We start from the raw sequence: 55090 nt of genomic DNA, 5'->3' as shown, positions 1-55090 counted from the left end.
CACGAGAACGTCCTCGACATTCCCGTCATCAATCGTCGCGTGCGCACGGCCATCGAGGACGCGGGCTTCGACAAGGACTCGTTCTCCGGGCAAGCGATGCTCGAGGTGATCGAGTCGTTCCCGCGCACCGAGCTGTTCTCCGCCGACACCGCCACCATGCGCCGTACCGCTGTCGCGGTCCTCGGCGTCGGTTTGCGCAGGCAGGTGCGGCTGTTCCTGCGCTGCGACACCTACGGCCGGTTCGTGGCCTGCATGGTGTACCTGCCGCGCGACCGATACACCACCGCGGTGCGGCTGGAAATGCAGTCCATCCTGGTGCGCGAACTCGGCGGCGTCGACATCGACTACTCGGCCCGGGTGAGCGAAAGCGAGCTCGCCAGTGTGTATTTCACCGTGATGCTGCCGCCCGAGGCCGCCGGTCATGACGGCCCCGACACCTCCGAGGAGAACCGGCGCCGCCTCCAGTCGCTGCTGAACGCGGCAAGCCACTCCTGGGACGACCGGATCGGTGACGAGGTCGCGTCGTCGACCGTGCTCGACCCCGCCGTGGTCTCGCGCTATTCGAAGGCGCTGCCGGAGAGCTATAAGGAGGACTTCGCACCCGCCCGCGCCCTGGCCGACATCGCGCGCCTCGAGCAGCTGTCCGAAGGTGGCATCGACCAGCACCTGTACCGCCGGTCCGAGGCCGCGCCCGGTTCGTGGCGGTTCAGTCTCTACATCGCCGGGCGTGGTGTGTCGCTGAGCCAGGTGCTTCCGGTGCTGCAGAGTCTCGGCGTGGAGGTCGTCGACGAGCGGCCCTACCAGCTCGAACTCGACGGCGGAACCGAGCGCTGGATCTACGATTTCGGCTTGCAGGCCCGTCCCGAACTGCTGCGCAACGCCCTCGGCGGCGATCTCGACGCGGAGCTGCTCGAACACCCCGGCCAGGCCGACGGTCTGCGCGCCCGCTTCACCGAGGCGTTCGAGGCGGTCTGGTACGACCGTGCCGAAGCCGACGGTCTCAACGAACTCGTGTTGCGGGCAGGCCTGCCCTGGCGCTCGGTCGCCATCCTGCGCGCCTACGCGAAGTACCTGCAGCAGGCGGGTTTTCCCTACAGCCAGGTCAATATCGCCCGCGTCCTGCTCGCGCATCCGGAGGTGGCGCGCGACTTCGTCGCACTGTTCGCCGCGCGATTCGATCCCGACACCGTCTCGGCCGAGCATGCCGCCGAACTGGAGACGCGCGTGCGCGCAGGCATCGATGAGGTGGTCAGCATGGATGCCGACCGCATCCTGCGTGCCATCCTCGGTCTCATCAAGGCGACCTTGCGCACCAACAACTACGTCGTCGATGCCGACGGCGCACCACGCGGCTACCTGTCGCTGAAGGTCGAGCCGCGAGAAATCGCCGAACTGCCCAAGCCGCGGCCGCAGTTCGAGATCTTCGTGTACTCGCCTCGGGTCGAGGGTGTGCACCTGCGCTTCGGTTCGGTGGCGCGTGGCGGTCTGCGCTGGTCGGATCGGCTCGAGGACTTCCGCACCGAGATTTTGGGTCTGGTGAAGGCCCAGGCGGTCAAGAACGCGGTGATCGTGCCGGTCGGTGCCAAGGGCGGGTTCGTGGTGAAGCGGCCGCCCGCCGCCACCGGCGACCCGGCCGCCGACCGTCAGGCGAGTATCGCCGAGGGTATCGACTGCTACCGCACCTTCATCTCCGGCCTGCTCGACGTCACCGACAATGTCGACCTGGCCACGGGTGCGGTGCTGCCGCCCGAGCGGGTGGTCCGCCGCGACGGCGACGACACCTACCTCGTGGTGGCCGCCGACAAGGGCACGGCGAGCTTCTCCGACATCGCCAACGATGTCGCCAAGCGCTACGGCTTCTGGCTCGGCGACGCCTTCGCCTCCGGCGGGTCGGCGGGCTACGACCACAAGGCCATGGGCATCACCGCCAAGGGCGCGTGGGAGTCGGTGAAACGTCACTTCCGGGAGATGGGCATCGACACCCAGAGCCAGGACTTCACCGTGGTCGGCGTCGGCGACATGAGCGGCGACGTGTTCGGCAACGGCATGCTGCTCTCGCGGCACATCCGGCTGGTCGCGGCCTTCGACCACCGCCACATCTTCCTCGACCCGAACCCCGACGCGGCCACGTCCTACGCCGAACGGGAGCGGCTGTTCGCGCTGCCGCGTTCGTCGTGGGCCGACTACGACCGCAGCCTCATCAGCTCGGGCGGCGGCGTGTTCGAACGGACCGTGAAGTCGGTGCCGATCTCGCCGCAGGCCAGGGCGGCGCTCGGCCTGCCCGACGCCGTACAGGCGCTGTCGCCGCCGGAACTGGTGCGCGCCATCCTGCTCGCGCCCGTGCAGTTGCTGTGGAACGGCGGTATCGGCACGTATGTGAAGGCCAGTACCGAGACCAATGCCGAGGTGGGCGACAAGTCCAACGACGCGGTCCGGGTGAACGGAAACCAACTGCGCGTCAAGGTGATCGGCGAGGGTGGCAACCTCGGTGCCACCGCGCTCGGGCGCATCGAGTTCTGCCGCGCGGGCGGCAAGATGAACACCGATGCCCTGGACAACTCGGCGGGCGTCGACTGCTCCGACCACGAGGTCAATATCAAGGTGCTGCTCGACGGTGTGGTGAGCGCGGGTGCGCTCGCACCGCAGGACCGCAACCCACTGCTCGCCTCGATGACCGACGAGGTCGCGCGAATGGTGTTGCAGGACAACGTGGATCAGAACTTCCTGATCGGTATCGCCCGCACCGACGCACCGCAGATGGCCAGCGTGCACGCCCGGGTGATCTCCGACCTCGAACAGCGGCGTGGCCTGGATCGTGAGCTCGAGGCGCTGCCGTCGGAAACCGAGTTGCAACAGCGGGAGGCGGAGGGCGTCGGTCTCACCTCACCGGAGCTGGCGAACCTGCTCGCCCACGTGAAGCTCGGCCTCAAGGCCGACCTGCTCGACACGGACCTGCCCGACAGCGCCGCGTTCGCGGGCAGGCTGCCGCTGTATTTCCCCACCCCACTGCGCGAACGGTTCGGTGCCGAGATCAAGAAGCACCGGCTGCGCCGCGAGATCGTCACCACGATGCTCGTCAACGAGGTGGTCGACTACGGCGGCATCACCTACGCCCACCGGCTCAACGAAGAGGTCGGCGCGACCACCTCGGACACGGTTCGCGCGTTCGCCGCGGCCACCGCGATCTTCCAGCTGCACGATGTGTGGTCGCGCATCCGCAGCGCCGACGCCCCGGCCTCGGTCTGCGACCTGCTCGAACTGGAATCCAAGCGCACCCTGGACCGGGCCTCGCGCTGGCTGCTGAGCAACCGACCGCAGCCCGTCGCCGTCGGCGCGGAGATCAACCGCTACCACCGGCGGGTGCAGGAGCTGGCGCCGCAGGTGCCCGGCTGGTTGCGCGGTCACCACGTCACCTCGCTCACCCAGGGCGCGGCCGAACTCATCGCCCGTGGCGCACCGACCGAACTGGCCACCGAAGTATTCGGACTGCTCGGTCTCTTCCCGCTGCTCGATGTGGTCGACATCGCCGACATCACCGACCGCGACGGCGCCGAGGTGGGTGCGCTGTACTACGCGCTCAACGAGCACCTCAAGATCGATTGGCTGCTCGAGGCGGTGAGCCACCTCGAACGCGGCGATCGCTGGCACGCGCTGGCCAGGCTCGCGCTGCGCGACGACATGTACGGTTCGCTGCGCTCGCTGACCCTCGATGTGCTGTCGGCGGGCGACCCGGAGGAGACGCCCGACGAGAAAATTGCATACTGGGAGTCGAAGAACCAGTCCCGGCTGGGTCGTGCGCGCGCTGCCCTGTCGGAACTGTTCGAGTCCGGGACCCACGACCTCGCCACACTGTCGGTCGCCGCGCGACAGGTGCGGAGCATGGTGAGCGGGGTGGGCGCCCAATCGGAGGTACCACGGTGACGAGTTCGCCGAACGGCAGCACCGCCGCGCCCGAAGCGCAGCTGGTTCTGCCGCAGCGTTTCCATGCGAAGGTCGAGATCCGCTGGTCGGATATGGACGTGTTCCAGCACGTCAACCATGCCCGCATGGTGACGTTGCTGGAGGAGGCCAGAATTCCGTGGCTGTTCGACGACGACAAGCCGACCGCGTCGATGGGCAGGCAGGGTTGTGTGCTCGTCGATCTGCACGTGAAGTACCGGGGCCAACTGCGCCACGAGGACACCCCGCTCGACATCGCCATGTGGATCAAGCAGTTGCGCGCCGTCGACTTCACCGTCGGCTACGAGGTGCGGGCCAGCGGCGCCGCACCGGACTCGCCGCCCGCGGTCACCGCGACCACCCAGCTCGCGGCGTTCGACATCGACACCCAGCGGTTGCGCAGGCTCACCGACACCGAACGCGACTACCTGGCGTTGTGGCGGGCCTGATTTCGTGAGTTCCGAACAGCGCGTGCTGCATACGCCCGACCCGGCCGAACGCGAGAACCTGGCCACCTTCCTGTCGCGGGCATTGCGCTTGGACCAGGCGGCGGTGGTGCGGTTGCGCCGCCGCGGCTCGAGTCTTGTCTCCGCCTGGGTGGCGACGGGTTTCGAGACGCTGGCGGTGCGCACGATCACGGCCGAACTCGGTGTCGACGATGTCACCGTCGGCGCCGACATGGTGCTGGCCGGGCTCGGCACCGGGCATCCGATCGACCTCGGCTATTCGATGGACTCGGCTTGGCGCGGTGCGCTCCCACCGACCGACGGCTTCGCCCACGTCGACGATGTGCCTGCCCGCGCGCTCGTCGAATTGGCCGAGCGCGGAGCGGATCTGGCGCGTGAGCACGGTGGCGCCCACGGGCCGCCCGCGTCCCTGCTCGACCAGTCGGTGCTCACGGTGACCGGCGCGGGTGATCTCGCGGTCGAGGTCCCGATGCGCGTCGTCTTTGCCCTCACCGCCATGGACTTCATCCCGCACGCGGGGGAGAAGGCCGAATCCCGGCGCATCCAGCCGACCGAACTGGTTCGCGTCCGCACCACTCGCACCTGGCTGCGCCTCGACGCCCGCTACGGTTCCGTTGCCCGCCGATTGGGTGGTGGAATTCCACTGTCGCCCAGTTGAACTCACGGCAGGGGGCTTCATGCCGACTGGTCGTATGCCACCGGCGGCGCTATGCCGACCTGCCGAGCGCGACAAGCGGGGTCAATGCACGCCGACGAGTCGAAGCAGTGCGGTCGTGGCGGCGGCGGCGATCACGGTGACGAGCAAGGGCGCCCGCCGCCAGGCAAGCACACCGCCGACCGCGACGCCGGCGGGCAAGGCGACGCCGAGTTCCCCGGTGCCCGTCGGCAACGTCGCCGTCGCCACCAGCGCGGCAAGCAGAATCAACGCCCCGGTGTCGAGCAGCGCAATAGTGCGCGCCGACAACCGGATTCGATCCCGCAACGCCGGCCCCGCCCACCGCAACGCATAGGTGCCGACCGCCAGCGCCATCATCGCGGGCACCAGGTAGGGCGCGTTCACGACGCACCCCCGCGCGGGAATGCCGCAGCTGGGCAGCAATCCGAGTCGGCGGCAACCCACCCGCCCGGCCGCACGCCGGCACCCGCCGCGTCGACTTCCGCATGGCCGACTCCGCCGACACTCTCCGGCTGTGCCGCTGAGGAATCCGACGGCTTCGCAGGCCGGGACGCCAGCACCAACCCGATCAGCGCGATCAACACCGGCAACCCGGCAGGCACGAATGGCGCGATCGCGACTGCCAGCCCGGCCCCGGCCAGTACCGGGCGCAGCGTCGCGCGATCACGCAGCGCGGGCAACAGGAGCGCCAGCAGGATGACCGGGAACACCGCGTCCAGGCCGAGTGCGGAGGTGTCGGGGACGAGGGAACCGAGGGCGGCGCCGAGGGTCGCACCGAGCGGCCAGCACAGGGCGACTCCGATTCCGCAGGCCCAATACGCCGCACGCTTGCGTTCCCGAGCACCGGGCGCGGTCGCGAAGGCCACCGACTCGTCGTTGAGGACGTGGATCCCGAACAGCCGACGCCAGCCGTGCCCGAACACGTCGGGGGCGGCCAGCCCGTACGGCAGGTGCCTCGCGTTGAGCAGCAACCCGGCGACCACGGCGGCGAGCGGGCTCCCACCAGCCGCGACGATCCCGAAGAACAGCAGTTCCGAGCCGCCGGCCAGCACCGTCACCGCCGCGACGATCGGCATCCACACCGGGAATCCGGCAGCGATGGTCGAGGCGCCGTAGGAGACGCCGAAGAGGCCGACGGCCAGGCAGGCCGCGGCCACGGCGGCGGCGGTCCGCCGATCGAGTGTTCGCCAGATCGAACGCATGTTTTTCATAGTGAACGCTGCGGGTCGGTAAAGTCAACGCGGAAACAGCTCCGGAGGAGGCGTTGATGGACCGGCAGGACCCGGTCGCCGGACCACCCCAAGCGGTGATCGCGGCGGCCCTACGACGAGAACGCGCTCGCGCCGGCCTGTCGCTCACCGAGGTCGCCAGCCGCGCGGGTGTGGCGAAGTCCACACTGTCGCAACTGGAATCGGGCACCGGTAATCCCAGCCTGGAAACCCTGTGGGCGCTGTGCGTCGCCCTGGAGATGCCGTTCTCGCGACTGCTCGATCCGCCGCGCCCGAACGTGCAGGTGATCCGCGCCGACGAGGGTTCGCAGGTGCCCTCGGCCGACGCGGACTATCGCGTCACCCTGCTCGCGGCAGGCCAATCACACACGCGCTGCGATGTGTACCGGATCGCGGCCGAACCCGGTCAGATCCGTCGCTCGGAACCGCACACGCCCGGTGTGGTCGAGCACGTGGTCCTCGCGGCCGGTCATGCCATCGTCGGTCCCGCCGACGAGCCCGTGGAGATGCGCCCAGGTGACTACATCCGCTACCTGGGTGATCTCCCGCACGTCTTCGAGGCTCTCGAACCGGGCACGTGGGCCACGATGGTCATCGAGAGCGCCTGATCAGGCGGCCCCTTCGCCCAGGTACTGCAACCAGAGCGGGTCGAGATCGGCGGTGGTCGACAGCAGCCGCCAGTGCGGGCCCTTGGGTGAGACCAGCGGATGACGCAACGTCCAGCCCAGTTCGGTCAGCATCTTGTCGGCTTTGCGGTGGTTGCACGGCGCGCAGCTGGCCACGCAGTTCTCCCACGAGTGCTCCCCGCCGCGACTGCGCGGGATGACGTGGTCGATGGTTTCGGCTTTGCCGCCGCAGTACCCGCAGCGGTAGCGGTCGCGGTGCATGAGAGCCGCCCGGGTCATCGGCACCCGGGCGCGGTAGGGGACCCGCACATAGGTGCGCAGCCGGATAACGGAGGGAATGGCCACCGTCGCGCCCGCCGAATGCAGGACCGGGGCGGCGGGATCGTCGTGGACCGCGTCGGCCTTCGCGCAGATCAGCAGAACGACAGCGCGGCGAGCGGACAGTGCGGTGAGTGGTTCGTAGGTGGCGTTGAGAAGCAGCACCCGGCGTTTACGCCAGGCGGCGGCGTCGTGATCGCCGGCGAGATGCAGTGGCGCGGGGCGATGCGGCAGGTCGTGCAGACCGTGTGCGCCCGGATGGTGATCGGACAAGATGTGCAGCGGAATAGCCCCCGAGCCACGATTGTGGACGTCGGCGGGCTGGAGTTGTCGGTGCGCGCGCGCCTCGTGTGACCGGGCGCCTGGCCGCTGCTTCATTGTGTGACCTCAATTTCATGATTGGCAGGATCATGTGGTATCTGGGGTCGATACTGTCCACCAGTTGACCACGGTTGAGCCCGTATTGCACGGTTATTTTTCAAACTTTCGGGTGAACTGTGATTGAAGGCCCGGCGCGCGCTCGGGGCACAATGGAGCGCGTGACTTCAGGTGAGCAGACAACGACCTCGTTCTACGACGCGGTGGGTGGCGCGGAGACCTTCCGCCGCATCGTGTCGGTCTTCTATCGCGAGGTCGCTGCCGACGAGATCCTGCGCCCGCTGTATCCCGAGGAGGATCTGGGGCCGGCCGAGCGCAGGTTGCGGATGTTCCTCGAACAGTACTGGGGTGGGCCGCGCACCTACTCCGACGAGCGCGGCCACCCCCGGCTGCGGATGCGTCATCATCCGTTCGTCATCGGAGCGCTCGAGCGGGACGCGTGGTTGCGTTGCATGCGGATCGCCGTCGACGAGATCGAGCCGTCGATCCTGGACGCCGAACACCGCAAGGCGATGCTGGACTATTTCCAGATGGCAGCGGCCTCGTTGCAGAACGCCCCGCACTGAGCTCGGGACGCCCGGGATTCGCTGATGACGTCCAGGTAGCGACCCGATTTCGGACCTGCGCCCCGGTTTACCGCGATGTTTCCGTCCGGCGTGGCGAACGCTGGCGATTTGCCGGATTCGAAGAAAGTCTCGCGCCGCATGAATATTGTGGGCGTTCTTTGGCAATATTGCGGTTGTGACACAGACACCTGCCTCGCCGGTGCCGGGGGACAACAGCACCGCTCCGTGGTGGAAAACCGCCGTGTTCTATCAGGTCTATCCGCGTTCGTTCGCCGACTCCGATGGTGACGGAGTCGGCGATCTCGGCGGTGTGCGCGAGAAGATGGGTTACCTCGAGCTATTGGGTGTCGACGCGCTGTGGATCTGTCCGGTGATGCGCTCACCACAGGCCGACGGCGGCTACGACGTGTCCGACCCACGCGACATCGACCCGCTCTTCGGTGGCCTCGAGGCCCTCGACGAACTCATCGCCGAGGCGCACGATCGTGAGATCAAGGTCACCATGGATCTGGTGCCCAACCACACCAGCACCGAGCATCCGTGGTTCGCGGCCGCGCTCGAAGCCGCACCGGGCAGTCCCGAACGGGCGCGCTACATCTTCCGCGACGGTCGCGGCGAAGACGGCGCCGAGCCGCCCAACAACTGGCCGAGCATCTTCGGTGGCCCCGCCTGGACCAGGATCACCGAGCCCGACGGCACGCCGGGCCAGTGGTACCTGCACATCTTCGCGCGCGAACAACCCGACCTGAACTGGGACAATCCCGATGTCGCCGCGGATTTCGAGAAGACGCTGCGGTTCTGGCTCGACCGCGGGGTCGACGGTTTCCGTCTCGATGTGGCCCACGGCATGGCCAAACCGGAAGGCCTGCCCGACATGGCGCACGTCGACACCAAGATGCTGGTGCACGACGACGACGATCCCCGCTTCAACAACCCCGGTGTGCACGCCATCCACCGCCGCATCCGCACCGTGCTCGACGACTATCCGCACGCGGTGTCCATCGGTGAGGTGTGGGTCGATGACAACGTGCGCTTCGGCGAGTACGTGCGCCCCGACGAACTGCATCTGGCGTTCAACTTCCGGCTGGCCGAGGCGGCCTTCACCGCCGAGGACGTGCGCACCGCCATCACCCATTCGCTCGAGGCGGTGAGCGCGGTCGGCGCCCCACCCACCTGGACCCTGTCCAACCACGACATCGAACGCGAGGTCACCCGCTACGGCGGCGGCAAGACCGGGGTGGCGCGGGCGCGGGCGATGATGATGGTCGAATTGGCGCTGCCGGGTGCGGTATTCGTCTACAACGGCGCCGAGCTCGGGCTGCCCAATGTCGGCGATCTGCCCGAGGAGGCGCTGCGGGATCCGGTGTGGGAACGCTCCGGCCACACCGAGCGTGGTCGCGACGGGTGCCGGGTGCCGATTCCGTGGGAGGGCAGTACGCCGCCGTTCGGTTTCACCACGGGCACGCCGTGGCTGCCGATGCCCGCCGAGTGGGCCGACCGCACCGTCGAAGCCCAGCTGGAAACCCTGCACTCGACGTTGTCGCTGTACCGCCTGGCGATCGATCTGCGCGGTACCCGTTCGGAATTCGCGGGCGACCGGATCGACTGGTACGGCAGCCCGGCCGGGTGTCTGGCGTTCCGCCGACCGGGTGGGCTGGTGTGTGTGCTCAACGCCTCGGACGGGCCGATTCAGCTGCCGCCGGGGGAGTTGCTGCTGTCCAGCGCTCCGGTCGCCGACGACCGCCTGCCCGCGAACGCGGCGGCCTGGTTGGTCTGACACGCGCATTTCCGACGGCCGGAGGATGAACTACTACAGAGCATCGTCTAACGTTTCACTCGTGAGCATTCTCGAGACAGTGCTGATCTTCGTCGGCATCCCGGCCGCGATCTACTTCGCGATCGCGGGTTTGTCCTATCTCGGTAAGCCACTGCCCGGTGAGAAGCCGGCCCACTTCGAGCTCGGGCAGAAGTGGACCCACCCGCCGGTGCTGTGGAGCGCTACCGACGAGGTGACCGCTGCGTCCGGTCACCACCACGCCGAACCGCATGGCAGCCATGCGGTTCTCGAACCCGCGCACGCGGAGCTGATCGGAGGCCGGGCAAGTGGCAAGTTCTAATTGGCCCGCGGTTGTCGAAGCCGACCTGCCGCACGGGTACGCGCTGACCAGTAGTGGCCGCGTCTCCGGTGTGCACGAGCCCGGCACGGTGTTCGACGAGGTGCCGTTCACCGATCGTGAGCGGGTCGCCCTCGACAACGCGCTCACCGACGCCACCCGCGCCACGAAGGTGCGCTTCAACATCTACCTCGGCGACCTGGGTGCCGACCCGGCCGCCGGTGCCGACGCGCTGCTGCAGAACACCCCCGAGTCCGCCGACTCGGTGCTCATCGCGGTCTCGCCCAACCAGGGTGCCGTGGAGGTCCGTTCGGGTGCCGCGGTGGCCGAGCGCGCCAACGACCGCATCTGCCAGCTCGGCGTCACCGCCGCACTGGCGTCCTTCCGTCAGGGCAACCTGATCGATGGGCTGATCTCGGCTGTCCGGGTGATGGCCGCCGCTATCGGCCGCTAGTCCCTTTCGCCGCGCACCGGCGCGTTCACCTGCAGAGGTGAACGCGCCGTTCGTGTTTCGGCGGGAAAAGTTTCCGCGCATCGGGAATCAACCCGACGACTGTCGACTTCTAACCAGTGAAATAACTTTGACTGGTTAGGAAGTGGCGAGCATGCGCCGAGAGAATCTTGCCTGGGCGGGACTGGCGGCGATGACCGTGTCGTTCGGGCTGAACTTCACCATGGGGGTGTTCTTCGCGCCGACCGCCGCGTCGTACGGGGTGTCGTCGACGGCGCTTGCCGTGGCCGCCGCGCTGGGGACGGCGGTGACCGGGGTGGCGCAGCAGGGGATCGGGCGACTGCTCGATCGGTTCGGGCCCAAGATGGTGCTGACCGGTGGGCTCAGCCTGATCTCGGGCAGTTATCTCGTGCTCGCCACGGTTACCCAGACCTGGCAGTTCGTCGCCGCCTACATGGTGCTCGGCGGGCTCGGGTTCGCCTCGGCATCCACGCTCACCGTCACCACGCTGCTCGGGCGGGCGCACGGCGCGCAGGCGGGACCTGCGATGGCGCGGGCGGCGATCGGCATCAATCTGGGTCAGCTGGTGACACCGTGGGCGGCGACCGCGTTGTTCGAGCCGATCGGTGTGCGTGCCACCTTCGCCCTGCTCGGTGCGGTCGGCCTGGCCGTCACGGCCGTGTTGTGGCTGCTGCTGCCCAACGATCAGCGGACCACCGGTGTGGCAGGTGCGGGGGAGTCGCTGGCCGATCGGTGGAAGGTCTTGGTGGCGTTCGGATTACACTCCGCGACCCTCTATGTGGTTGTGCTGATGTTGCCCGAGCACGCGGTGGAACTGGGGTGGTCGGTCACCGGTGCGGGCCGACTGGTCGCCTTGGCGGCGCTGGCTGCCGGGCTGACCTCCGCCGCGCTGGTCCCGCTGTTGCGCCGTCACCGGCCCGAAGATCTGCTGCGAACCCTGTTCGTGGTGCGGCTGTCCGCGTTGCTGCTCGCGGTGTTCGTGCCGGGTTCGCTGGTGCTGGTCGCGGTGCTGTTCGGTATCGCTTCCTTCCCGGTCATCCCGCTCACCATGGCCATCGTGTCGCGTGGACTCGATCCGGCGCGGATGGGCCGAACCCTGGCTCCGGCCTGGGTGATTCATCAGCTGTCTGCCGCCGCCGGGTTGGGTGTCGCCGCCCTGATCCACACCCTCACCGACAGCTACCGCGGCTATTTCGCGCTCACGGTGGTGTTCACCGTGGCCGCCGCTGTCCTCGCCGGACCGGTTCGCCGTCGCGAACCGGTCACCGTCTGAACCTCCGCAAAACCCACCGAGAAAGAGAGATCCATCATGAGCCAGGTCCGTCACAACACCGTGCAGATCCAGGGCCAGTCCATTTTCTATCGCGAGGCGGGTGACCCGTCGGCACCGACTGTTGTTCTCCTGCACGGATTCCCGACGAGCTCGGCGATGTTCCGGAACCTGATCCCGGCCCTCGCCGCCGACTATCACGTGATCGCGCCCGACCATCTGGGCTTCGGGCAGTCCGGGATGCCGAAGGCCGACGAGTTCGACTACACCTTCGACAACCTCACCGCCCTCACCCTCGAACTGCTCGACACCCTCGGCATCGACCGGTTCGCGGTCTACATCCAGGACTACGGCGCGCCCATCGGCTTGCGTATCGCCGCACGCAACCCGCAGCGCGTCAGCGCCCTCATCACCCAGAGCGGCAACGCCTATCTGGAGGGCTTCACGCCGTTCTGGGAGCCGCTGTTCGCACACGCGAACGACCGCGCCGCCCACGAACCGGAGGTGCGCAAGCTGCTCGAGCCCGACGCGACGAAATGGCAGTACACCCATGGCGTTCCGGCCGACCGGTTGTCGCTGGTCAGCCCGGACACCTGGACTCTCGACCAGGCCTACCTGGACCGTCCAGGCAACAGGGAGATCCAGCTCGACCTGTTCGCCGACTACAAGAACAACCTCGACGGCTACCCCGAATTCCAGAAGTACTTCGCCGAGCACCGTCCTCCGACGCTCATCGCCTGGGGCGAGCACGACGAGATCTTCGGAGCCGACGGCGCCCGCGCCTACCTGCGCGATCTGCCCGACGCCGAACTGCACCTGCTCGACGCGGGGCACTTCGCGCTCGAGACGCACGGCCCCGAGATCGCCGCGCTGATCCGTGATTTCCTCGGCCGGGTCCTGCGCTGAGCCACCTGCGAACGGCCGGGCACCCGCCCTGCCGTCCGCGCGTGATCGAGTACCCTGAGCGGCGGCTTTCGCGGCCGGCACGGCCGGTCGCCGGTGAAGGGGGATCATGCGCACAGCACTGGCTCGGATCGTCGCCGCGGTAGCGGTGACCTGCATGTCGACCGTCGGTTGCGCCGACGACTCGTTCCGCGACACCGAACCCGCCGCCGGTGCGCCGACCTCGGACTTCTACACCGCCGACGGCGAAACCCTCCCGGGCGCACGGGGTTCGGTGATCCGCACCCGGTCGCTGCCCGACGCCGTACCGGGTGCCCGCACCGAGCTGATCCTCTACCGCTCGATCGACGCGCACGGGGCGACGGTCGCCGTCTCGGGAACGGTATCGGTGCCGCCGGGGACGCCGCCGGTGGGCGGCTGGCCGCTGATCTCGTTCGCGCCGGGCACCAACGGTGTCGCCGACGTGTGCGCGCCCTCGCGGGCCGACGGTGCGTCACCGACGAGGGACGAGCTGGCCCGCTGGGTCGCCGCCGGGTACGCGGTGGCCCGCACCGACTACCAGGGGCTCGGCACACCCGGCGGCCACGGCTACCTCATCGGGGAGACCGAGCAGCGCGCCGTCGCCGACATCGTCGTCGCGGCAAGGGAATTCAACCGCGATATCGGTGCCCGCTGGGTGGCGATGGGGCACTCCCAGGGTGGGCACGCGGCCCTGTTCGCCGCGAGCGCGTCGGGCGGTTGGGCTCCCGCGGTCGATCTGCTCGGTGCGGTGGCGCTCGCACCCGCGTCCCATCTGGCGGAGCAGGTGCGGATGGCGAAGTGGGCGGTGTCGAATCCGCTCGGCTCGGTCGGGACCGGTGGGCTGGCGGTGTACCTGCCGATGCTGGTTCGCGGCGCGCAGACCGTCACCGAGCTGGACCCGGCCCGGTTCCTCACCGAGCGTGCGGTGTCGATGCTGCCGCTCGCCGACACCGACTGCGCGGCGGCGCTGAACGAATCGGGCAAATGGGGCGGGCTGTCGGTCAAGGACGTTCTCGAGCGCGATGGTGACCTGTCCGGGCTGCTGCGCGTCCTCGACGACAACGATCCGAGCGGGCTGAGCTTCACCGAACCGGTGCTGGTGCTCCAGGGCCGCGACGATCACACCGTTCCGCTGAAGTCGACCGACGCGATGGTGGCCCAACAGCAGATGCGCGGTCAATCGGTGGATTACCGCAAATACGACGGCGTCGACCACAGCGAGATCATCTCCGCGTCGTTCACCGACGCCCTCGGCTGGGTCGACACCCGCTTCGGCATCACCCGTTGACGCGTACGCCCCCGGATCGACAGGGGCTGCCACCTGGCTGAAGGCGTCGTCGTGCTGTCCCGGCACTGCCGTTGAGTTACGCCCACAGCAGAAGAACCGGGTGTGTCGCGCCGGCAGTCTTTACGCTCGGACCATGGGCGAGCACAAGGGTTTGCGGGTGATTCCGGGCGGGCGCGAGGAGCGACGGGCACGCCCCGAACCGCTGTGGCGCGAGGCCCTCGGCGAACGCCTGCGCACGCTGCGCCAAGAGCAGCGCTCGACGCTGGTCGACACCGCGGGCCGCGCGGGCATCTCCCCGCAGTACCTCTCGGAGGTGGAACGCGGCCGCAAGGAACCCTCCAGCGAAATGATCGCCGCCCTGGCCGGTGCACTGGGCACCAGCGTGGGCGACCTCGTCGGCCAGGTGGCGGAAATGATGCGCCGCCGCACAGCCGTCGTCGTCGGCGGCGACCGCCGCATCACCGCCCCGGCCATGCCACGCACCACGATGATCGCACCCAACGCACTGCTGATGGCGGCTTGACGCCAGCCTGATCCGCTCGGCGGTGGCTGTAGATCCCATCGGCCACCGCGCGAGCCGGCTTTCGCTGCACACGCCGGAGTATCCGGACGGTCTCCTCGTCGCCGAGCCCGCGTAGCTGTCGGTGGTGCCCTGCATCATCGACGCATGCCGATCAAGAACCGTCAGACCGCAGAGCATCCGTTCCTGCGGGAGATGTACGAGGACCCGTACTATCCCGACGCCGTGCTCGACCGGTGCAAGGCGGTCCTGCTGCGCCTGTGCGAGACCATCGAGTCGGAACGGCCATCGGATCTGACGGCCCTGTACGTCCTCACCCAAGCCGCCACCGCCGAGTTCAACGACCTGGAGGCGGAGTTCGAGGCAGCCGACAGCGAAATCGAGACGGTCGCACGCGAAGTGATCGCCGAGGACTTCTGTGTGATCGCGGCGGCCTATGGCTTCCCGAATGCGGATTCGGAGGAGCTGCTAGCCGGGCGAGACTGGTGACGGGCTGCTCATGGAAGTGGTTGGCGGATCCGGCGATGAAGGTAACGGTTCCCGATGTGAAAACCGGCTCCACCTACACCTGCTCCCGTTGCGCCGAACCACACGACGGACCCCCGCTCGGTTACGGCATGCCGGCACCCGCGCACTGGACCCCCGAAGTCGCGGATCAGCCCGGCAGCGTCCTCGGAGAAGAACAATGCGTGATAGCGGGATCGCACTTCTTCGTGCGGGCACGACTGGTCATTCCCGTGACCGACCTCGGCACCGAATTCGACTGGGGCGTGTGGGTATCGGTCAGCGCGGCTAACTTCGAGGGAATGTCGACGCTGTGGGACAAGCCCGAAAGAGTCGAGGAGCCACCATATTTCGGCTGGTTGTCCACCATCCTGCCCGTGTACGAACCGACCACCTTGAACCTGAAGACCAAACTCCATTCCCAGCCCATCGGCAACCGACCACTCGTGGAACTGGAACCCACCGATCACCCCCTGGCCGTCGAGCAACGAACCGGAATCACCGCGGCCCGCGTTCAATGGTTCGCCGAACAAGTTCTGCACACCGACAAGTCATGAACTGAACTCGACCACCCGTTTCGATGTCCAGTGATGGCCCGCATGCGAGACGGCGGGTGACCCGGTGTCCGCGGTGGCACACGGTCTGCCACGAACTGAAGCGCCGACTGACGGCGGCGCGCGCCGGGCGGGTCAGGTCGTCCGGATCGGGACGGTCAGTTCGCGGAGCATGTCGACGAGGGCGGTTACCGGCATTTCCGGGTCGATGGCGCGCTGGACGCCGAGGCCGATGCCGAGGGCGAGAATGCGGAGGGCCGCTTCGTCGGCGGGGAGGGGGAGGGCGATGCCGAGTTCGGCGGTTTGGATTTCGATGAGGGAGGCCAGGACGGCGGTGAGGGAGCGGCGGCGTTCTGCCAGTTCGGTGCGGATATCGGGGAGGTGGCGGGTGCTGGTGGCGAACTCGACCTCCAGGGCTGTCCAGCCGACGTCGCCGATGTTCTCGTCGGCCCAGCGGGCGAAGCCCTCGATCCGTTCGGCCATGGTGTCGGGTCCGAGAATCGCGGCCGACAGCGATTCGGCCCGCTCCACGTGCACCACGTCGAGCACGGCGAGGCCGAGTTCGTGTTTGGTGGCGAAATTCGAGTAGACCGCGCCCTTGGAGTAGCCGGCCTCGGCGGCGACCTTCTCCAGGGAGGTCACGTTGTAGCCGTCGGCCAGGAACAGGCGTTTGGCGGTCTCGACGAGACTTTCGCGCGTCCGTGCGTGGGACTCTTTGCGCGTCAGCCTGGTCATATGCGGCAGTTTAGCAAGAAGGGGTACCGGTGGAATTCGAATACCGTTAGTATCTGAATGATGAGCACTCGACGTGGCCTTGCCATCGGTTGCGGTGGTGTCCTCGGGTTCGCCTGGACAGCCGTGGCCCTCGACGCGGTCGAACGCGCACTGGACTGGGATGTTCGATCGGCCGACGTGCTGATCGGGACGTCGGCCGGCGCGGAGATCGTGGCCGCCCTCGGTTCCGGCCGCACACCCGCCGATCTCCTGGCCGCCCTCGACGCCGAGCCCGGCGCCGACCCGGTACTCGCGGCGCACATCGCCGTGGACCCCGGCAAGTTCCCGCCGCTGCCCGGTATCGGCCTGCCGAACCTCGGCCTGATCGGTGCCGGTCTTCGCGCCGGCTCGGCCTACAGCGCCCTGGCCGGGCTGCTGCCACGCGGGCGCGGTGACGCGAGCTGGCTTCGCTCGTTCGGCCGGTCACTCGCCGATGCCGACGGCTGGGTGGATCACCCCGCCACCTGGTTGGTGGCCGCCGACGCCGCGACCGGGCAACGGATCACCTTCGGGGCCAACGGGTCCGATGCCGATTCGCCGCATCGGTCCGCCGATGGCTCACCCGTCGACCTCGGTGACGCGATCGCCGCATCCTGGGCGATCCCCGGCTGGTTCCCGCCGGTACGGATCGGCGGCCGGGATTACGTCGACGGCGGCGCGGTCTCCTCGGTCTCGGCCGACCTGCTGCTCCCACTCGACCTGGACGAGGTGGTGGTGATCGCCCCGATGACCTCCGCGGGCGGTGCCCCGGCCACCGGCTTCGACCGCATCGAACGCCTCCTGCGCGCCCAGATGACTCGCGGCCTGGACCGAGAGGTGAAGCTCCTGCGCGACAACGGCGTTCGCGTGATCCGCGTCGAACCGGGGCCCGCCGAATTGGCCGCGATGGGCCCCAACTTCATGGATTCCCGCCGCCGCCCGGCGACCCTCGCCGCCGCCCGCGCCAATGCCCACGCCCGCGTGCACGAAGCACTGCGCACCGCGAGTCTCGCGCGATGAACTCGCAGATCAGAGCACGCACTCGGTGCGTGGCAGGCCCCGGCCGCCGGAAGGCGCCCGGTCGGCTGCGGGTCGCGGCCACCGGTGTGCGGCACCCGGCCCATGAACCCATGCGCACGACGAGCGCACAGCGACCCGAGATTCTGTGAAGAAGGAGAGCCGGATGACTCAGCACCATGAGGTGATCGTGATCGGGGCGGGGGTGTCCGGGGTCGGCGCCGCCATCAAGTTGCGGGAGGCGGGGGTCGACGATGTGGTCATCGTCGAGAAGGCCGAGACGTTCGGGGGGACGTGGCGGGCCAATACCTATCCGGGGTGCGCGTGTGATGTGCCGTCGGGGTTGTACTCGTTCTCGTTCGCGCCGAATCCGGAGTGGTCGCGGCTGTTCGCGACCCAGCCGGAGATCCTCGCCTACATCGACCGGGTGGCACGCGAGCACGGCCTCGCCGAGCGCACCCGCTTCGGGGTGACGATGACCGGCGCCCAGTGGGACGCGGCAGCCGAATTGTGGCGCCTGGACACCACTTCCGGCGAATTCACGGCGCGTTTCGTCGTCTCGGCGGCGGGCCCGTGGAACGAACCGCGCTTCCCCGACATCACCGGTCTGGACGAGTTCGATGGCGAGGTCTTCCATTCGGCGCGCTGGAATCACGACTACGACCTGAGCGGGAAGCGGGTGGCGGTGATCGGAACCGGCGCGTCGGCTGTGCAGTTCGTGCCACAGATCCAGCCCGAGGTGGCCGCACTGCACCTGTTCCAACGCACCGCGCAGTGGGTGCTGCCGAAGCCGGACCATCCGGTGCCGGGCATCGAGAAGCAGGTGATGCGGCGCGTGCCGTTCGCGCACAAGGCTTTACGTGGCATCGAGTACGCCATGATGGAGAGCCTCGGTGTGGCCTTCCGGCATCCGCGCCCCCTGATGCAGGCGGTGCAGGGGATCGGTTCGGCGTATCTGCGTGCGGTGGTGCGTGATCCGGTGCTGCGGGCCAAGCTCACTCCCGACTACCTGCTCGGCTGCAAGCGGATCCTGTTCTCCAACAACTACCTCCAGTCGCTCACCAAATCCAATGTCGACGTGCACGCCACCGCCGTCACCGAGATCCGGGGCAACACGGTGATCGGCGCCGACGGCAGCAGCGCCGAGGTGGACGCGATCATCCTCGGCACCGGCTTCCACATCCTGGACTCCCCACTGGGCGAGATCGTGCGCGACGCCGACGGCCGCTCCCTGGCCGACCACTGGAAGGGTTCGCCCGAGGCCTACCTCGGCACCGTCACCACCGGCTTCCCCAACATGTTCTCCGTCCTCGGGCCGAGTCTCGGCACCGGACACTCCTCGGCGTTCGCCGTTCTCGAAGCCCAGATCACCTTCCTGGTCTCGGCGGTCACCCGGGCCCGCCGCGAGGGCTGGCCCGTGCTGGACGTGCGCCCGGAGGTGCAGGCCCGGTATGTCGACGAGGTGCAGGCCGCGCTGTCGGGCACCGTCTACAACTCCGGTGGCTGCCGCAGTTACTACCTGGATGTGAACGGGCGCAACAGCTTCAGCTGGCCGTGGTCGACCGGGGCACTGACGAGCCGGGTCAGTTCGTTCGATCCCTCCGATTTCACCGTCACCGAGAGCAAGGTGCTGTCATGAGTTATCCGAAGATCGAACTCGACGGCGCGCTCGTCGCCATCACCGGCGCGGCGCGTGGCATCGGCCTGGCCACCGCGCGCGCCTTCGTGGCGGCGGGTGCGCGGGTGGCGCTCGGCGATCTCGACGAGGCGCTGGTCGTGCAGGCCGCGGCCGAATTCGGCGACCGGGCCATGGGGCACGCGCTCGATGTCACCGACAAGGATTCCTACGCACGGTTTCTCGACGCCGCCGTCGACTGGCATGGTCGCCCGCTCGACGTGCTGGTCAACAACGCGGGCGTCATGCCCAACGCGCCGTTCCTCGAACAGTCCGAACGCATCGACCGGCTCACCATGGACGTCAACGTCTACGGTGTCATCCACGGCATGCGGCTGGCGCTACCCGCCATGGTGGAACGCGGCTACGGCCACGTGGTGAACGTGGCATCGCTGGCGGGCAAGTTCCCGCTCAAGGGGCTGGCGGTGTACAACGCGAGCAAGTTCGCGGTGGTCGGGCTGAGTGCGGCGACCCGGCTCGAGATGGACGGCACCGGGGTGAGCGTGAGCACCGTCCTGCCCTCGGCCGTGCGCACCGAACTCAGCTCCGGCATCGACGTGGGCATCCTGCCGACGGTCGAGCCCGAAGACATCGCCACCGCCGTGGTCCGCACGGTGAAGACCCGGGCCGCCGAGACATCGGTCCCTTCGTATGTCGGTGTCGCCGCGAACGCCGCGACGCTGCTGCCGGAATCGCTGATCCGGTTGGTGCGCAAGGCCGCTCACGACGACGCCGCGATCAACCGGGTCGACGACGACGTGCGTCGGGTCTACCTCGATCGCATCGAGAAGCAGTAGCGCACGGGTCACTGCCGTTCGTGCAGAACCTGGTCGACCAGCCCGTACTCCAGGGCGGTCTCGGCGGTGAACACCCGGTCGCGATCGGTATCGCGACGCAAGGTCTCCGGGCTCTGACCGGTGTGCTTGGACAGGATCGCCTCGATCGCCGCCCGCATGCGCACGATCTCGTCGGCTTGCAGGATCAGATCGGGAATCGTGCCCTGGCCGCGAGTCGCGGGCTGGTGCAACACGATTCGGGTGTGCGGGAGCATCGCCCGGTGTCCCGCCTCGCCACCCGCGAGCAGCACCGCACCGACCGCGATGGCCTGACCGACACAGGTGGTGTGCACGGGCGCCTTGATGAAGCGCATGGTGTCGTACACGGCCAGCATGGCCGACAGGTCGCCACCCTCGCAGTTGATGTAGAGGCTGATCGCCTGGCCGGGGCTGTCGGATTCCAGGTGCAGCAGCTGCGCGATGAGCGCGTTGGCGACGCCCGAGTCGATGGGTGTGCCCAGGTAGACGATGCGTTCGCTGAGCAGGTGCGAGTAGATGTCGGTGATACGTTCCCCACCGCGGTGCTGGGAAACCACATTCGGAATGGTGTAACTGGACATATCCGCCTCTCCGCGAATTCTGGCCTGACTCGTCTGCCGCCCGGATTGCGTCGGCGGCAGGCTGTTGGGGTAGGGGTCGGGTTTGCCCGTCCCCGGTGAGTTACCCATGTACGCGCGTGATCACGTGGTGCCGTGGGTAATTCATGCCGTGATGCCGATGCGACGACGATTGGGCACCACTTGGTCGAAGGACTCCACCACGTGGTCGATGAAGCCGTACTCGAGGGCCTGGGTGGCGGTGAACCAGCGGTCGTGCAGGGAGTCCTCGTAGACGCGGTCGAACGGTTGGCCGGTGTCCTCGGCGATGAGGCCGAGCACGGTGTCGACGGTGTAGCGCAGGTCGTCGGCCTGCACCTCCACCTCGACGGCGCTGCCGCCGATACCCGCCGAGCCCTGGTGCATGAGGATGCGGGCGTGCGGCATCGCGTACCGCTTACCCGGCGTCCCGGAGGACAGCAGGAATTGCCCTGCGCTGCAGGCCAATCCGAGCGCGAGGGTGGACACCTCGCACGGCACCAGCCGCATCACGTCGCGGATGGCGAGCATCGACGGCACCGAGCCGCCGGGGGAGTGGATCCACAGCGAGATTCCCGCTTCGGGTGCCTGGGCGGCGAGGGTGAGCATCTGGGTGATGAGCAGGGTCCCGTTGTCGTCGTCGAGCGCACCGTCGAGCACGAGAATCCGCCGCCCGAACAACTGCTCACGCATCCGCCAACTGAACATCGGTGCTTTGTCGTCGTGTGCCATGAGTCAACGGTGCCTCGCGCACACCACCATTCGCCGCCGATGCTGCCCCCAGCAGATCTGCTCACAGCAGCGAACACGGCGACACCGGCGTACGGCGGCGTCGCCTCGTGAGTACCGCGATGACAGCGAGGTGTTTCAGCGGGTGGCGGAGACTCCGAGGTCTTTCGCGCACGCATCCAGGATCTTCCCGAAGACCATCGCGGCGATCGGTGTGGTGAGCCGGGTGATCGCGGCGGCGGCGAACGGGGCTTTCACCTCGCCGACGCTCGTCCAGCGCACCCTTGTTCCGCCCGGTTCCGACGTGAACGTCATGGTCCCGCCGTCGTGCCGGGACGGCGGAAAGCTGCGTTCGACGAGGTAGTCGAAGGCATGCGGCGGGTCGTAGCGGGTGATCCGCTCGGTGAACCGGCCGATCATCCACAGGTGCCGGCGGACCGCGCCGACGCCGTAGGGCGCGTCTGTCCCCGGCCGGACCCAACGGTTACGCAGCACCCAGAACGAACGCCCGTAATTCCTTGTGTCGGCACACCATTCGAAGACCTGTTCGATCGGCGCCGCGATAAAGCGCTCGGCCGCAATGGTTTCCATCCCGCTTCTCCTTCGAAGATCGACATGGAGGAAATCCCCCGCCCCGAATACTACTCTCGGTAGTAGTCACATCGGGGCGAAATGCGTCGAGCCGGCCAGTGCCGGAAATGGCCGATGGCCCCGATCCGGCGAGATCGGGGCCATCGGGTCCGTGCGCTACTTGGCGTCGAATTCCCGTGCGCGCAGCGAGCGTTCGATCCCGGCGCGGCCTTCCGAGACCAGGCGGTACAGGGCGGGCGGGTGGTCACCCGCGAGGAATTCGTCGGCCTTGGCCATCGCTTCCTCGGTGATCGCCCAGTGCGGGTACAGGCCGACGACGACGGTCTGGGCCACCTCGCTCGAGCGGCGTTCCCAGACGGCGGGAACCTCGGCGAAGTAGCGGTCGACATACGGGGCGAGCAGTTCGCCCTGGCCCGCGGGGGCGAAACCGCCGACGATTGCGCGGGCGGTGATGTTGGGAACCGTGTCGTCGCCCATCACCGTGTTCCAGGCCTGTTCCTTCACCGCCGCCAGCGGGCGGGCCGCGCGGGCGGCGGCGGCCTGGCGCTTGCCTGCCGCGGTCGGGTCGCGGTTCAGTTCGGCGTCGATCACCGGGGACTCGAGCCCGTCGGCGTCGATGCGGCCCGCGGCGGCCAGTGCGGTGACGACGCGCCAGCGCAGGTCGGTGTCGACCGTGAGCCCGCCCAGGCCGACCTCCGCCGGATCGCTGTCGAGCAGCCGGGCGAGCACATCGGTGTGCCGAGTGTCCAGCTCGGCCCCGGTGAGTGCGTTGACGAACGCCAGCTGATGATCCGAACCCGCCTCGGCGCCGCGGGCCAGTTCCAGCAGCCGATCGGCGAAACCGGGCCAGCCCTCCTGCTCGGCCCACCCGGGCTCCGCGTAGCTCGAGATGGCGGTCGCGGCCTGCATGAGCAACCGCTGCACCACCCCGATCTCGGACTCGGCACCGATCCCGCGCTGCACGAGCGCGACGAAATCGCGGGCCTTCATCTCGGCCTGCCGGGTCATCTCCCAGGCCGCCGACCAGGCCAGTGTGCGCGGCAGGGATTCGGCGATGTCACCGACGCGGTCGACGACCACCGCGAGCGACTCGGGGTCCAGGCGCAGCGAGCAGTAGGTGAGGTCGTCGTCGTTGACCAGCACCAGGGCCCCGCGCGGCACCCCGACCAGCTCCGGCACCTCGGTCCGCGCGGCGGCGTCGAGGTCGAGCTCGACGCGCTTGGCACGCACCAGCTTTCCGTCGACATCGTCGTAGACACCGACCGCGATCCGGTGCACGCGGTACTCGCCGGCACCCGGTGCGGCGCCCTCCTGCACCACCGCGAAACTCGAGAAGGTGCCGTCTGCCGCGACGGTGAAATCGGGCCGCAGGATATTGAGGCCGGTGGTCTTGAGCCACTGGGCGCCCCAGTCCGACAGGTCGCGCCCCGACGCCTTCTCCAACGCCGACAGCAGATCGTCGAAAGTGGCGTTGCCGTAGGCGTGTTCGGCGAAGTAGTCGCGCAGACCGGCCAGGAACGGCTGCAACCCGACATAGGCGACCAGCTGCTTGAGCACCGAGGCGCCCTTGGCGTAGGTGATGCCGTCGAAGTTCACCTCCACTGCGTGCAGGTCGGGGATGTCGGCCGCGATCGGGTGGGTCGAGGGCAGCTGGTCCTGGCGGTAGGCCCAGGACTTCTCCACATTCGCGAAAGTGGTCCAGGCACTGGTGTATTCGGTCGCCTCGGCCTGGCACAGCACCGACGCGAACGTCGCGAACGACTCGTTGAGCCACAGATCGTCCCACCACTTCATGGTGACCAGGTCGCCGAACCACATGTGCGCCATCTCGTGCAGCACCGTCTCCGCGCGGCGCTCATACGACGCGCGGGTCACCTTGGACCGGAACACGTAGTCCTCGAGGAAGGTGACCGCGCCCGCGTTTTCCATCGCGCCCGCGTTGAACTCCGGCACGAACAGCTGGTCGTACTTGCCGAAGGCGTACGGCACACCGAAGTTCTTGTGGTAGAAGTCGAAACCCTGCTTGGTCTCGGTGAACAGCCGCTCGTGGTCCATGTGCTCGGCCAGCGAGGCCCGGCAGAACAGGCCGAGGGGGATCTCGCCGTGGCTGTCGGAATAGGTGTCGGTCCAGGTGGCGTAGGGACCGGCGATCATGGCGACCAGGTAGGTGCTCATCCGCGGCGTGGTCGCGAACGTGTGGCGCACGACCGCGCCGATCTCGTGCCGGTCGATATCGGCACCGTTGGAGACGACAACCCAGTCGCTCGGCGCCGTCGCGACGACGTCGAAGGTGGCCTTGAGGTCGGGCTGGTCGAAGCAGGCGAACATCCGCTTGGCGTCGGCGGTCTCGAACTGCGAGTACAGGTACACCTTGCTGTCGGCGGGGTCGACGAAGCGGTGCAGGCCCTCACCGGTGTGCGAGTACTCGCAGTCGGCCACCACCACCAGCTCGTTGTTCTCGGCCAGATCCGTCAGCGCGATGCCGGTCTCCTCGGCATACGAACTCACATCGAGATCTCGGCCGTTGAGCACCGCCGAGCGCACCCGCGCCGCGACCAGATCGATGAAGGTGCTCGCCCCCGGCTTCGCGGTGAAGGTGACGGTCGTCGTCGAACCGAAGGTGTCCGACACCGCCGAGTCCGCCCCGCGCGGCTGATCGGTGAGGTCGAGCTCGATCCGGTAGTTGTCCACGGCCACCACGGCCGCGCGTTCGACCGCCTGGTCGCGGGTGAGATTCGGGGCAGACATTGATCTCCTTCGTCGTCGACGAACACGGCACGCCTCGCGCGCTGCGGCCTCGGCCGCGCGCACATCAGCGTCCACAATGCCACTTGCCGCCGACACCCGCTCACGAGTTTCGGCCCCCTCGGTACAGTGCCTACGGAAAAGTTCGCACCTACCAGGAGGCTCGACGTTGAAGCATGTGCACGCCGGGAAAGTCCGTGACCTCTACGAGGACGGCGACACCCTGCTGCTCGTCGCGTCGGATCGTGTCTCGGTCTACGACGTGGTGCTGCCGACGCCGATCCCCGGCAAGGGCGCGCTGCTGACCCAGCTGTCGAACTGGTGGTTCGAGTACTTCACCGACATTCCCAACCACGTGGTGTCGGCCACCGATGTGCCCGCCGAGTTCGCCGGTCGCGGTATCCGGGTGAAGCCGCTGAAGATGCTGCAGGTCGAGTGCATCGCGCGCGGGTACCTGACCGGGTCGGGGCTCAAGGAGTACCAGCAGTCGGGCACGGTCTCCGGTATCGCGCTGCCCGCCGGCCTGCGCGACGGCGACAAACTGCCCGAGCCCATCTTCACCCCCTCCACCAAGGCCGCCGAGGGGCACGACGAGGCGATCAGCTTCGCCGACGTGGTGAACCAGGAGGGCCGCGAGGTCGCCGAGAAGCTGCGTGACCTGACCCTCGAGATCTACACGCGCGGTGCCGAGCACGCGGCGAAGGCAGGGGTGATCGTCGCCGACACGAAGGTCGAATTCGGCTGGGACGGTGAGGTTCTCACGCTCGGTGACGAGGTGCTCACCTCGGACTCCTCGCGTTTCTGGCCCGCCGACGAATGGGAGCCCGGCCGCCCCCAGCGCTCCTTCGACAAGCAGTTCGTCCGCGACTGGTCCACCTCCACCGGCTGGAACAAGGAATACCCCGGTCCGGAGATCCCCGCCGACGTGGTCGAGGCGACCCGGCGCAAGTACGAAGAAGCCTACGAGCGCATCACCGGTGAGAGCTGGACGGGTACCCGAGGATAGTCGTCGCCGCGCCCGTCAGTGCACGGGTGCGGCAACACCTTTCACCGCGCAGATGTGGTCCATCTGCTCGTTTCCCCATTCGCCGAGAGTCACCAGCGCGGCGTTGAGCGACACCCCGCGCTCGGTGAGGGAGTACTCCACTTTCGGTGGGACCTGCGCGTAGATCTCACGGCTGATGATGCCGTCGTGCTCCAGCTCGCGGAGCTGCTGGATCAGCATCTTCTCGGTGACACCGGGGACGAGGCGTTTCAGGTCGCCGAAGCGCTGGGTGCCGGTGGACAGGGCCCACAGGATCAGGGCCTTCCATTTGCCGCCCACCACGTCGAGGGCGGCATCGATGCCGCACGAATACGGATGCTGTCGCTGCTTCATCTCCGCCTTACTTACTTTTTTGTAGGTATTGCACTTCACAGTCGGTACTTGTGAAGTCTAGCGCAACAGGCGAATCTGGGAGTGCATCGCCGAGCGACGGCGACAACCTTTCGGACTAGGGGAGCAATGAGCAACTCGACTGCGGTACAGCGTGTTTCGGTGATCGGTCTCGGCGCGATGGGTGCCGCGCTCGCGAAGGCGCTGCTGGCGGGTGGTCATGAGGTGACGGTGTGGAATCGCACCGCCGCGCGGGCCGAACCGCTGGTTGCCGAAGGCGCGACGGTGGCGTCCACCTCGGCCGAGGCGATGGCGGCCGGGGACCTGGTGATCCTGTGCGTCCTCGACGACGCGGCGGTGCGTGAGCACGTGGAGCCCGCCGCCGAGCAGTTGCGCGGCCGCGTGCTGGTGAATCTGACGACCACCACTCCGGAACAGGGGCGCTCGCTCGGGCGCTGGGCCGAGGCGAACGGTGTGGAGCTCATCGACGGCGGCATCATGGCGGTGCCGTCGATGATCGGCGGGCCCGCGGCCTTCCTGCTCTACAGCGGTATCACCGCCGCGTTCGACCGGTTTCGGCACGTCCTGGATCTGTTCGGGCGCGCCGAATGGGTCGGTACGGACTACGGTGCCGCGGCCATGTACGACCTGGCGATCCTCGGCGGTATGTACTCGATGTTCGCCGGCTTCCAGCAGGGCGGGAAGATGGTGCGCACCACCGGTGGTTCGGCCGCCCACCTGGCCACTCTGATGGGCCCGTTCCTGCAGGCGATGGCCGGGATGTTCGCTCAGTACGCACCAGGCATCGACGACCCGGCGAGCTACGTTCCCGAGCAGAGCGCCGAATTCACCGCGGGCGCGCTCACCACCATCAACACCGCCGCGGACGAGGCGGGAACGCCTTCTGAGTTGCTTCAGGTGCTCCTGAAGACGGTGCCCGGCATCTGAGCCCGAGTACGCGGTCCGATCGTGCGGAAGTTCCGCGATCGGACCGCGCTGTGTGCCCGGCAACCCGGGGCGGGGTCAGGCGTTCACCAACTCGGCTGCGAGGAGTTCGTCGACGAAGCCCTCGGCCCGCGCGTCGAACGCGGCGTAGTGCGCGGCCCGTGCGTCACCCGCGATGGCCTCGCCGATCACCAGATTGCCTTCGGCGTCGATGGTTTGAGGCTGGTCCTCGGCATCGGGCAGCAGGCCGACGCGGGAATCGGCGAAACCGCTGTAGTACGCCAGGCCCTCGCTGAGCTGGGCCTCCAGTAGCTGCTGCATGCCGGGAACGATCGCGTCGCCCGCGGTGGCGCCCGCCAGGCCCAGCCACAGGATGCGTTTGCCCGCCAGCTTCGGCTTGCTGCGGCCGTAGGCGAAACCGTAGTTCCAGACGCTGTCGATCCAGCCCTTGAGCATGGCGGGAACGCTCTGCCAGTACACGGGGAATACGACGACGATCACGTCGGCGGCCTGGACCCGGCGCATGTGCGCCTCGGTGGTCGCCGAGTACACCTTGTCGCGATTGCCCCATTCGGGCTGGTCGGCCACGGTCATCCGGGGGTCGAAGTTCTCGCGGTGCAGGTCGAGGAAGTCGATCGCGTACCCGGCGGCGGTGAGCCGGGCGACCGCGCGGTCGGCGACATGAGCCGACAGCGAATCGGCGCGGTGATGCGACAGGACCACCAGGGCCCGCCGGTCGACCGCCGATTCGCCCGCGCTCGCGGCGTGATCGAGGCCGGTGGGCGCGGGAGGCGTTGCGGTGCGAGCGGATTCGGGTGTGGCGGAGGGCTGCGACATGGTGACTCCCTGGTCGTCGGTGGTGCGGGCGGTGTGCCCTGTACTTGCAGTCAACCGTGAATCGCGTGGACGATCTATGGGTGATCATCTCCAGTCGATAGGAATTCGTCTACGCTGGTGGCGTGGATCCGTTGAGTTCGCTGTTGAGCGGCATTCGTGCCGAAGGATCGGTCGTCACCCACGCCGTGCTGCGGTCGCCGTGGACCATCCGCTTCGCCGACCGGGCGCCCCTGGTCATGGTCACCGTCCTGCGTGGCGGCGGCACTCTGGTGCTCGCCGACGGGTCCTCGACCCGGCTGGTGGCCGGTGACACCGCCGTCGTCCAGGCCTGCGAGCCGTTCCATCTGGCCGATACCCGGGCCACGCTCGACCGTCCGCACATGGGCTACGAGCTGTCGTGTTTCGTGCCCCGTGGTTTCGGCCCGGCCGATCTCGCCTGTGCCACACCGGAACTCGTCGAGACCGCGACCGGCGCGCCCGAGGAGACCTCGCTCGTCGTCGGCGCCTACCGGGCGTCCGGGCGCCGGCACGAACGGCTGCTGCGCGCGCTGCCGCCGGTGATGGTCGTCAGCGACGACCCGGACGTCTGCGCGTGGCTGGAGCAGTCCGCCGCCGACGCGGTCCGGCTCAGCGCGGGCTCACAGGCATTGATGGACCGGCTCCTGGACTGGGCGCTGGTGTGCACGCTGCGCACCTGGCTTGCGGCACAGCAACATTGCGCGCCCGCCTGGTATCGCGGCATGGCCGACCCGGTCGTCGGGCCGGCGCTCGAGGCCATCCACAACGATCCGTTCCGGCGCTGGACGGTGGCCGATCTCGCGGCCGAGGCGGCGGTGTCGCGGGCCCTGTTCGCGCGCCGGTTCAGCGAGGTGATGGGCGAGACGCCGCTGGCCTATCTCACCGAATGGCGGATGGCCGAGGCCGAGGAACTGCTCGCCGACCCGAATCGCAGCGTCGCCCAGGTGGCGACCACCGTCGGCTACTCCGATGCGTTCGGGTTCAGTGCCGCATTCAAACGTCTTCGCGGACAGAGCCCTTCGGAATTCCGCTCCACTCTGCGTCAGCCTGCCCTCGCGCGGGCGTGAGTCACGGCGTCGGGGCGGTACCCGCGAGGTGCTCGGCCAGGCGCTGCAACAGCGGACGCTGACCCTTGACCAGCTTGGGTTCGGCGAGCGCCGGGGCGAACCAGCCGACCCGGTCGATCTCGGGAAACTCGCCGAGGCGGCCCGAGCGCGGCGGCCACTCCATGGTGAAGGTGCCCGGGACGATCGCCTCCGGATCGAGGTCGCCCTCCACGGCCCACACCGTGACCGTCTTGCGGCGCGATCCGCTGCCGTACTGCACGTCACCGAGTGCGATCCACGGCCCGTCCGGCACCGGCAACCCGAGCTCCTCGGTGAACTCGCGTGCGGCGGCGACCTCCGCCGATTCGACCCCGATCTCGTACTCGCCCTTGGGAATCGACCACGCCGACTCGTCCTTCTTCGCGAACAACGGTCCGCCCATGTGCCCGATCAACACCTCGATCCCGGCCTCGCCACGCCGGAACACCAGTACACCCGCGCTGTAGACATCCACGCCGTCGAGTCTGCCAGGTGCGGGAAACGCGGTGGCGGCTCAGTCGAGGGCGTCGACGAAACGAGTGAGCAGACGGGCGAATTCGGTGCGCTCGGCGGGGGTCCAGCCGGACATGGCGCGGTCGAAAGCGCTCTGGCGGCGTCGGTGGGCGGCGGCGAGGATGTCGGTGCCCCGGTCAGTGAGCTCCAGGAGTGACCGTCTGCCGTCGGTCTGATCGGCCACGCGGCGCACCGAGCCGTCGGCCACGGCGGCGGCCACCAGCTTGCTCGCGCGCGGTTGGTCGACGGCGAGGGCGGCGGCGACGGTGGAGACAGTGGGGTCCTGGTGTGCCTCGATGACGTCGAGTACGTCGAACACCTGCCCGGTCGGCGCGTCTGGCGACAGCGTCCGTCTGGTTTGGCGGCGCCGGATACCGATCATGGCTCGTTCGATGTGCTCGACCTCGTTCACGCCATCATGATAGCCTTTTGCATGTACATGTCCTTTGACATATACATGCGTTGGGAGGTTTCTCATGGCTGAGCGTCGGCTCATCGGGTACCAGGTCAAGCGGCTGGACCAGCTCATCGAGGCAGCGTTCGACCGTGCCGTCGAGGCCGTCGGCATGACGCGCCGCGAGTGGCAGACGCTCTCGACGATTGAGCGTGACCACCCCGATCGTGCGGAATTGGTGCGAGCGCTTCGCCCGTTCTGGGAGCACAACACCGAATCCGTCGACGCGGTGATCCAGGGCTTGACCGAGCGCGGCTGGATCACCGGTGCATCGACGGGCCGCTGGGAACTCACGTCGGCGGGTCGTCGCGCCTACGAGTCGGCGACCGATTCCGTGGGGACCATCCGGCGCCGCATGGCCGACGGCATCGGCGCGGACGAATTCACCGCCTGCACAGCGACTCTCGAACGTATGGTCGCGAACCTCGAGTCGGCGAGCTGAGCCGCACACTCACAATTCGGTGTTCGGGTCCACCAGACGCTCGGGGTCGACCGGTTCGCCCGAGGTCACCAGTTCCTTGATGCGATCGGTGACATCCCAGACATTGACGTTCATGCCCGCGCGCACGCGGTTGTCCCGGTCCAGCCAGAAGGCGACGAATTCCGGTTTCGCCACGTCGCCGCGGACCACAACCCGCACGTCGTCGTCGCGACCGACATAGCCGGTGTACTCCATGCCGAGGTTGTACTGGTCGGTGAAGAAATAGGGGAGGCGGTCGTAGGTGGCGGGCTTGCCGAGCATCGTCAGCGCGGCCACCGCAGGCTGATTCAGGGCATTGGCCCAGTGCTCCACGCGTACCCGCTTGTCCAGCAGCGGATGCAGCTCCTCGGCGATGTCGCCGACCGCCACCACATCCGGGTCGCTGGTGCGCAGGGACTCGTCGACCAGGATGCCGGTGCCGGTGGCCAGCCCGGCGGCTTCGGCGAGCTCGATATTCGGCTGTGCGCCCACCGCGACCAGCACCGCATCGGCGGGCACCACCTGGCCGTCGTCGAGCTGCACGCCCGTGGCCACGCCGTCCTCGGTGAGGATCGTGTCGACGACGACACCGGTACGCAGGTCCACACCGTTGCCGCGATGCAATTCGGCGAACACGGTGCCCATCTGCGGACCGAGCACCGACACCAGCGGCAGCTCCGCCGCCTCGAGCACCGTCACCTCCAGCTGCCGCGCCCGCGCCTGCGCGGCGACCTCGAGCCCGATCCAGCCCGCGCCGATGATCACCAGCCGATGCTTCGAACGCAGCACCTCGAGCAGCCGATCGGAATCACCGATGGTGCGCAGGGTGTACACATTGCTCGCCTCGGCGCCGGGAACGCCGAGGGTGCGCGGACGCGACCCGGTGGCGAGCGCCAGCTTGTCGTAGGACAGGGTGGAACCGTCCGGCAACGACACCGTTCTCGCGGCCGGATCGAACGCCTCGACCGTGGTACCCAAGCGCAGGTCGATGTGGTGATCGCGGTACCAGGCGGGCGAATCCACCGTGAAATCCGGCAGCTGCTGATCACCGGCCAGGTGCTGTTTCGACAGCGGCGGGCGCTCGTACGGTAGGTCGTCCTCGGCCGCCAGCAACGTCACCTGGCCGTCGAAATCGTTGGCGCGCAAGGCTTCGGCCAGTTTGGCGCCGGCCAGCCCACCACCGACGATCACGAAATGCTGATTCGAGCTCATACACGGACTCCTTCTCACGGACGTTCCGGTTTCCCTCGCCGTCGAGCCTAGCCGCGGGCGGCGATCAGGGGAACGAATCCGGCGCCGGCACGGTTGCACCAACCAGCGGGCCGCCGCCCTGCCCGCACCCAGCTGACCGAGAGGAAGACCCGTGAGCGATCAGGCCACCAAGGATCTCGCCGAATTCTGGTTCGACCCGCTGTGCCCGTGGTGCTGGATCACCTCGCGCTGGATCCTGGAAGTCCAGCAGGTACGCGACATCGAGGTCCGTTTCCACGTGATGAGCCTGGCCGTGCTCAACGAAGGCAGGGACCTGCCGCCGCAGTACGTCGAACTGATGGCCGCGGGCTGGGGCCCGGTGCGCGTCGCCATCGCCGCCGCCCAAAAGCACGGCGAGGAGATCCTGGCCCCGCTCTACACCGCCCTCGGCACCCGCATCCACGACCGCAAGGCCGAGTTCGAACGCGCGACCACGCAGGAAACCCTGACCGCCGTGATCGCCGACGCCCTCGCCGAACTCGACCTCCCCGCCGAACTCGCCGAGGCCGCAGACAGCACCGACTACGACGAGGCGCTGCGGGTGAGCCACCACGCGGGCATGGACAAGGTCGGACCCGATGTGGGCACACCGACCATCCACGTCAACGGAGTCGCGTTCTTCGGCCCGGTGCTCTCGCGCATCCCACGCGGCGAGGACGCGGGCCGGGTGTGGGACGGTGTCGTCGCCCTCGCCTCCTACCCCCACTTCTTCGAACTCAAGCGCACCCGCACCGAAGAGCCTGTGTTTGATTAGCGCCTCGAATCCGAGGGGCGATACTGCGGCTTCGCCGTTACGTCTCGCCCCTCGGATCCGAGGCGGCCGAAAATCCGTGGTGGTTGCGTTGGGGCTCAGAGCGGTTTCGGGGGGAGGGCCGGGGGAGCTGTCTGGAGGGGGTAGCCGCCTGGGGGTGGGAGCGTTCCGGGGTGTGGTGGGCTCGGGTGCCAGAACATGGGGCCCGGTTTGCTGCGGTCGCGCAGTGCCCACATTCGCCAGGTGAGGACCGGGTGGCTGGACATGGCGTTCACCAGCAGGACGAAGCCGCCCTTCTCGGTGGCGGCCCGGTCTGCCATCTCGTCGAAACCGACCTCCGTATTGAGGTACTTGCCCGCGGCGAGGGTGGCCATGGCGCCGGCCGCGCCCTGGTGGCGGTTGCAGAAGCCGTGATTGTCGGCGGTGTACTCCTGCGCGCGGATCAGCGACGACCCGAGAATCGGCAGGTACGGCGCGACGAACATGCCGAGCTGGCGCCAATACGACACGTGACCAGCGGCGATATGGCCCACCTCGTGGCCGATGATGAAGGCGAGCGCGTCGGGCTCGCGGGCGGCGCCACCGATCTCGAACAGGTCGCTGTAGACCACGACGAACCGGCGGAACCCGTGGCCGGAGGCGAAGGCGTTGATCTGGCCGTTGCCGAGGATCACGTACGCGTCGGGCGCCTTCGACATCCCGAACCGCGCGGCCGCTTCCTGCACCAACCGGTATCCCTCGGGGAACTGGGTGGGTGACATCTTCACCCCGTTGATCCGCATACGCGCGAAATTCATGCCACGTCCGGCCCACAGCAACACCGGCGCGAACAACAGCACCAACACATACGGGCTGGTCAGCAGCGAACCGCCGGACTCCGGTTGGCCCTGCGCGTCGACAACGGGCTCGGCGACCAGTTCCACCAGCAACATCAGGATCGCCAGCAGATAGGCCACGCCGGTGATCATGATGACCACCACGAGCAGCGGAATCTCCCACGGATGCCGCGCGGGCATCCCGAACGGCGACAGTCCACGCGGCATCGGCTGCGTGGTCCCCGGCGGGCCGCCCGGCGGGTAGAAACCTTGCGGCACAGGCGGATACGCACCGGAAGGCGGCGCGGGAAACGCGCCGGTCGGTGGGCTGGGCTGCTGCCACGGCGACGACCCGGCGAACCCCGGCTGCCCCTGCGGCCACGGGGGCGGCGGATATTCGCCCGGCCGCGGTGCGGGCTGGTCGGCGGGCGTGGCGTCGCTCGGCCGGTCGGCGGGTTGGCCGGAACGCTCCGGTGGGGGACCTGCCGAATGCGGTGAATGCGGTTCGTGCGGGTGCATGAAACGACTCTAAGCGCGCCTGCGACAATCGCAGCCATGCGCGTTTACCTGGGTGCCGACCATGCCGGTTTCGAACTGAAGAATCACGTCAAGGCCCATCTGCTCGAGGCCGGACACGAGGTCGTCGACTGTGGCGCCCTCGAATACGACGCTCTCGACGACTACCCCGCCTTCTGCATCGAAGCGGCGCGGCGCACCGTCGCCGACCCGGGCTCGCTCGGTCTGGTCTTCGGTGGCAGCGGCAACGGCGAGCAGATCGCCGCCAACAAGGTCCCCGGCGCCCGCTGCGCCCTCGCCTGGAGCGTCGAGACCGCCAAGCTGGCCCGCGAACACAACAACGCCCAGCTCATCGGCATCGGCGGCCGCATGCACACCACCGAGGAAGCCCTCGCCATCGTCGACGCGTTCATCGCCCAGCCCTGGTCGGAAGAACCCCGCCACCAGCGCCGCATCGACATCCTCGCCGACTACGAGAAGTCCGGCGAGGCCCCCGCAGTCCCCGCCTACTGATCCGCCTCCCCGCGAATTTTGGCCAGACTCAGGCGCGGGATGAGTCCCTGATGCGGCAAGCTCTCTCGAGGTGGCCGAGTCAGCCCGTGCCCGATGAGTTACCCATGTGCTTGCGAGATCAGTTGGTGAGATTGTTTCGAGGGGTGTGCTCTCATGCCTGAAGGGCACACCCTTCATCGCATTGCGCGGCTGCATCAGGAGCGGTTTGCTGGTGCGGCGGTGCGGGTTTCGAGCCCGCAAGGCCGGTTCGCCGATGGAGCCGCGCTGGTGGACGGGCAGGTGCTGGAGCGGGCCGAGGCCTACGGGAAGCATCTGCTGCATCACTATGCGTCCGGGCTGACCGTGCATGTGCATCTCGGGTTGTACGGCACGTTCAGTGAGGTGGAGTTGCCGATGCCCGTGCCGGTGGGGCAGGTGCGGATGCGGATGGTCGGTGCCGCGACGGGATTCGGTACCGACCTGCGCGGGCCGACCGCGTGCGAGGTGCTGCACCCGCCGGAGGTCGAGGCGCTCACCGCCCGCCTGGGGGCCGATCCGCTGCGCCCGGATGCCGACCACGAGCGTGCGGGGGAACGAATCCGTCGCTCCCGCAGGGCGATCGGGGCGCTACTGATGGACCAGTCGCTGATCGCCGGCGTGGGCAACGTCTACCGCGCCGAAGTGCTGTTCCGGCACGGCATTTCACCGTTCCGGCCTGGGACGTCGATCAGCGCGGCCGAATGGGACGCGCTGTGGGCCGATCTCGTCGAACTCATGCCGACCGGCGTGGAAACCGGCCGCATGCATGTGGTGCGCCCCGAACACGACACCGGCGCACCGTCCTACGCCAAGGATCGCCCACGCACCTACGTCTATCGCCGCCAGGGAGAGCCGTGCCGCGTCTGTGGCACCCCGGTCTCCCACGGCACGATGGAAGCCCGAAACCTGTTCTGGTGCAACGTCTGTCAGCCCCGCTGACGAAAACACCTCGGCCACGGTCGAAACCGTGGCCGAGGTGCGCAGAGAAGGTCGACCGAGTCCGGGCCGCGAAGTGCAGGCTTCGCGATCCGGACTCAGCCGGCGACCGCCGTTCCCAGTTCGGGGTCGCCCGATTCGGCGAGGGCGAAACGCCGCCCGCCCGCCGATTTCGCCGAATACATCGCGCGGTCGGCGCGACGCAGCAGGTCGGTGAAATCGCACGTCTTTCCCGGTGGGCAGAACGCGGTGCCCACGCTGGCCGACACCGGCACCGGCCCCGCGCTCGACCACACCGGGTCGCGCAGGGCCGCGACCACACGGTGCGCCAGCTCGCTCAGGGTGTCGCGGCGCGGATTGGCCGCCACGACGAACTCGTCGCCGCCGTACCGGCAGATCACGGTGTCGGGCGGGCACACCTCGCGCAGCCGGTTGGCCAGCTCGACGAGCACCTCGTCACCGATCGCATGTCCGTAGCCGTCGTTGATCTGTTTGAAGCGGTCCAGGTCCACCACAAGCACCCCGACTCCACGGGTCGGGTCGGCGGCGAAGGCACGCACCCGTTCCTGCAGGAGTGTGCGGTTCGCCAGGTCGGTCAGGGCATCGTGGGTGGCCTCGTGGCGCAGGCGGTGCTGCAGCGCGGCGATCTCCTGCACGCGCAGCGATACCTTCGCCGAGATGTTCTGTTCCTGTTGCGCCAGTGCGCGCTCCTGTAGTGCCTGGGCGTAGCTGTCGATGGCCTGGCTGGCCACCAGCGGCCAGCGGGTCGCCACCAGGGAACCCGGCACCCCCGAGGGGAAACCGAGCAACCAGCGGGTGGCATGGGCCAGCATTCTCGTCCGTTCGAACGGCGCCTCGGCCAGCCGTGCGCCGAGCTTGCGCGCCTGCGGTACCGGGAACGGTTCTGTCCTCGCCAGATGCAGCAGGCGCTCGACGATCTCGATGAGCACAGGCTCCAGCTGATGCGGTGCCACGGACGATCCCGGTTCGGCACACACCGCGCGGGCCCAGGCGCGGGCCATCGCGGCGACCGGTGGCTCGATGTGTGCGGACATCGACATCACCGGCGGAAGGTGGCGACGGTCTTGCCACCTCGATCGTTCGCACTGCTACGCGGTTGGGTCCGCCGAGTTCGGCACACGCTCACCGCCCCCTTTCCAGATACCCCCGTCCGGCAAAAAGGATCCTAGCAAGCCACTCGAGACTCAAAAGCCGCGTTCTAGAACGCGTTGCAGTCTCTCGCGAATGGCGATCGGCTATGACATCGCTACAGCCGCCCGGGCGTTACACACTTCGCGAAAAAACTTTGGAAACACCGAAACGTGCAGCGTGTTGCCCGATTTCGGGCGGTGGGCGTGTTGTCGCCATGGTCCCTCCTGGCAAAGGTGTCGCGCCGACCGGTCGGGCCGCCGCGCGCTCTTTTATGGTGGCCTACCCGCCGCCCCCGTGCCAGGTTTTCGAGGAAAATTCTCCTTTATATTCCCCCGGGTGGAGCAGGCGTCGGTCCCCTGAGACGCAACCACCATCGTGTCCGGTACCCGTGGTCCCGCAATAGGGCCTAAGGGCCCTAATCGGGCGCGGAAAGAGGGGGACTCACCGCAGCGCCGAGACGTTTCGCGGGGCCGGATTGGCGTTCGGCGCGCGGGATTCGGTACAGTCGTGGCGCACACGACATCGTGGCGATCCCATCGATGTCGTATGCCTGCGGGTGTAGTTCAATGGTAGAACCTCAGCCTTCCAAGCTGATGGTGCGGGTTCGATTCCCGTCACCCGCTCAAACATGACTTCCCTCGACGGCGTGAACCGCCCCGAGGTATCGGGGTGTAGCGCAGCTTGGTAGCGCATCCGCTTTGGGAGCGGAGGGTCGCAGGTTCAAATCCTGTCACCCCGACCATCACGACGAACGCGCCCCGATAGGGTGGCGCGCATGTCCACTACCTCACGGGTCGCGATCGTCACCGGTGCCGCACGCGGAATCGGTGCCGCCGTCGCGAAGAAGCTCGCCGCCGACGGTCACGCCGTCGCCGTTCTCGACCTCGACGAAGCCGCCTGCGCCGACACCGTGTCGGCCATCGAAGCCGCCGGGGGAACCGCGTTGGCCGTCGGTGCCGACGTGTCCGACGAAGACGCCGTCGCCGCGGCCGTCGAACGGATCGCCGGCGAACTGGGCGCACCGACCGTGCTGGTGAACAACGCGGGCGTGCTGCGCGACAATCTCCTGTTCAAGATGTCGGTGCAGGACTGGGACATCGTCATGAACGTGCACCTGCGCGGCGCCTTCCTGATGACGCGTGCCGTGCAGAAGTACATGGTGGAGGCGAAGTTCGGGCGCGTGGTCAACCTGTCGAGCACCTCGGCGTTGGGCAACCGTGGCCAGGCCAACTACTCCGCCGCCAAAGCGGGCATGCAGGGCTTCACCAAGACCCTCGCGTTCGAGCTCGGCAAATTCGGTGTCACCGCCAACGCGATCGCCCCCGGCTTCATCGAGACCGAGATGACCGCGGCCACCGCCGCCCGCGTCGGCGTCGACTTCGAGGCCTTCAAACAGGCTGCGGCGGCACAGATTCCGGTGAACCGGGTGGGTACGCCCGACGACATCGCCCACACCGCCTCGTTCCTGGTGAGCGAAGGCGCGGGCTTCGTGTCCGGTCAGGTCGTCTATGTGGCGGGCGGTCCCAAGGACTGACGCTCACGCGCAGCGGAAACGGAACTCCGCACGTGCCTCCGTGCCTGCGGTGACCGTGAGCCGCACCGGTTCGGTGTCGGCGAGGCCGCAGCCGCCCGGCACCGTCGCCACCCGCGCCTCGTAGCAGCCGTCCGGCAGCGCGATGCTCGCGCTGCCGTCGGCGCCGCTCACCAGCGTGGTGACGACCTCCTCGGCACCGCAGGCGCGGACCTCGATATCGGCCCGGTTGACCGGCATCGGTTCGGAACCGGTGATCGCGCGAACGGTGAGTGTCCCGGTTCCCGGCGGCGCCGGATCGGCGCTCGCCACACCGGCGATCAGCAGTGGAGCCAGAACGGACAGTGCGAGCAAACTACGGCGCATGAACCTCTCCTCGTCGATGAGTCGGGTCGTCCGCTGCTGATGGTAGGCGCTAGTCGGGCACCGGTGTGATACCCGCTCGTTCACACCAGACCTGTTCGGCGGGCACCGACAGGGTGTCCAGCTCGGGGTAGCGCAGAGCCGACAGCGTGCCGCCGAACACCACGCCGGTGTCCAGGCACAGCGTGTTGTTGACCCACTGCAGTGCCGTGACGGGTGTGTGCCCGTAGACGACCACCGGCGCGCCCCGATAGTCCTGCGCCCAGTCGTAGCGGATCGGCAGACCGTGCACGTCCACCTCGCCGGTGGGCGCACCGTAGAGCGCGAAGGAGCGGGCCCGCCCGGATGTGCTGCCGTGCAGGCTTTCCGGCAGTCCCGCGTGGGCGACGACCAGCCTGCCCCGGTCGAGCAGGTAGTGCCCAGGCAGGTCGCGCAGGAAAGCCTGTGCGGCGGCGCGGAATTCGTCGTCCTCGTCGGCCAGCTGGGTCAGGGACTGCTCCAACCCGTGCGCGATGCGCACATTGCGGCCGTCGAGGGCGCGCACCAGTTTGTAGTCGTGATTGCCCGCAACGCACAGCGCCGTACGGGCCGCGACCATTCCCATCACCAGCCGCAGCACACCGGGCGTGTCGGGACCACGGTCGACGAGATCACCGACGAACACCGCCGTGCGACGCTCGGGATGCGCGGCCGTGACCGGCCTGCCCATGTCGTCGCGCTCGACGACGTAGCCGAGCTTCCCGAGCAGTGCCTCGAGTTCGGCGCGGCAGCCGTGCACATCCCCGATCACGTCGAAGGGACCGCGCAGGTCGCGGCGGTCACGCGGGAGTATGTCGATACGGCGTTGCTCGGTCATCGCCTCCATCGTCGGCCAGCCGCGACCCGTGCCGCAACCGCGTTACGTCACAGTGGGGATCGAGGCCTCCGGCCAGGTCCAGTTCGCGACAGCCGGAATGTCCTCGCCGTGCTCCCTGGTCCAGCTGCGCGCCGCGAGCCGGGCGTCGACCATCTCCTGGCGCAGCCCCGCCGCCCGCGTGCGCAGGCCGGGCACCCGGTCGATCACGTCGAGTACCAGGTGGAAGCGGTCGAGGTCGTTGAGCATCACCATGTCGAACGGGGTGGTCGTCGTGCCCTTCTCCTTGTAGCCGCGCACGTGCAGGCCCGCGTGATTGCGCCTGCGGTAGGTGAGCCGATGCACCAGCCACGGGTAGCCGTGGAAGGCGAAGATCACCGGCCGGTCGGTGGTGAACAGGGTGTCGAAGTGGGCGTCGGACAGGCCGTGCGGATGCTCCTCGGCCGGCAGCAGCCGCATGAGATCGACCACATTGACGACACGCACCCGCAGGTCGGGCAGGCGGTCGCGCAGGATCGCGGCGGCGGCCAGCGTTTCCAGCGTGGGGACGTCGCCCGCGCAGGCGAGCACCACATCGGGGGTGGTGCCCTGGTCGTCGTTGTGCCCGGCCCACTCCCAGATGCCGACACCGCGGGCACAATGCACGGCGGCTTCAGGGGCCGAAAGCCAGTCCGGCCCGGGCTGTTTGCCCGCGACCACCACGTTCGCGTAGTGCAGCGAACGCAGGCAGTGGTCGTAGGTGGACAGCAGGGTGTTGGCATCGGGCGGCAGGTACACCCGGACGATCTCGGGGCTCTTGTTCACCACCACATCGAGGAAACCCGGGTCCTGATGGGTGAAGCCGTTGTGGTCCTGGCGCCACACGTGCGAACTCAGCAGGTAGTTCAGGCTCGGGATGCGGCGCCGCCACGGCACGGCGAGGCTGGCGTCGAGCCACTTCGCGTGCTGGTTGAACATGGCGTCGACGATGTGGATGAACGCCTCGTAGCAGGTGAACACGCCGTGGCGGCCGGTGAGCAGGTAGCCCTCGAGCAACCCCTGGCACATGTGTTCGGACAACACCTCGACCGCGCGGCCGGTCGGTGACAACGCCACATCCCAGCGACCGACCTCGGCCTGCCAGTCGCGGCCGGTCACCTCGAGGATGTCCTGCAACCGGTTGCTGGCGAGTTCGTCGGGGGCGAAGGTCAGGAAGTTGTGCGGGTTGCGGGCGGTGACGTCACGCAGCCAGCCGCCGAGCACCCTGGTCGGTTCGTGTCTGCTCGCGCCCGGCTGCTCCACCGGCACGCCGTATTCGCGCCAGTCGGGCAGGTCGAGATCGCGGACCAACAGCCCGCCGTTGGCCACCGGATTGAGGCTCATCGGCCGATCGGGAATCCGGTCGAGCAGGGCGGCCACCGGCCTGCCCGCTTCGTCGAAGAGTTCCTCGGGCCGATACGACCGCAACCATTCCTCGAGCACCCGTCGGTGTTCCGGGTCGGTGCGCGCGGCAGGCAACGGGACCTGGTGGGCGCGGAAGGTGCCCTCGACCCGCTCGCCGTCGACCACCGGGGGGCAGGTCCAGCCCTTCGGCGTGTGCAGCACGATCATCGGCCAGCGCGGGCGGGTGGTGTCGCCGTCCTCGCGCGCGGCCCGCTGGAACCCGGCGATCCGGTCGAGGCAGGCGTCCATGGCGGCGGCCATCTTCTGATGCACCCGCGACGGATCGTTGCCCGACACGATCAGCGGTTCGTAGCCGTACCCGCGCAGCAGTTCGATGAGCTCATCACGGGGGATGCGCGCGAGGATGGTCGGATTGGCGATCTTGTACTCGTTGAGCGCCAGGATCGGCACCACCGCGCCGTCGCGGGCCGCGTTGAGGAATTTGTTCGCGTGCCAGCTGCCCGCCAGCGGACCGGTCTCGGCCTCCCCGTCACCGATCACGCAGAACACCGTGAGATCGGGGTTGTCCAACGCGGCGCCGTAGGCGTGCAGCAGCGAATAGCCGAGTTCACCGCCCTCGTGGAACGAGCCGGGGGTCTCGGGGGCGCAATGGCTCGGGACGCCGCCGGGAAACGAGAACTGATGGAACAACCGGCGCATGCCGTCGGCGTCGCGGGGGATGTCGCGGTAGAGCTCGGCGTAGGCGCCCTCGAGCCAAGCGCAGGCGTTCGGACCGGGCCCACCGTGGCCGGGGCCCGCGACGAAGACGGCGTTCAGGTCGCGTGCGCGGATCACCCGATTCGCGTGCGCCCACACCAGATTCAAGCCGGGCACCGTGCCGAAATGGCCGAGCAGGCGCGGCTTGATGTCGGTGGAACGCAGCGGCTCGCGCAACAACGGGTTGCGCATCAGGTAGATCTGGCCGACCGCGAGATAGTTCGCGGCCCGCCACCACGTGTCGACCGCGATCAGTTCCTCACTGGTCAGCGGGCCGGGGGTTTCGGTGAGCGAATAGGGCTTGGGGGCAAGGGACTCGCCTTCCCCGCCGCCGCCCACGTTGTCGGCGGCCGTATCGCCCTCGCTGTTGCTGAGCCGGGTCATCGCTGACTCTCCTCGCACTCGCCTGAGCTGCGGCGTCGCCCGCCGCCGGACTGGTCGGCGCGCCGGAAGACACCCGGCGGCGCCGGTGGAGAAACGCAGTGCCGAGCCTACCGGTCGTGCCGGATCGCGCCGTCGGATCCGCGCTCCACTACTGTGCGGGCCATGGTTTCTCTCCCCAGGATCATCGGGACCGGGATGGTCGCCCTCGCCGCACTCGTCAGCGCGGCGTGCGGGTCCGACAGCGGATCGGCCGAATCCAAGGCGGCACCGACGCGCGAATGCATCGCCGAGGACATCAAGGTGGCCGGCGGTTTCGGTGACCCGCCGGAGATCACCATCCCCGACGACTGCACCCCGCCCAAGTCGCTGCTCGTCAAGGACCTGGTGCCCGGCACCGGACCCGGCGCGGTGGCCATGCAGCCGCTCACCATGAACTACGCGCTGGTCACCTGGTCGGACAAGCAGACCCTCGACAGCTCGTTCAAGCGCGGTGCGCCCTTCGACCTGACGCTCGGCGCGGGCCAGGTCATCGAGGGCTGGGACAAGGGTCTGCTCGGTGTGCAGCAGGGTGCGCGCAGGCTGCTCATCGTGCCGCCGGATCTCGGCTACGGCGAAGGCGGCAACGGCGTCGCGCCCAACGAGACACTGGTCTTCGTCACCGACGCGGTGCAGGTCGGCAGCTAGCCGCCACCGCAACCAACCGCCGATTGCACGACCGCGCGTGCGGTCAACTACCCTGGTCGGGATGCGTGCGTCCGCACCGACTCAGGGCGCGACGCCCCATGCGGGGGCCACCACCATGAACTACGAACCAAGGAGCATGTCCGTGAAGAGCACCGTCGAGCAGCTGAGCCCGACCCGGGTCCGGATCAACGTCGAGGTGCCCTTCGAGGAGCTGAAGCCCGACTTCGACAAGGCGTACAAGGCGCTGGCCCAGCAGGTGAAGATCCCCGGCTTCCGTCCCGGCAAGGCCCCGGCCAAGCTGATCGAGACCCGCGTCGGCCGTGGCGCCGTGCTCGAGCAGGTCGTCAACGACGCGCTGCCGAACAAGTACGCCGAGGCCGTGCAGGCCGGTGAGGTGAAGGTCATCGGCCAGCCCGAGATCGAGATCACCAAGATCGAGGACGGCGACGAGCTGGCCTTCACCGCCGAGGTCGACGTGCGCCCGGAGATCGCCCTGCCCGACTACTCGGGCATCGAGGTCACCGTCGATTCCTTCACCATCGGCGACGAGGACATCGAGCAGCAGCTCACCTCGCTGCGTCAGCGCTTCGGCACCCTGACCGGCGTCGAGCGGGCCGTGCAGGACGGCGACTTCGTCTCGATCGACCTGTCGGCCACCGTCGACGGCGAGGATGTGCCCGAGGCCGCCACCACCGGCCTGTCGCACGAGGTCGGTTCGGGTCAGCTCATCGAGGGCCTCGACGAGGCCGTCATCGGCCTGAAGGCCGGCGAGTCCGCCGAGTTCACCTCCACCCTGGTGGCGGGCGAGCACGCCGGTAAGGAAGCCGTGATCACCGTGACCGTGCAGTCGGTCAAGGAGCGCGAGCTGCCCGAGGCCGACGACGAATTCGCCCAGCTGGCCAGCGAATTCGACACCATCGACGAGCTCAAGGAAGACCTGAAGGGCCGCGTCGAGCGCACCAAGAAGATCGAGCAGGCCGGTCAGATCCGCGACAAGGTGCTCGACACCCTGCTCGAGACCGTCGAGGTGCCGCTGCCCGAGGCCGTCGTCAAGGCCGAGGTCGACGCGGTGCTGCACGACGCCGTGCACGGCTTCGACCACGACGAGGCCAAGCTGGCCGAGGCGCTCGAGGCGCAGGGCTCCTCCCGCGAGGAGTTCGACAAGGACACTCAGGAAGCCGCCGAGAAGTCGGTGAAGACCCAGCTGCTGCTGGATGCCATCGCCGAGGCCGAGGGCACCCAGGTGGGCCAGCAGGAGCTCACCGAGCGCATCCTGTTCCAGGCCCAGCGCTACGGCATGTCGCCGGAGCAGTTCATCCAGCAGGTGCAGCAGGCCGGTCAGCTGGGTGCGGTGTTCGCCGACGTGCGCCGCGGCAAGGCGCTGGCCGGAGTTGTCGGTCAGGTCAAGGTCACCGACACCGACGGCAACGAGGTCGACACCACCGAAATGTTCGGTGACCCTGCGGATTCCGCCGAGACCGAGCAGGGCGAAGCCGCTGCTGAGTAAGTTCGCGCCGCGTGATTTGATTGCGCTGTGAGCGAAGAAGGGCGGTACCGGGAGTTCGGTGCCGCCCTGTTTCGTTAGTGTTTGAGACGACGACGACGAACCGTAGGCCGTTTGCAATCGGTGAGAAGAGAAGGCAGGTATCCGTGACAATCAACCAGGCAGGGGTCATGACAGCCGCTACTGCTGGTCTCAACCTCAGTGATTCCGTGTACGAGCGGCTGCTGCGCGAGCGCATCATCTTCCTTGGCACCCAGGTCGACGACGAGATCGCCAACAAGATCTGCGCGCAGATCCTGCTGCTCTCGGCCGAGGACTCGACCAAGGACATCGCGCTCTACATCAACTCTCCCGGTGGCTCGGTCACCGCGGGCATGGCCATCTACGACACCATGCAGTTCGCCGAGTGCGACATCAAGACCGTCGCGATGGGCCTGGCCGCATCGATGGGTCAGTTCCTGCTCACCGCGGGAACCAAGGGCAAGCGTTTCGCGCTGCCGCACACCCGGATCATGATGCACCAGCCGTCGGCCGGTATCGGTGGTTCGGCCGCCGACATCGCGATCATGGCCGAGCAGTTCGCGCACACCAAGCGCGAGCTCAACGAGCTGCAGGCGCTGCACACCGGCAAGTCGGTCGAGCAGGTGACCGAGGACGCGGATCGCGACCGCTGGTTCACGGCGAAGGAAGCCCTCGAGTACGGCTTCATCGACCACGTGGTCAGCCACGCGAACCAGACGACGTAAGCCACGCCGCGCACCGACACACTCGACTCGACCCTGGAGACAACCATGGCCAATCTGATCGACCCGCGCGCAGGCTTGGGTGGCACTGCCGCCGCCAACCCGCAGTCGCGCTACATCCTGCCGCAGTTCACCGAGCAGACCTCGTTCGGCGTCAAGACCTCCGACCCGTACAACAAGCTGTTCGAGGAGCGCATCATCTTCCTGGGCAACCAGGTCGACGATGTCTCGGCCAACGACATCATGGCCCAGCTGCTCGTGCTGGAGTCGCAGGATCCCGATCGTGACATCACCATGTACATCAACTCGCCCGGTGGCTCCTTCACCGCGCTGATGGCGATCTACGACACCATGCAGTACGTGCGCCCCGACGTGGTGACGGTGTGCCTGGGCCAGGCCGCCTCGGCCGCCGCCGTGCTGCTGGCCGCCGGTGCCCCCGGCAAGCGTGCCGCGCTGCCCAACGCGCGCATCCTGATCCACCAGCCGTCCTCGGGCGGCGTGCAGGGTCAGGTGTCCGACCTCGAGATCGCCGCCGCCGAGATCGAGCGGATGCGCCGTCTCATGGAGGTCACGATTTCGCGGCACACCGGCAAGTCCGAGGAGCAGGTCCGCAAGGACACCGACCGTGACAAGATCCTGACCGCCGAGGAAGCCAAGGAATACGGCATCGTCGACCAGGTCTTCGACTACCGCAAGCTCAGCGGACAGAAGTGACACGCCCGGGTCCGTCGCCTGCTACCCGGCGGCGGACCCGGTTTTCTGCTACAACCCAACACATCGAACATGCGCGAGTTGTCGACCTGGCTCGCGCACAGCAGGTACGGTCGACTCAGGGACCATTGCTCTGATTGTCGGCACCGAAACGTATTCCGGCCCAATCGGAGGACGAGGGTCGCACTCGGACATAGGAAGTAGGGACCTACGAGATGGCGCGCATCGGAGACGGCGGCGATCTGCTCAAGTGCTCGTTCTGCGGAAAGAGCCAGAAGCAGGTCAAGAAGCTCATTGCGGGCCCTGGGGTCTATATCTGCGACGAGTGCATCGATCTCTGCAACGAGATCATCGAGGAAGAGCTGGCCGAGTCGAGCGAGGTCAAGCTCGACGAGCTGCCCAAGCCCTCGGAGATCCGTGATTTCCTCGAGAACTACGTGATCGGCCAGGACACCGCCAAGCGGACCCTCGCCGTCGCGGTCTACAACCACTACAAGCGCATCCAGGCGGGCGACAAGGGTCGCGACAGCCGGGGTGAGGCCGTCGAGCTGATGAAGTCGAACATCCTGATGCTCGGCCCCACCGGTTGCGGCAAGACCTACCTCGCGCAGACGCTGGCCAAGATGCTGAACGTGCCGTTCGCCATCGCCGACGCCACCGCGCTCACCGAAGCCGGTTACGTCGGTGAGGATGTCGAGAACATCCTGCTCAAGCTCATCCAGGCCGCCGACTACGACGTGAAGCGCGCCGAGACCGGCATCATCTACATCGACGAGGTCGACAAGATCGCCCGCAAGAGCGAGAACCCCTCGATCACCCGCGATGTCTCCGGTGAGGGTGTGCAGCAGGCGCTGCTGAAGATCCTGGAGGGCACGCAGGCGAGTGTGCCGCCGCAGGGCGGACGCAAGCACCCGCACCAGGAATTCATCCAGATCGACACCACCAACGTGCTCTTCATCGTGGCGGGCGCGTTCGCGGGCCTGGAGAAGATCATCTCCGACCGCACCGGCCACCGCGGTATCGGTTTCGGCGCCGAGGTGCGCTCCAAGGCCGAGGTCGACACCGACGACCACTTCGCCGACGTGATGCCCGAGGACCTGATCAAGTTCGGTCTGATCCCCGAGTTCATCGGCCGCCTGCCGATCGTCGCCTCGGTGACGAACCTGGACAAGGAATCGCTGGTCAAGATTCTCTCGGAACCGAAGAACGCGCTGGTCAAGCAGTACGTTCGCCTGTTCGAGATGGACGGTGTCGACCTCGAGTTCACCCCCGACGCCCTCGAGGCGGTCGCCGATCAGGCCATCCTGCGCGGCACCGGTGCGCGTGGTCTGCGGGCGATCATGGAGGAAGTCCTGCTGCCGGTGATGTACGACATCCCGGGCCGCGACGACGTCGCCAAGGTGGTCGTGAACGCCGACACCGTCACCGAGAACGTCCTGCCGACCATCGTGCCGCGCAAGGCCCAGCGCACGGAGCGTCGCGACAAGTCGGCTTAGACCGACCCCGAACACCACAGCGCCCGCCGGATCCGATCCGGCGGGCGTTGTGCTGTGTGCTGGGTTGTCGCGGTCGCTCAGTTGTCGCGGAAGGAAGGCGCCGCCGACACGATGTCTTCGTCGTCCTCGGCGGGGATCTCGGCCGAGGCACGGGCGATGGCGGTGCTGTAACGCGCGCTGGCGGCATTGTGGATGAGCAGGGCCACACCGATCATCACGGGGGCCACCGCGTGCACGGCGGCGTCGTACCAGTTGCCCGCGCTCAGATGCGGGTAGGTGTTGAGGGCGATGGTGAGTGCGAGCAGGAAACCCTCGGCGACGAACACCTGGGTGCGGTTGCCCATCACGCCCCACTCCGAGACCCGGGTGGTGCCGATCATGATGATGACCAGGCAGACGCTGATCATCGCCTCCAGGCCGAAACTCGCCCAGAACAGCGGGTCGCTGGGGCCGCCGGGGGCGATGTTGTGCTGCACGTTCACCGCCGACCACAGCATGCCCGCGATCACCACGCCGGCGAGCGCGCGCAACGACCAGGTTCGGTGCTGGTAGAGGGAGGCCAGCCGGGCGCGCGGGTTGGATTCGCGGCGCTGCGCGGCGATGGCCTTGCGGGCGAGCATGAGGTCGGCCATCTCGGCTCGTTCGAGCTCGGCGGTCGTCTCGCGCAGGCGGTCGGCGTGCGTCGAGGCGGCTTTGATCTGCTTCCAGCGCTGATCGCGCTCGTAGGTGCGGATCTTCTCGGCCAGCTCGCGTTCGGCGCGCAGCTCGTCTTCCGAGAGCGCGTCGGTCAGGGCCGGGTCGGACTGATACGTGATGCGTTGCCGGGCACGTTCCACCCGGACGGGCAACGCGAGGACTTCGTCATCGAGCGGGTGTTCCTCGCGCATCGCAACTCCAGTGTGCAAAAGGGTTCGCCTGGTCGCGTCATTGTTGCGCATCGAGGCGCCCGAGGCACATCCGAGGTCCGGGTCGATCGAACATGCGGATGCCGGAAACTTCTGGCGCACAACTGTGTAGCTGTTTCAGAGGCCGTCGTGGACACGGTGACGAACGATTCGCATCGTTCGCGCCCGGTTGCCGAGGAGCTTCGTTGATCCTCCGTGGTTCGCCGTTGAACCTTTGTCCCGTTCGGTGCTTCTGTTGATGATGTCGCTGCTGGTCATCAGCGTGTTACCTGGTGTTCGGAAACTTTCGTTTCGTCCTTTTCGTCCGCCTTGCAGGGCGTTCACCCATTAAGACGTGCTCACCTCGCAAAACTCATCGGCGTATCCTCGCGGTGTGTCGGACTGATGCTGCTGATTTCGTGCTGTTTACTCGGTCCGTCAATCAGATGTTCGAGTGACGAGTGGAAGCGGAGGAGACATGGCACTGCCTACGATGACCGCCGAACAGCGCACCGAGGCGTTGGCCAAAGCGGCTGCCGTGCGCAAGGCGCGCTCGGAACTGATCGGCAAGGTGAAGGAGGGCAAGGTCACCGTCGCCGATCTGCTCAAGAAGGCCGACAGCGACGACCTGGTCAAGAAGACCAAGGTCGCGGCCGTGATCAAGGCGCTGCCGGGCGTTGGCCCGGTGAAGGCGGCCAAGCTGATGGATCAGGCCGAGATCCCCGAGGATCGTCGTATCGGTGGTCTCGGTGCACGCCAGCGCGCGGCACTGCTCGACGCCCTCGAGGCCTGAGCCGGATCGTGATCCGGCGCCCGTGGTGCACCACGCACGGGCGTCGGGATGGTCTCGGGCTCGCGGAGCTCAGACGCAGTAGGTCAGCAGGAAATCATTGATTCGCAGGCGCCAGCCCGGCTGCAGCTCGATCGGGAGGGTGCCGACTCGCGACCACCGGTCGCTGTCGGGGGCGGCGAAATAGGTGCCGGAGGTGGCGGGCGCTTCGCGGACGAACACCTTGCCCCGGTCGGGATCGACGAAGGCGTGAACCCGCGAGACCAGCCGATCGCGTTCGATCAGGATCGGCGTGGCAGCGGACTGGCGAACGGAATTGTCGCCGGAGGGGTTGCGGCCCAGTACATATGGCCGGTCGAGGGGATAGCTCAGACCGTCCTCGGTGACCAAGGCGCCCCGCGGACTGGTCGAATTGCCCAGGTGCTCTTGGCTTTTGCGCAGCCCCACCGGCTCGGCACGCTTGGCGGCATCGATCGCCTGCGACCACGCCAGCGGTGCGTGTGCGGCGGGGGAATTGCGCGGACCGGTGCTCACGGTGGCGCCCTCGCCGGAATCGGGTCGACCACCCACACTCACGGTCTCACCGTCCGGAATGCTCGTCACCGGTTCGTCGGTCACGGCGAAACCGCTGGTCGACGGCTGAGCAGAGACGGGCTCGGCCTCGCCGCGCGGGCGCACCGCCTGGAAACCGGTGGCCTCGGTGGGTGGTGGTTCGTCGATCGCCTCCACCCGGCGCGGTGCGGGACCGCGACGGCGGCCCAGGTTGAGCACGAAACCGTTGCCGTTGACGATGCCCGCGCGCAGGTCCGTCCGCGGGTTGGCGCTGGTCGGGTCGGCCATCTCGGCGCCGATGGCGATGCGGCGGACCGGTTCGCGAATGATCTCGTCGACCCAGGTGAAAGCGCGATCCCCGGCCAGGCGGCGGTTGCCCTCGGCGCCGGAGACCTCCGCGATCACGGTGCCGCGCAACAAGATCAGGATCCCGTCGGCGGTGGGGGCGAGGACACCGAACGGCGGTGGCGCCGACGCGCCGCCGAACACCACCCCGGCCAGCCGCTGGGCGAGTGCCGCACCGGGTGCCGAGGCTGTGGTGTTGAGCGCGACGGTCTCGACCGCACCGAGTAACCGGTCGGTCGACGGTGTCTCGCCGGCCAGATAGACCACGACATCGCCGAACCGAGCGACGATTCCGGTACCGGGCACGATTGCCACGGTGGACGAATGCGCGCGCATCAACGCCTCCTTGTCGGATGGGGTCACTGCCAGCATAGAGGGACACGGCGGGCTCGGAAGCGGGTTGTCGCAGGCTTCGCAAACTGACCGGACGGTCTCGCGAACATTGTTCGTCGCAAACGACGTTCGGGTGGCGAGTAGGATTACCTGCCATGAATGCCGCACCCGTCAGTCGCCGGGCCAGACCGGCGAAAGCTCCACTGAGTCGTGACATCGTCATCGAGACCGGATTGCGCATCCTCGACTCCGAGGGATCGGCCGCGCTCACCATGCGCCGGGTGGCGCAGGAACTCGATACCGGTGCCGCCTCGCTCTACGTCTACGTCGCCAATCGCGACGACCTGATGACGGGCATGCTCGACCACGTCCTGGCCGCCGTACCGACACCAACCCACGGCGACTGGCGCGAGCGCCTGGAAGCCCTCGTCACCTCGGCCGTCGACGCGCTCGGCCGTCACGAAGGTCTCGCACTCGTCGCGTTCGCCCGGTCCACCGGTCGCGCGCTCGGGCTGGTCGAGCAGTTGCTCGGCCTGCTGCGCGAGGGCGGGCTCGACCCGGCGAGAGCCGCCTGGGCCGTCGATCTGCTGTACCCGCACATCACCGCCGCGGCCGCCGAGCGGGCCGTCTACGACGACACGGCCGTGTCGCGGCGTCTCGCCGGCCTGCCCGCCCGGAGCTACCCGAACATCACCGCCGCCCGCGAGCACCTGGCGGGCGACGCCGCGGCCCGCACCCGGTGGGCACTGACCGCGCTGCTCAACGGCATCCTCACCACCCCCGTGGAGGTGCGATGACCGGCCTCGAGCACGTACCCGCGCTGGTTACCGGCTACCCCATCGCACCGGGCGACCCCGTTCAGCGCCGTGAACGGATCCGGGGCGGCGAGCTCGTCCGGCCGGGCGGACCGATCCGGCCGGCCCGCGAACGCGATATCGCCACGCTGCAGGAGATCGAACGTCGCGCCGGTGCGCCGTTCGCCGAGATCGGCATGGTCGCCGTCGCCGAGGACGAGCCGCCGTCGGCGGAACTGCTGCGCGAGTTCCTCGTCGGGGAACGCGCCTGGGTGTGGCCCGATGCGCGGGACGAACCGATCGGCTACCTGCTGCTCGGCATCGTCGACGGGCAACCGCACATCGACCAGGTGTCGGTCGACCCCGCCTACGCCGGACTGCGGATCGGCAAGAGCCTGATCGACCACGCCGTCACCTGGGCGAAATCCCGCGGCCTGCACGAACTCACCCTCACCACCTTCACCGAGGTCCCGTGGAACGGGCCCTACTACGAGCGGCTCGGCTTCACCTACATCCCCGTCGACGACGAACCACCTGGTCTGCGCGCTGTCCGCGCCGAGGAATCCGCCAACGGCCTCGACGAATGGCCGCGCGCGTGCATGCGCGTGGACCTGACGGGCTGGGTCTACGACTGACCCGTCGTTGGGGGGTCGGTGGTGCCGGCCCGCAGCACCAGTCGCCACCCGTCCGCCGCCGCTGCGTCCAGGCGGCGGGTGTGCGACTGTCCTGCGCCCAATTCGCAATGCGTGGCCTTGCGCCGGCCCTGGCTCCTCGAGTCGGTGTAGCGGTCGAAGGTCGCTTCCGGAGTCGGGCGGCTTACGAGCGACGTCCGATGATCGCGGCGTTGCGGGCGAGGGCGGCTTCGGCGGCCGGGGTCGCGGCGGCGCGGTCGGTGGGGACCAGGCCGATGCGGGTGCGGCGGTCGAGGAGATCGTCGACGGTTTCGGCGCCCTCATGGGTGATGGCGAAGTCGAATTCGGCGGCGGTGACGTCGATTCCGGGGGCGACGGGTTCGGCGAGGGCCGGGTCGGCCAGCCAAGCCGAGACGATGGCGCCCGCTTCGTACCCGTAGCGCTCGATCAGGACCGGGGGAGCGTCGATGCGGTCGCGGGCCGCGCCGGACACCGCGCCGACCAGGGGGAGTCGGGTGGTGCGGCACGGTGCGGCCGACAGGCCCGCGTGCGCGATCGCGGCGTCGATCGCGTCCTGCGCCATGCGCCGGTAGGTGGTGAGCTTGCCGCCGACGACGGTGATGAGCCCGTCGGGTGCGGTGAGCACGGCGTGCTCGCGGGAGATGTCGGCGGTGCTGTCGTCGGTGGTCTTCAGCAGGGGCCGCAGCCCGGCGAAGCGGCCGCGGATGTCCTTGCGTGTCAGCGGCTCCCGCAGCGCGGTGTTGATGGTGTCGAGCAGGAAGTCGACCTCGGCTTCGGTGGGCTGGGGCTCGTCGGGGATCGGGCCGGGGGCGTCCTCGTCGGTGAGGCCGAGGTAGACGCGGCCGTGGGCGGCGGGCAGGGCGAACACGAAGCGGCTGATGCTGCCGGGCACGGGCACGGTGAGTGCCGCGCTGAGCCCGCCGAAGGCGGCGGCGTCGAACACCAGGTGGGTGCCACGGCTCGGGCGCAGTTCGATGCTGCCGTCCACCTCGCCCGCCCACACGCCGGTCGCGTTGACGACGGCGCGGGCGCGCACGTCGAGGGTCTCACCGGTGCGCGTATCGCGTAGTCGCACCGAATTGCCGTCGGCCGCAATGGCTTCCATGCGGGTGAGCACGGTCGCGCCCTGTCCGGCCGCTGTGCGAGCCAGGGCGACGACGAGGCGGGCGTCGTCGACGAGCTGCCCGTCCCACGCCTGCAATCCGCCGCGCAGGCCGTCACGGCGCACGGTAGGCGCCAGCCGCAATGCCTCCGCGGCGGCGACCTTTCGCGATCGCGGCAGGATCGCGGCCCGGGTGCGCGCGGCCACCCGCAGCGCGTCACCGGCGGCGAAACCAGCCCGGATCAGCGAACTCTGAGCCGCGCCCATACCGGGCAGCAACGGTACGAGCTGGGGGAGCGGGCGCACCAGATGAGGTGCCGTGGTGCGCAACAGGATGCCGCGTTCGACCGCGCTCTCATGGGCGACGCCGACCCGCCCGCTCGCCAGGTAGCGCAACCCGCCGTGCACGAGCTTGGAACTCCAGCGGCTCGTGCCGAAGGCGAAGTCGTTGCGTTCCACCAGCAGGGTGCGCAGGCCGCGCGCGGCGGCGTCGAGCGCGGCACCGGCACCGGTGACACCCGCGCCGATCACCACCACGTCCACCTCCGGGTGGTCGCCGAGCGCGGCGAGGTCGGCGGTGCGGCGAGCCGCGTCGAGCGCGGTGGGTGAATCAGCAGTCATCACAATCCTTGTCGGGGTTCAGGGAAGCAGGTAACCCTCGATCGCCCTCGCCAGCTCGGTGTCGAACTGCGCACCCTCGAGCAAGGGCGCCATCGTGCCCGCGGACTGCACCGCCGATTGGGCGATGAGCAGCAGCATGGCGGCCAGCTGCTCGGGCTCGCCCGCCCGGATCGACCCGTCCTCCTGGCCGATCCGGATCGCGGTGGCGAACAGTTCGATGAGCGTGCGCTGATTGCGCCCGAGCCTGCCGAACACGTAGGTGAGCATGAGGTCGGTGTCGGTGCGGAAGATCTTGGCGAACACCGCGTTGGCCCGCACCGCCGCGGCGCCCGCCACGATGCCGCGCACCAGCCGGTCGAGGCCGAGGCCGGTGTCGGGCATGGTCTCGGCGACGATGGTGCGTAGCTCGCGCACCAGCAGTTCCGCGATCAGCGAGCCGGTGTCCGGCCACCGCCGGTACACCGTCGGCCTGCTCACACCGGCGCGGCGTGCCACTTCGGTGAGCGTGGTGCGGCGCACCCCGAAATCGACGACGCAGGCCCGCGCGGCATCGAGAATCGCCATATCGGTAGGCGAAAGCCGCTGGTCGGCTCGAGCCGCGAGGTCGATCATCCTGTACACCCCCATGGTGTTCGACGACGCCGTGGTGAGCGCCGTGGTCTGGCCGGAACGCCCAAGGGTATCGAGCGCGCCGGTGGGTTCGTCGCCGCGAATTCGCGGCAGTGACATCCGACAACTGGGTAGAGGCCGACTCGAGGAGATCTCGTGTAGTTACTGCTTGACACTATATGTCAGGATGTAACGCATGGTCGAGTTGAACAGCGAAATGTCCGGATCGACGGCCGAACGGCCGAGTATGGTGTGGGACGCCTGGGGTGTGCCCGCCGGACATCAACCCCTGTCGGCGCAGATCCGCGGCCTGCTCACCCAGGTCTTCGGGATCTCGGGAGAGCCGGCGGCACGACGCGACGAGGGCGACGTGCCGCTGGTCGCGAGCACGCTCACCGCCACCACCCGCGCGGACCTCGCTGCCCTGGTCGGTGCCGAGCACGTCAGCACCGACGACATCGACCGGCTGCGGCACGCCGGCGGCAAGAGCACCCTCGACCTGCTGCGCCGCCGCGACACCCGCCCGCAGGACGCGCCCGACGCGATCGTCGCGCCCGCCGACCACGACGCGGTGCTGGCCGTCCTGCGGTACTGCTCCGCGCACGGCATCGCGGTGGTGCCCTTCGGTGGCGGCACCAGTGTGGTCGGCGGCGTCGACCCGGTGCGCGGCCGGTTCCCCACCGTGATCGCGCTCGACCTGCGCAGGCTCGACACCCTCACCGACGTGGACGCGGTGAGTGGCACCGCCACCCTCGGTGCCGGGCTCACCGGCCCGCAGGCGGAGAAACTGCTTGCCGGGCACGGTCTTTCGCTCGGGCATTTCCCGCAGAGTTTCGAATTCGCCACCATCGGCGGGTTCGCCGCGACCAGGTCGTCGGGGCAGGCGTCGGCGGGCTACGGCCGTTTCGACGACATGGTCCAGCGATTGGTGGTCGCCACCCCGCAGGGCACCCTCGATCTCGGCCGCGCGCCCGCCTCGGCGGCCGGTCCCGACCTGCGCGAACTGTTCGTCGGGTCCGAGGGGACGCTCGGCGTGATCACCTCGGTCACCGTGCGGGTGCACCCGATCCCCGAAACCACCGTCTACCAGGCGTGGTCTTTCCCCGACTTCGCCACCGGCGCGGCCGCCCTGCGCACCGTCGTGCAGACGGGTGCGGCGCCGACGGTGCTCCGCCTGTCCGACGAGGCCGAGACCGGCCTGAACCTGGCCCGCTCGAGCGATATCGGCGGCGCGCCCGTCTCCGGCTGCCTTGCGGTGACGACCTTCGAGGGCACCGCCGCCCATGTCGCGGCCCGCAGCGCCGAAGCGAGCGAACTGCTCAGCGCCGCCGGTGGAACCGCGCTCGGGACCGCCCCGGCCGAACAGTGGGAACACGGCCGTTTCGCCGCGCCCTATCTGCGTGACGCCCTGCTCGATGTCGGGGTGCTGTGCGAGACGCTGGAAACCGCGACCAGCTGGTCGAACCTGGCGAATCTGAAGGCGAAAGTGACTGCCGCGCTCACGGATTCGCTCACCGCCCAGGGCACACCCGCGCTGGTGATGTGTCACATCTCGCACACCTACCCGACCGGTGCGTCGCTGTACTTCACCGTC

The 55090-nt window shown here is 68.4% G+C and carries 55 protein-coding genes, 2 tRNA genes and 1 pseudogene (2 of these 58 only partly in view); 36 read left to right on the top strand and 22 right to left on the bottom strand.

Annotation, left to right across the window (positions count from 1 at the left end):
* The 3 genes in view from ACSVDM_RS06920 to ACSVDM_RS06910 are tightly spaced (at most 41 nt apart) and all read left to right on the top strand, a layout consistent with a single transcriptional unit that may run on beyond the window.
* Positions 1-3921, top strand: partial view of an NAD-glutamate dehydrogenase gene (locus ACSVDM_RS06920; protein WP_439263660.1) — the 3' portion only. The gene continues 966 nt to the left of window position 1, outside the view; only the last 3921 of its 4887 coding nucleotides appear in the window; its start codon lies beyond the left edge, outside the window; it ends in the stop codon at positions 3919-3921.
* Between the two features lie 41 nt (positions 3922-3962).
* Positions 3963-4388: a thioesterase family protein gene (locus ACSVDM_RS06915; protein WP_067486948.1), complete on the top strand. Its 426-nt coding sequence runs from the start codon at positions 3963-3965 to the stop codon at positions 4386-4388.
* Positions 4389-4392: 4 nt separating this feature from the next.
* Positions 4393-5064 (top strand): hypothetical protein, encoded by a 672-nt coding sequence (locus ACSVDM_RS06910; RefSeq protein WP_067642432.1) that lies wholly within the window; start codon positions 4393-4395, stop codon positions 5062-5064.
* An 81-nt stretch (positions 5065-5145) separates the two neighbouring features.
* On the opposite strand, the gene ACSVDM_RS06905 is transcribed toward ACSVDM_RS06910, so the two are convergent.
* A complete protein-coding gene (locus ACSVDM_RS06905) occupies positions 5146-5466 on the bottom strand; it encodes an AzlD domain-containing protein (RefSeq protein ID WP_067486144.1) in 321 nt (106 codons plus the stop codon).
* Entirely contained in the window at positions 5463-6284 is an 822-nt protein-coding gene (locus ACSVDM_RS06900) for an AzlC family ABC transporter permease (RefSeq protein ID WP_439263659.1), read from the bottom strand. The genes ACSVDM_RS06905 and ACSVDM_RS06900 overlap by 4 nt, the downstream gene beginning before the upstream one ends.
* A 65-nt stretch (positions 6285-6349) precedes the next feature.
* Here ACSVDM_RS06900 and ACSVDM_RS06895 point away from each other — a divergent pair, with 65 nt between their 5' ends.
* Positions 6350-6919, top strand: a complete 570-nt coding sequence (locus ACSVDM_RS06895) for a helix-turn-helix domain-containing protein (protein WP_067486951.1) — start codon at positions 6350-6352, stop codon at positions 6917-6919.
* On the opposite strand, the gene ACSVDM_RS06890 is transcribed toward ACSVDM_RS06895, so the two are convergent.
* Positions 6920-7633 carry an HNH endonuclease gene (locus tag ACSVDM_RS06890; RefSeq protein WP_439263658.1) on the bottom strand — a complete coding sequence of 238 codons (714 nt, stop codon included), beginning with the start codon at positions 7631-7633 and terminating at the stop codon, positions 6920-6922. It abuts the gene before it with no gap.
* Positions 7634-7785: 152 nt separating this feature from the next.
* On the opposite strand from ACSVDM_RS06890, the gene ACSVDM_RS06885 reads away from it, so the two are divergent.
* The 10 genes from ACSVDM_RS06885 (at position 7786) to ACSVDM_RS06840 (ending at position 15848) form a co-directional block, all read left to right on the top strand.
* Positions 7786-8199, top strand: coding sequence for a globin (locus tag ACSVDM_RS06885; RefSeq protein WP_067486149.1), 414 nt, complete (start codon positions 7786-7788; stop codon positions 8197-8199).
* A gap of 175 nt (positions 8200-8374) precedes the next feature.
* A complete protein-coding gene (locus ACSVDM_RS06880; protein ID WP_439263657.1) occupies positions 8375-9976 on the top strand; it encodes a glycoside hydrolase family 13 protein in 1602 nt (533 codons plus the stop codon).
* 61 nt (positions 9977-10037) lie between these two features.
* Positions 10038-10316, top strand: coding sequence for an aa3-type cytochrome oxidase subunit CtaJ (ctaJ, locus tag ACSVDM_RS06875; protein WP_067486150.1), 279 nt, complete (start codon positions 10038-10040; stop codon positions 10314-10316).
* Entirely contained in the window at positions 10303-10767 is a 465-nt protein-coding gene (locus tag ACSVDM_RS06870; protein WP_439263656.1) for a DUF5130 domain-containing protein, read from the top strand. Before ctaJ ends, ACSVDM_RS06870 begins: the two co-directional genes overlap by 14 nt.
* Positions 10768-10918: 151 nt before the next feature.
* Positions 10919-12058 carry an MFS transporter gene (locus ACSVDM_RS06865; RefSeq protein ID WP_439263655.1) on the top strand — a complete coding sequence of 380 codons (1140 nt, stop codon included), beginning with the start codon at positions 10919-10921 and terminating at the stop codon, positions 12056-12058.
* A 36-nt stretch (positions 12059-12094) separates the two neighbouring features.
* A complete protein-coding gene (locus ACSVDM_RS06860; RefSeq protein WP_439263654.1) occupies positions 12095-12961 on the top strand; it encodes an alpha/beta fold hydrolase in 867 nt (288 codons plus the stop codon).
* Between the two features lie 106 nt (positions 12962-13067).
* The gene (locus ACSVDM_RS06855; protein WP_439263653.1) at positions 13068-14267 is read left to right on the top strand and encodes an alpha/beta hydrolase family protein; all 1200 of its coding nucleotides are present in this window, start codon (positions 13068-13070) and stop codon (positions 14265-14267) included.
* A 133-nt stretch (positions 14268-14400) separates the two neighbouring features.
* Positions 14401-14790: a helix-turn-helix domain-containing protein gene (locus ACSVDM_RS06850; RefSeq protein ID WP_067642419.1), complete on the top strand. Its 390-nt coding sequence runs from the start codon at positions 14401-14403 to the stop codon at positions 14788-14790.
* Positions 14791-14934: 144 nt separating this feature from the next.
* Entirely contained in the window at positions 14935-15276 is a 342-nt protein-coding gene (locus ACSVDM_RS06845; protein ID WP_439263652.1) for a DUF5713 family protein, read from the top strand.
* Positions 15277-15311: 35 nt separating this feature from the next.
* Positions 15312-15848 carry a DUF2199 domain-containing protein gene (locus ACSVDM_RS06840; protein ID WP_439263651.1) on the top strand — a complete coding sequence of 179 codons (537 nt, stop codon included), beginning with the start codon at positions 15312-15314 and terminating at the stop codon, positions 15846-15848.
* A gap of 132 nt (positions 15849-15980) precedes the next feature.
* Here ACSVDM_RS06840 and ACSVDM_RS06835 read toward each other — a convergent pair whose 3' ends face one another.
* Positions 15981-16580 (bottom strand): TetR/AcrR family transcriptional regulator, encoded by a 600-nt coding sequence (locus ACSVDM_RS06835; RefSeq protein ID WP_439263650.1) that lies wholly within the window; start codon positions 16578-16580, stop codon positions 15981-15983.
* Between the two features lie 60 nt (positions 16581-16640).
* Between ACSVDM_RS06835 and ACSVDM_RS06830 the strand changes: the two genes are divergently transcribed.
* The 3 genes from ACSVDM_RS06830 (at position 16641) to ACSVDM_RS06820 (ending at position 20087) form a co-directional block, all read left to right on the top strand.
* Positions 16641-17618, top strand: a complete 978-nt coding sequence (locus ACSVDM_RS06830; protein WP_439263649.1) for a patatin-like phospholipase family protein — start codon at positions 16641-16643, stop codon at positions 17616-17618.
* Between the two features lie 163 nt (positions 17619-17781).
* Positions 17782-19254, top strand: coding sequence for a flavin-containing monooxygenase (locus ACSVDM_RS06825; protein WP_439263648.1), 1473 nt, complete (start codon positions 17782-17784; stop codon positions 19252-19254).
* Entirely contained in the window at positions 19251-20087 is an 837-nt protein-coding gene (locus ACSVDM_RS06820; protein ID WP_439263647.1) for an SDR family oxidoreductase, read from the top strand. The genes ACSVDM_RS06825 and ACSVDM_RS06820 overlap by 4 nt, the downstream gene beginning before the upstream one ends.
* A gap of 8 nt (positions 20088-20095) precedes the next feature.
* Here ACSVDM_RS06820 and ACSVDM_RS06815 read toward each other — a convergent pair whose 3' ends face one another.
* The 4 genes from ACSVDM_RS06815 to pepN form a co-directional block, all read right to left on the bottom strand.
* Entirely contained in the window at positions 20096-20686 is a 591-nt protein-coding gene (locus ACSVDM_RS06815) for a ClpP family protease (protein ID WP_439263646.1), read from the bottom strand.
* Positions 20687-20827: 141 nt separating this feature from the next.
* The gene (locus tag ACSVDM_RS06810) at positions 20828-21433 is read right to left on the bottom strand and encodes a ClpP family protease (protein ID WP_067486178.1); all 606 of its coding nucleotides are present in this window, start codon (positions 21431-21433) and stop codon (positions 20828-20830) included.
* Positions 21434-21568: 135 nt separating this feature from the next.
* On the bottom strand, positions 21569-22021 hold the full coding sequence (locus tag ACSVDM_RS06805; RefSeq protein ID WP_439263645.1) for an SRPBCC family protein: 453 nt from the start codon (positions 22019-22021) through the stop codon (positions 21569-21571).
* 156 nt (positions 22022-22177) lie between these two features.
* The gene (gene pepN / locus ACSVDM_RS06800) at positions 22178-24769 is read right to left on the bottom strand and encodes an aminopeptidase N (protein WP_439263644.1); all 2592 of its coding nucleotides are present in this window, start codon (positions 24767-24769) and stop codon (positions 22178-22180) included.
* A 166-nt stretch (positions 24770-24935) separates the two neighbouring features.
* Here pepN and ACSVDM_RS06795 point away from each other — a divergent pair, with 166 nt between their 5' ends.
* Complete coding sequence (locus ACSVDM_RS06795; protein ID WP_067486182.1) at positions 24936-25772, top strand: phosphoribosylaminoimidazolesuccinocarboxamide synthase; 837 nt, start codon at positions 24936-24938, stop codon at positions 25770-25772.
* A gap of 15 nt (positions 25773-25787) precedes the next feature.
* Here the strand turns inward: ACSVDM_RS06795 and ACSVDM_RS06790 are convergent, their stop codons facing one another.
* Positions 25788-26144, bottom strand: coding sequence for a winged helix-turn-helix transcriptional regulator (locus ACSVDM_RS06790; protein WP_067486184.1), 357 nt, complete (start codon positions 26142-26144; stop codon positions 25788-25790).
* Between the two features lie 126 nt (positions 26145-26270).
* On the opposite strand from ACSVDM_RS06790, the gene ACSVDM_RS06785 reads away from it, so the two are divergent.
* Positions 26271-27089: an NAD(P)-dependent oxidoreductase gene (locus tag ACSVDM_RS06785; protein WP_067642410.1), complete on the top strand. Its 819-nt coding sequence runs from the start codon at positions 26271-26273 to the stop codon at positions 27087-27089.
* 75 nt (positions 27090-27164) lie between these two features.
* Here the strand turns inward: ACSVDM_RS06785 and ACSVDM_RS06780 are convergent, their stop codons facing one another.
* Entirely contained in the window at positions 27165-27923 is a 759-nt protein-coding gene (locus tag ACSVDM_RS06780) for an NAD(P)H oxidoreductase (RefSeq protein WP_439263641.1), read from the bottom strand.
* 122 nt (positions 27924-28045) lie between these two features.
* Between ACSVDM_RS06780 and ACSVDM_RS06775 the strand changes: the two genes are divergently transcribed.
* Positions 28046-29008, top strand: a complete 963-nt coding sequence (locus tag ACSVDM_RS06775) for an AraC family transcriptional regulator (RefSeq protein WP_439263639.1) — start codon at positions 28046-28048, stop codon at positions 29006-29008.
* Between the two features lies 1 nt (position 29009).
* On the opposite strand, the gene ACSVDM_RS06770 is transcribed toward ACSVDM_RS06775, so the two are convergent.
* A complete protein-coding gene (locus ACSVDM_RS06770) occupies positions 29010-29501 on the bottom strand; it encodes an NUDIX domain-containing protein (RefSeq protein ID WP_439263637.1) in 492 nt (163 codons plus the stop codon).
* Positions 29502-29540: 39 nt separating this feature from the next.
* Positions 29541-29951 carry a MarR family winged helix-turn-helix transcriptional regulator gene (locus ACSVDM_RS06765; RefSeq protein ID WP_439263635.1) on the bottom strand — a complete coding sequence of 137 codons (411 nt, stop codon included), beginning with the start codon at positions 29949-29951 and terminating at the stop codon, positions 29541-29543.
* Between the two features lie 64 nt (positions 29952-30015).
* On the opposite strand from ACSVDM_RS06765, the gene ACSVDM_RS06760 reads away from it, so the two are divergent.
* Positions 30016-30435, top strand: coding sequence for a MarR family winged helix-turn-helix transcriptional regulator (locus tag ACSVDM_RS06760; protein WP_439263634.1), 420 nt, complete (start codon positions 30016-30018; stop codon positions 30433-30435).
* 9 nt (positions 30436-30444) lie between these two features.
* Here ACSVDM_RS06760 and ACSVDM_RS06755 read toward each other — a convergent pair whose 3' ends face one another.
* A complete protein-coding gene (locus ACSVDM_RS06755) occupies positions 30445-31665 on the bottom strand; it encodes an NAD(P)/FAD-dependent oxidoreductase (RefSeq protein WP_439263632.1) in 1221 nt (406 codons plus the stop codon).
* 151 nt (positions 31666-31816) lie between these two features.
* On the opposite strand from ACSVDM_RS06755, the gene ACSVDM_RS06750 reads away from it, so the two are divergent.
* On the top strand, positions 31817-32458 hold the full coding sequence (locus ACSVDM_RS06750; protein ID WP_378670536.1) for a mycothiol-dependent nitroreductase Rv2466c family protein: 642 nt from the start codon (positions 31817-31819) through the stop codon (positions 32456-32458).
* Positions 32459-32553: 95 nt separating this feature from the next.
* Here the strand turns inward: ACSVDM_RS06750 and ACSVDM_RS06745 are convergent, their stop codons facing one another.
* Positions 32554-33789, bottom strand: a complete 1236-nt coding sequence (locus tag ACSVDM_RS06745) for a M48 family metallopeptidase (protein ID WP_439263630.1) — start codon at positions 33787-33789, stop codon at positions 32554-32556.
* A 36-nt stretch (positions 33790-33825) separates the two neighbouring features.
* Between ACSVDM_RS06745 and ACSVDM_RS06740 the strand changes: the two genes are divergently transcribed.
* Together ACSVDM_RS06740 and ACSVDM_RS06735 are read left to right on the top strand one after the other, a co-directional pair.
* A complete protein-coding gene (locus ACSVDM_RS06740) occupies positions 33826-34299 on the top strand; it encodes a ribose-5-phosphate isomerase (RefSeq protein WP_067486200.1) in 474 nt (157 codons plus the stop codon).
* A 153-nt stretch (positions 34300-34452) separates the two neighbouring features.
* Positions 34453-35256: an Fpg/Nei family DNA glycosylase gene (locus ACSVDM_RS06735; RefSeq protein WP_439263629.1), complete on the top strand. Its 804-nt coding sequence runs from the start codon at positions 34453-34455 to the stop codon at positions 35254-35256.
* 95 nt (positions 35257-35351) lie between these two features.
* Here the strand turns inward: ACSVDM_RS06735 and ACSVDM_RS06730 are convergent, their stop codons facing one another.
* Complete coding sequence (locus tag ACSVDM_RS06730) at positions 35352-36308, bottom strand: GGDEF domain-containing protein (protein ID WP_067486965.1); 957 nt, start codon at positions 36306-36308, stop codon at positions 35352-35354.
* 649 nt (positions 36309-36957) lie between these two features.
* On the opposite strand from ACSVDM_RS06730, the gene ACSVDM_RS06725 reads away from it, so the two are divergent.
* The 3 genes from ACSVDM_RS06725 to fabG all read left to right on the top strand — a co-directional run bounded on the left by ACSVDM_RS06725 (position 36958) and on the right by fabG (position 37939).
* A tRNA-Gly gene (locus tag ACSVDM_RS06725) sits at positions 36958-37028 on the top strand.
* Positions 37029-37070: 42 nt separating this feature from the next.
* Positions 37071-37147, top strand: a tRNA-Pro gene (locus tag ACSVDM_RS06720).
* A gap of 33 nt (positions 37148-37180) precedes the next feature.
* Positions 37181-37939 (top strand): 3-oxoacyl-ACP reductase FabG, encoded by a 759-nt coding sequence (gene fabG, locus ACSVDM_RS06715; protein ID WP_357149829.1) that lies wholly within the window; start codon positions 37181-37183, stop codon positions 37937-37939.
* A 3-nt stretch (positions 37940-37942) separates the two neighbouring features.
* On the opposite strand, the gene ACSVDM_RS06710 is transcribed toward fabG, so the two are convergent.
* From ACSVDM_RS06710 to ACSVDM_RS06700, 3 genes and pseudogenes are all read right to left on the bottom strand, one after another.
* A complete protein-coding gene (locus ACSVDM_RS06710) occupies positions 37943-38302 on the bottom strand; it encodes a hypothetical protein (protein WP_439263628.1) in 360 nt (119 codons plus the stop codon).
* 79 nt (positions 38303-38381) lie between these two features.
* A pseudogene (locus ACSVDM_RS06705) lies at positions 38382-39119 on the bottom strand (metallophosphoesterase); the annotation flags it as partial.
* Between the two features lie 78 nt (positions 39120-39197).
* Positions 39198-41675, bottom strand: coding sequence for a phosphoketolase family protein (locus ACSVDM_RS06700; protein WP_439263626.1), 2478 nt, complete (start codon positions 41673-41675; stop codon positions 39198-39200).
* Between the two features lie 162 nt (positions 41676-41837).
* On the opposite strand from ACSVDM_RS06700, the gene ACSVDM_RS06695 reads away from it, so the two are divergent.
* The 5 genes from ACSVDM_RS06695 to clpX all read left to right on the top strand — a co-directional run bounded on the left by ACSVDM_RS06695 (position 41838) and on the right by clpX (position 46813).
* Entirely contained in the window at positions 41838-42359 is a 522-nt protein-coding gene (locus ACSVDM_RS06695) for an FKBP-type peptidyl-prolyl cis-trans isomerase (RefSeq protein WP_439263624.1), read from the top strand.
* Positions 42360-42501: 142 nt separating this feature from the next.
* Positions 42502-43866: a trigger factor gene (gene tig / locus ACSVDM_RS06690; protein ID WP_067486974.1), complete on the top strand. Its 1365-nt coding sequence runs from the start codon at positions 42502-42504 to the stop codon at positions 43864-43866.
* Positions 43867-44033: 167 nt separating this feature from the next.
* The gene (locus tag ACSVDM_RS06685; RefSeq protein WP_439263622.1) at positions 44034-44609 is read left to right on the top strand and encodes an ATP-dependent Clp protease proteolytic subunit; all 576 of its coding nucleotides are present in this window, start codon (positions 44034-44036) and stop codon (positions 44607-44609) included.
* Between the two features lie 45 nt (positions 44610-44654).
* Positions 44655-45320 carry an ATP-dependent Clp protease proteolytic subunit gene (locus ACSVDM_RS06680; RefSeq protein WP_439263620.1) on the top strand — a complete coding sequence of 222 codons (666 nt, stop codon included), beginning with the start codon at positions 44655-44657 and terminating at the stop codon, positions 45318-45320.
* Between the two features lie 212 nt (positions 45321-45532).
* Positions 45533-46813 carry an ATP-dependent Clp protease ATP-binding subunit ClpX gene (gene clpX / locus ACSVDM_RS06675; RefSeq protein ID WP_067486214.1) on the top strand — a complete coding sequence of 427 codons (1281 nt, stop codon included), beginning with the start codon at positions 45533-45535 and terminating at the stop codon, positions 46811-46813.
* Between the two features lie 77 nt (positions 46814-46890).
* Here clpX and ACSVDM_RS06670 read toward each other — a convergent pair whose 3' ends face one another.
* Complete coding sequence (locus ACSVDM_RS06670; protein WP_067486980.1) at positions 46891-47700, bottom strand: hypothetical protein; 810 nt, start codon at positions 47698-47700, stop codon at positions 46891-46893.
* 475 nt (positions 47701-48175) lie between these two features.
* Here ACSVDM_RS06670 and mihF point away from each other — a divergent pair, with 475 nt between their 5' ends.
* Positions 48176-48490, top strand: coding sequence for an integration host factor, actinobacterial type (mihF, locus tag ACSVDM_RS06665; RefSeq protein WP_019045768.1), 315 nt, complete (start codon positions 48176-48178; stop codon positions 48488-48490).
* 69 nt (positions 48491-48559) lie between these two features.
* On the opposite strand, the gene ACSVDM_RS06660 is transcribed toward mihF, so the two are convergent.
* A complete protein-coding gene (locus tag ACSVDM_RS06660) occupies positions 48560-49720 on the bottom strand; it encodes an FHA domain-containing protein (protein WP_439263618.1) in 1161 nt (386 codons plus the stop codon).
* Between the two features lie 152 nt (positions 49721-49872).
* Here ACSVDM_RS06660 and ACSVDM_RS06655 point away from each other — a divergent pair, with 152 nt between their 5' ends.
* A complete protein-coding gene (locus ACSVDM_RS06655; RefSeq protein ID WP_439263617.1) occupies positions 49873-50514 on the top strand; it encodes a TetR/AcrR family transcriptional regulator in 642 nt (213 codons plus the stop codon).
* Positions 50511-51146, top strand: coding sequence for a GNAT family N-acetyltransferase (locus ACSVDM_RS06650; RefSeq protein WP_439263615.1), 636 nt, complete (start codon positions 50511-50513; stop codon positions 51144-51146). Before ACSVDM_RS06655 ends, ACSVDM_RS06650 begins: the two co-directional genes overlap by 4 nt.
* A 181-nt stretch (positions 51147-51327) precedes the next feature.
* Here ACSVDM_RS06650 and ACSVDM_RS06645 read toward each other — a convergent pair whose 3' ends face one another.
* Positions 51328-52887 carry a glycerol-3-phosphate dehydrogenase/oxidase gene (locus tag ACSVDM_RS06645; RefSeq protein ID WP_439263613.1) on the bottom strand — a complete coding sequence of 520 codons (1560 nt, stop codon included), beginning with the start codon at positions 52885-52887 and terminating at the stop codon, positions 51328-51330.
* Positions 52888-52905: 18 nt separating this feature from the next.
* Entirely contained in the window at positions 52906-53514 is a 609-nt protein-coding gene (locus tag ACSVDM_RS06640) for a TetR/AcrR family transcriptional regulator (protein ID WP_439263759.1), read from the bottom strand.
* A gap of 229 nt (positions 53515-53743) precedes the next feature.
* Here ACSVDM_RS06640 and ACSVDM_RS06635 point away from each other — a divergent pair, with 229 nt between their 5' ends.
* Positions 53744-55090, top strand: partial view of an FAD-binding oxidoreductase gene (locus ACSVDM_RS06635; RefSeq protein WP_439263758.1) — the 5' portion only. Its footprint extends 231 nt past the window's final position; the window shows 1347 of its 1578 coding nt (coding positions 1-1347); it begins with the start codon at positions 53744-53746; the stop codon falls past the right edge of the window.

This window comes from Nocardia sp. JW2 (assembly GCF_051843015.1).
GTDB lineage: Bacteria > Actinomycetota > Actinomycetes > Mycobacteriales > Mycobacteriaceae > Nocardia > Nocardia coubleae.
This window is presented reverse-complemented; position numbering and strand designations above follow the sequence as displayed.

What these genes read in the sequence shown, in the direction of transcription:
- clpX (WP_067486214.1), top strand. Translation starts at nt 45,533, where the DNA reads ATGGCGCGCATCGGAGACGGCGGCGATCTGCTCAAGTGCTCGTTCTGC.
- ACSVDM_RS06855 (WP_439263653.1), top strand. Translation starts at nt 13,068, where the DNA reads ATGCGCACAGCACTGGCTCGGATCGTCGCCGCGGTAGCGGTGACCTGC.
- ACSVDM_RS06820 (WP_439263647.1), top strand. Translation starts at nt 19,251, where the DNA reads ATGAGTTATCCGAAGATCGAACTCGACGGCGCGCTCGTCGCCATCACC.
- ACSVDM_RS06900 (WP_439263659.1), bottom strand. Translation starts at nt 6,284, where the DNA reads ATGCGTTCGATCTGGCGAACACTCGATCGGCGGACCGCCGCCGCCGTG.
- ACSVDM_RS06760 (WP_439263634.1), top strand. Translation starts at nt 30,016, where the DNA reads ATGGCTGAGCGTCGGCTCATCGGGTACCAGGTCAAGCGGCTGGACCAG.
- ACSVDM_RS06680 (WP_439263620.1), top strand. Translation starts at nt 44,655, where the DNA reads ATGGCCAATCTGATCGACCCGCGCGCAGGCTTGGGTGGCACTGCCGCC.
- ACSVDM_RS06885 (WP_067486149.1), top strand. Translation starts at nt 7,786, where the DNA reads ATGGAGCGCGTGACTTCAGGTGAGCAGACAACGACCTCGTTCTACGAC.
- ACSVDM_RS06840 (WP_439263651.1), top strand. Translation starts at nt 15,312, where the DNA reads ATGAAGGTAACGGTTCCCGATGTGAAAACCGGCTCCACCTACACCTGC.
- ACSVDM_RS06660 (WP_439263618.1), bottom strand. Translation starts at nt 49,720, where the DNA reads ATGCGCGCGCATTCGTCCACCGTGGCAATCGTGCCCGGTACCGGAATC.
- ACSVDM_RS06640 (WP_439263759.1), bottom strand. Translation starts at nt 53,514, where the DNA reads ATGGGGGTGTACAGGATGATCGACCTCGCGGCTCGAGCCGACCAGCGG.
- ACSVDM_RS06650 (WP_439263615.1), top strand. Translation starts at nt 50,511, where the DNA reads ATGACCGGCCTCGAGCACGTACCCGCGCTGGTTACCGGCTACCCCATC.
- ACSVDM_RS06645 (WP_439263613.1), bottom strand. Translation starts at nt 52,887, where the DNA reads ATGACTGCTGATTCACCCACCGCGCTCGACGCGGCTCGCCGCACCGCC.
- mihF (WP_019045768.1), top strand. Translation starts at nt 48,176, where the DNA reads ATGGCACTGCCTACGATGACCGCCGAACAGCGCACCGAGGCGTTGGCC.
- ACSVDM_RS06895 (WP_067486951.1), top strand. Translation starts at nt 6,350, where the DNA reads ATGGACCGGCAGGACCCGGTCGCCGGACCACCCCAAGCGGTGATCGCG.
- ACSVDM_RS06815 (WP_439263646.1), bottom strand. Translation starts at nt 20,686, where the DNA reads ATGTCCAGTTACACCATTCCGAATGTGGTTTCCCAGCACCGCGGTGGG.
- ACSVDM_RS06835 (WP_439263650.1), bottom strand. Translation starts at nt 16,580, where the DNA reads ATGACCAGGCTGACGCGCAAAGAGTCCCACGCACGGACGCGCGAAAGT.
- ACSVDM_RS06710 (WP_439263628.1), bottom strand. Translation starts at nt 38,302, where the DNA reads ATGCGCCGTAGTTTGCTCGCACTGTCCGTTCTGGCTCCACTGCTGATC.
- ACSVDM_RS06745 (WP_439263630.1), bottom strand. Translation starts at nt 33,789, where the DNA reads ATGCACCCGCACGAACCGCATTCACCGCATTCGGCAGGTCCCCCACCG.
- ACSVDM_RS06695 (WP_439263624.1), top strand. Translation starts at nt 41,838, where the DNA reads ATGGTTTCTCTCCCCAGGATCATCGGGACCGGGATGGTCGCCCTCGCC.
- ACSVDM_RS06700 (WP_439263626.1), bottom strand. Translation starts at nt 41,675, where the DNA reads ATGACCCGGCTCAGCAACAGCGAGGGCGATACGGCCGCCGACAACGTG.
- ACSVDM_RS06670 (WP_067486980.1), bottom strand. Translation starts at nt 47,700, where the DNA reads ATGCGCGAGGAACACCCGCTCGATGACGAAGTCCTCGCGTTGCCCGTC.
- ACSVDM_RS06735 (WP_439263629.1), top strand. Translation starts at nt 34,453, where the DNA reads ATGCCTGAAGGGCACACCCTTCATCGCATTGCGCGGCTGCATCAGGAG.
- ACSVDM_RS06830 (WP_439263649.1), top strand. Translation starts at nt 16,641, where the DNA reads ATGAGCACTCGACGTGGCCTTGCCATCGGTTGCGGTGGTGTCCTCGGG.
- ACSVDM_RS06655 (WP_439263617.1), top strand. Translation starts at nt 49,873, where the DNA reads ATGAATGCCGCACCCGTCAGTCGCCGGGCCAGACCGGCGAAAGCTCCA.
- ACSVDM_RS06865 (WP_439263655.1), top strand. Translation starts at nt 10,919, where the DNA reads ATGCGCCGAGAGAATCTTGCCTGGGCGGGACTGGCGGCGATGACCGTG.
- pepN (WP_439263644.1), bottom strand. Translation starts at nt 24,769, where the DNA reads ATGTCTGCCCCGAATCTCACCCGCGACCAGGCGGTCGAACGCGCGGCC.
- ACSVDM_RS06810 (WP_067486178.1), bottom strand. Translation starts at nt 21,433, where the DNA reads ATGGCACACGACGACAAAGCACCGATGTTCAGTTGGCGGATGCGTGAG.
- ACSVDM_RS06805 (WP_439263645.1), bottom strand. Translation starts at nt 22,021, where the DNA reads ATGGAAACCATTGCGGCCGAGCGCTTTATCGCGGCGCCGATCGAACAG.
- ACSVDM_RS06730 (WP_067486965.1), bottom strand. Translation starts at nt 36,308, where the DNA reads ATGTCCGCACACATCGAGCCACCGGTCGCCGCGATGGCCCGCGCCTGG.
- ACSVDM_RS06850 (WP_067642419.1), top strand. Translation starts at nt 14,401, where the DNA reads ATGGGCGAGCACAAGGGTTTGCGGGTGATTCCGGGCGGGCGCGAGGAG.
- ACSVDM_RS06825 (WP_439263648.1), top strand. Translation starts at nt 17,782, where the DNA reads ATGACTCAGCACCATGAGGTGATCGTGATCGGGGCGGGGGTGTCCGGG.
- ACSVDM_RS06845 (WP_439263652.1), top strand. Translation starts at nt 14,935, where the DNA reads ATGCCGATCAAGAACCGTCAGACCGCAGAGCATCCGTTCCTGCGGGAG.
- ACSVDM_RS06755 (WP_439263632.1), bottom strand. Translation starts at nt 31,665, where the DNA reads ATGAGCTCGAATCAGCATTTCGTGATCGTCGGTGGTGGGCTGGCCGGC.
- ACSVDM_RS06890 (WP_439263658.1), bottom strand. Translation starts at nt 7,633, where the DNA reads ATGAAGCAGCGGCCAGGCGCCCGGTCACACGAGGCGCGCGCGCACCGA.
- ACSVDM_RS06785 (WP_067642410.1), top strand. Translation starts at nt 26,271, where the DNA reads ATGAGCAACTCGACTGCGGTACAGCGTGTTTCGGTGATCGGTCTCGGC.
- ACSVDM_RS06780 (WP_439263641.1), bottom strand. Translation starts at nt 27,923, where the DNA reads ATGTCGCAGCCCTCCGCCACACCCGAATCCGCTCGCACCGCAACGCCT.
- ACSVDM_RS06790 (WP_067486184.1), bottom strand. Translation starts at nt 26,144, where the DNA reads ATGAAGCAGCGACAGCATCCGTATTCGTGCGGCATCGATGCCGCCCTC.
- fabG (WP_357149829.1), top strand. Translation starts at nt 37,181, where the DNA reads ATGTCCACTACCTCACGGGTCGCGATCGTCACCGGTGCCGCACGCGGA.
- ACSVDM_RS06860 (WP_439263654.1), top strand. Translation starts at nt 12,095, where the DNA reads ATGAGCCAGGTCCGTCACAACACCGTGCAGATCCAGGGCCAGTCCATT.
- ACSVDM_RS06685 (WP_439263622.1), top strand. Translation starts at nt 44,034, where the DNA reads ATGACAGCCGCTACTGCTGGTCTCAACCTCAGTGATTCCGTGTACGAG.
- ACSVDM_RS06740 (WP_067486200.1), top strand. Translation starts at nt 33,826, where the DNA reads ATGCGCGTTTACCTGGGTGCCGACCATGCCGGTTTCGAACTGAAGAAT.